Source organism: Kribbella sp. NBC_01484, from assembly GCF_036227145.1.
Taxonomy (GTDB): Bacteria; Actinomycetota; Actinomycetes; order Propionibacteriales; family Kribbellaceae; genus Kribbella.
The window spans coordinates 4,805,344-4,863,014 of sequence record NZ_CP109437.1 but is presented as its reverse complement, the minus strand read 5'-3'; the positions used below and the strand labels follow the sequence as shown (position 1 = coordinate 4,863,014).

At 69.2% G+C, this 57,671-nt stretch carries 50 protein-coding genes and 1 pseudogene (2 of these 51 only partly in view); 40 read left to right on the top strand and 11 right to left on the bottom strand.

Going from position 1 to position 57,671, the window contains the following annotated elements:
* The 3 genes in view from OG555_RS23890 to OG555_RS23880 are tightly spaced (each overlapping or abutting the next) and all read right to left on the bottom strand, a layout consistent with a single transcriptional unit that may run on beyond the window.
* Positions 1 to 709, bottom strand: the start of a protein-coding gene (locus OG555_RS23890) for a glycoside hydrolase family 127 protein (RefSeq protein ID WP_329474758.1). Its footprint begins 1,280 nt before the window's first position; 709 of the gene's 1,989 nt are visible here — the first part of the coding sequence; its start codon is at positions 707 to 709; its stop codon lies beyond the left edge, outside the window.
* Positions 670 to 1,953, bottom strand: coding sequence for a four-carbon acid sugar kinase family protein (locus tag OG555_RS23885; RefSeq protein ID WP_329474757.1), 1,284 nt, complete (start codon positions 1,951 to 1,953; stop codon positions 670 to 672). Before OG555_RS23885 ends, OG555_RS23890 begins: the two co-directional genes overlap by 40 nt.
* Entirely contained in the window at positions 1,953 to 3,200 is a 1,248-nt protein-coding gene (locus OG555_RS23880) for a RuBisCO large subunit C-terminal-like domain-containing protein (protein ID WP_329474756.1), read from the bottom strand. Before OG555_RS23880 ends, OG555_RS23885 begins: the two co-directional genes overlap by 1 nt.
* A gap of 78 nt (positions 3,201 to 3,278) precedes the next feature.
* Here OG555_RS23880 and OG555_RS23875 point away from each other — a divergent pair, with 78 nt between their 5' ends.
* The 10 genes and pseudogenes from OG555_RS23875 (at position 3,279) to OG555_RS23835 (ending at position 12,439) form a co-directional block, all read left to right on the top strand.
* On the top strand, positions 3,279 to 4,130 hold the full coding sequence (locus OG555_RS23875) for a phosphogluconate dehydrogenase C-terminal domain-containing protein (RefSeq protein ID WP_329474755.1): 852 nt from the start codon (positions 3,279 to 3,281) through the stop codon (positions 4,128 to 4,130).
* Positions 4,131 to 4,181: 51 nt separating this feature from the next.
* Positions 4,182 to 4,907, top strand: coding sequence for a FadR/GntR family transcriptional regulator (locus OG555_RS23870; protein ID WP_329474754.1), 726 nt, complete (start codon positions 4,182 to 4,184; stop codon positions 4,905 to 4,907).
* A gap of 173 nt (positions 4,908 to 5,080) precedes the next feature.
* Positions 5,081 to 5,935 carry an alkaline phosphatase family protein gene (locus OG555_RS23865; RefSeq protein ID WP_329474753.1) on the top strand — a complete coding sequence of 285 codons (855 nt, stop codon included), beginning with the start codon at positions 5,081 to 5,083 and terminating at the stop codon, positions 5,933 to 5,935.
* 134 nt (positions 5,936 to 6,069) lie between these two features.
* Positions 6,070 to 6,243 (top strand): annotated as a pseudogene (locus OG555_RS42900) (MFS transporter); the annotation flags it as partial.
* Positions 6,244 to 6,394: 151 nt separating this feature from the next.
* Positions 6,395 to 7,054 (top strand): MFS transporter, encoded by a 660-nt coding sequence (locus tag OG555_RS23860; RefSeq protein ID WP_329474752.1) that lies wholly within the window; start codon positions 6,395 to 6,397, stop codon positions 7,052 to 7,054.
* The gene (locus OG555_RS23855) at positions 7,051 to 7,884 is read left to right on the top strand and encodes a hypothetical protein (RefSeq protein ID WP_329474751.1); all 834 of its coding nucleotides are present in this window, start codon (positions 7,051 to 7,053) and stop codon (positions 7,882 to 7,884) included. The genes OG555_RS23860 and OG555_RS23855 overlap by 4 nt, the downstream gene beginning before the upstream one ends.
* A 480-nt stretch (positions 7,885 to 8,364) precedes the next feature.
* Entirely contained in the window at positions 8,365 to 8,814 is a 450-nt protein-coding gene (locus OG555_RS23850) for a hypothetical protein (RefSeq protein ID WP_329474750.1), read from the top strand.
* A 51-nt stretch (positions 8,815 to 8,865) separates the two neighbouring features.
* The gene (locus tag OG555_RS23845; RefSeq protein WP_329474749.1) at positions 8,866 to 11,592 is read left to right on the top strand and encodes a helix-turn-helix transcriptional regulator; all 2,727 of its coding nucleotides are present in this window, start codon (positions 8,866 to 8,868) and stop codon (positions 11,590 to 11,592) included.
* Positions 11,593 to 11,641: 49 nt separating this feature from the next.
* Positions 11,642 to 12,004, top strand: coding sequence for a VOC family protein (locus OG555_RS23840; RefSeq protein WP_329474748.1), 363 nt, complete (start codon positions 11,642 to 11,644; stop codon positions 12,002 to 12,004).
* A gap of 42 nt (positions 12,005 to 12,046) precedes the next feature.
* Entirely contained in the window at positions 12,047 to 12,439 is a 393-nt protein-coding gene (locus OG555_RS23835) for a VOC family protein (RefSeq protein ID WP_329474747.1), read from the top strand.
* Positions 12,440 to 12,501: 62 nt separating this feature from the next.
* Here the strand turns inward: OG555_RS23835 and OG555_RS23830 are convergent, their stop codons facing one another.
* Positions 12,502 to 12,975 (bottom strand): hypothetical protein, encoded by a 474-nt coding sequence (locus OG555_RS23830; RefSeq protein ID WP_329474746.1) that lies wholly within the window; start codon positions 12,973 to 12,975, stop codon positions 12,502 to 12,504.
* A gap of 217 nt (positions 12,976 to 13,192) precedes the next feature.
* Between OG555_RS23830 and OG555_RS23825 the strand changes: the two genes are divergently transcribed.
* Together OG555_RS23825 and OG555_RS23820 are read left to right on the top strand one after the other, a co-directional pair.
* A complete protein-coding gene (locus OG555_RS23825) occupies positions 13,193 to 13,822 on the top strand; it encodes a VOC family protein (protein WP_329474745.1) in 630 nt (209 codons plus the stop codon).
* A complete protein-coding gene (locus OG555_RS23820) occupies positions 13,819 to 15,147 on the top strand; it encodes a dihydrolipoyl dehydrogenase family protein (RefSeq protein WP_329474744.1) in 1,329 nt (442 codons plus the stop codon). The genes OG555_RS23825 and OG555_RS23820 overlap by 4 nt, the downstream gene beginning before the upstream one ends.
* Before the next feature lies 1 nt (position 15,148).
* Here the strand turns inward: OG555_RS23820 and OG555_RS23815 are convergent, their stop codons facing one another.
* On the bottom strand, positions 15,149 to 16,234 hold the full coding sequence (locus tag OG555_RS23815) for a hypothetical protein (protein ID WP_329474743.1): 1,086 nt from the start codon (positions 16,232 to 16,234) through the stop codon (positions 15,149 to 15,151).
* A gap of 91 nt (positions 16,235 to 16,325) precedes the next feature.
* On the opposite strand from OG555_RS23815, the gene OG555_RS23810 reads away from it, so the two are divergent.
* Together OG555_RS23810 and glgX are read left to right on the top strand one after the other, a co-directional pair.
* Entirely contained in the window at positions 16,326 to 18,983 is a 2,658-nt protein-coding gene (locus OG555_RS23810; RefSeq protein WP_329474742.1) for an MGH1-like glycoside hydrolase domain-containing protein, read from the top strand.
* Entirely contained in the window at positions 18,980 to 21,088 is a 2,109-nt protein-coding gene (gene glgX, locus OG555_RS23805; protein ID WP_329474741.1) for a glycogen debranching protein GlgX, read from the top strand. The genes OG555_RS23810 and glgX overlap by 4 nt, the downstream gene beginning before the upstream one ends.
* Here glgX and OG555_RS23800 read toward each other — a convergent pair.
* Together OG555_RS23800 and OG555_RS23795 are read right to left on the bottom strand one after the other, a co-directional pair.
* Positions 21,085 to 21,708 (bottom strand): hypothetical protein, encoded by a 624-nt coding sequence (locus tag OG555_RS23800; protein ID WP_329474740.1) that lies wholly within the window; start codon positions 21,706 to 21,708, stop codon positions 21,085 to 21,087. The genes glgX and OG555_RS23800 overlap by 4 nt on opposite strands.
* Positions 21,709 to 21,711: 3 nt before the next feature.
* Positions 21,712 to 22,887 (bottom strand): PASTA domain-containing protein, encoded by a 1,176-nt coding sequence (locus tag OG555_RS23795; RefSeq protein WP_329474739.1) that lies wholly within the window; start codon positions 22,885 to 22,887, stop codon positions 21,712 to 21,714.
* A gap of 128 nt (positions 22,888 to 23,015) precedes the next feature.
* On the opposite strand from OG555_RS23795, the gene OG555_RS23790 reads away from it, so the two are divergent.
* The 3 genes from OG555_RS23790 to OG555_RS23780 all read left to right on the top strand — a co-directional run bounded on the left by OG555_RS23790 (position 23,016) and on the right by OG555_RS23780 (position 26,358).
* Positions 23,016 to 23,417 carry a hypothetical protein gene (locus OG555_RS23790; RefSeq protein ID WP_329474738.1) on the top strand — a complete coding sequence of 134 codons (402 nt, stop codon included), beginning with the start codon at positions 23,016 to 23,018 and terminating at the stop codon, positions 23,415 to 23,417.
* Positions 23,418 to 23,425: 8 nt separating this feature from the next.
* Positions 23,426 to 25,390, top strand: coding sequence for a LamG-like jellyroll fold domain-containing protein (locus OG555_RS23785; protein ID WP_329474737.1), 1,965 nt, complete (start codon positions 23,426 to 23,428; stop codon positions 25,388 to 25,390).
* A 134-nt stretch (positions 25,391 to 25,524) separates the two neighbouring features.
* Positions 25,525 to 26,358 (top strand): ZIP family metal transporter, encoded by an 834-nt coding sequence (locus OG555_RS23780; RefSeq protein WP_329474736.1) that lies wholly within the window; start codon positions 25,525 to 25,527, stop codon positions 26,356 to 26,358.
* A 25-nt stretch (positions 26,359 to 26,383) separates the two neighbouring features.
* On the opposite strand, the gene OG555_RS23775 is transcribed toward OG555_RS23780, so the two are convergent.
* Entirely contained in the window at positions 26,384 to 27,208 is an 825-nt protein-coding gene (locus tag OG555_RS23775; protein ID WP_329474735.1) for a M55 family metallopeptidase, read from the bottom strand.
* Positions 27,209 to 27,392: 184 nt separating this feature from the next.
* Here OG555_RS23775 and OG555_RS23770 point away from each other — a divergent pair, with 184 nt between their 5' ends.
* The 19 genes from OG555_RS23770 (at position 27,393) to OG555_RS23680 (ending at position 50,790) form a co-directional block, all read left to right on the top strand.
* Positions 27,393 to 28,058, top strand: coding sequence for a response regulator transcription factor (locus tag OG555_RS23770; RefSeq protein ID WP_329474734.1), 666 nt, complete (start codon positions 27,393 to 27,395; stop codon positions 28,056 to 28,058).
* Positions 28,030 to 29,124: a sensor histidine kinase gene (locus OG555_RS23765; protein ID WP_329474733.1), complete on the top strand. Its 1,095-nt coding sequence runs from the start codon at positions 28,030 to 28,032 to the stop codon at positions 29,122 to 29,124. Before OG555_RS23770 ends, OG555_RS23765 begins: the two co-directional genes overlap by 29 nt.
* Before the next feature lie 271 nt (positions 29,125 to 29,395).
* Complete coding sequence (locus OG555_RS23760; RefSeq protein ID WP_329474732.1) at positions 29,396 to 30,721, top strand: right-handed parallel beta-helix repeat-containing protein; 1,326 nt, start codon at positions 29,396 to 29,398, stop codon at positions 30,719 to 30,721.
* A 283-nt stretch (positions 30,722 to 31,004) separates the two neighbouring features.
* The gene (locus tag OG555_RS23755; protein ID WP_329474731.1) at positions 31,005 to 31,613 is read left to right on the top strand and encodes a sensor histidine kinase; all 609 of its coding nucleotides are present in this window, start codon (positions 31,005 to 31,007) and stop codon (positions 31,611 to 31,613) included.
* Positions 31,610 to 32,245, top strand: a complete 636-nt coding sequence (locus OG555_RS23750) for a response regulator transcription factor (protein ID WP_329474730.1) — start codon at positions 31,610 to 31,612, stop codon at positions 32,243 to 32,245. Before OG555_RS23755 ends, OG555_RS23750 begins: the two co-directional genes overlap by 4 nt.
* On the top strand, positions 32,242 to 32,955 hold the full coding sequence (locus OG555_RS23745) for a response regulator transcription factor (protein WP_329474729.1): 714 nt from the start codon (positions 32,242 to 32,244) through the stop codon (positions 32,953 to 32,955). Before OG555_RS23750 ends, OG555_RS23745 begins: the two co-directional genes overlap by 4 nt.
* 101 nt (positions 32,956 to 33,056) lie before the next feature.
* Positions 33,057 to 34,280 carry a DegT/DnrJ/EryC1/StrS family aminotransferase gene (locus OG555_RS23740; RefSeq protein WP_329474728.1) on the top strand — a complete coding sequence of 408 codons (1,224 nt, stop codon included), beginning with the start codon at positions 33,057 to 33,059 and terminating at the stop codon, positions 34,278 to 34,280.
* A complete protein-coding gene (locus OG555_RS23735) occupies positions 34,277 to 35,752 on the top strand; it encodes a polysaccharide biosynthesis protein (protein ID WP_329474727.1) in 1,476 nt (491 codons plus the stop codon). The genes OG555_RS23740 and OG555_RS23735 overlap by 4 nt, the downstream gene beginning before the upstream one ends.
* Positions 35,753 to 35,785: 33 nt before the next feature.
* Complete coding sequence (locus OG555_RS23730; RefSeq protein ID WP_329474726.1) at positions 35,786 to 37,246, top strand: RtcB family protein; 1,461 nt, start codon at positions 35,786 to 35,788, stop codon at positions 37,244 to 37,246.
* 23 nt (positions 37,247 to 37,269) lie between these two features.
* Positions 37,270 to 41,484, top strand: coding sequence for a right-handed parallel beta-helix repeat-containing protein (locus OG555_RS23725; RefSeq protein ID WP_329474725.1), 4,215 nt, complete (start codon positions 37,270 to 37,272; stop codon positions 41,482 to 41,484).
* A 34-nt stretch (positions 41,485 to 41,518) separates the two neighbouring features.
* Positions 41,519 to 42,778 (top strand): hypothetical protein, encoded by a 1,260-nt coding sequence (locus OG555_RS23720; protein ID WP_329474724.1) that lies wholly within the window; start codon positions 41,519 to 41,521, stop codon positions 42,776 to 42,778.
* Complete coding sequence (locus OG555_RS23715; protein WP_329474723.1) at positions 42,775 to 43,776, top strand: hypothetical protein; 1,002 nt, start codon at positions 42,775 to 42,777, stop codon at positions 43,774 to 43,776. Before OG555_RS23720 ends, OG555_RS23715 begins: the two co-directional genes overlap by 4 nt.
* Positions 43,776 to 44,936, top strand: coding sequence for a glycosyltransferase (locus tag OG555_RS23710; RefSeq protein WP_329474722.1), 1,161 nt, complete (start codon positions 43,776 to 43,778; stop codon positions 44,934 to 44,936). The genes OG555_RS23715 and OG555_RS23710 overlap by 1 nt, the downstream gene beginning before the upstream one ends.
* Complete coding sequence (locus tag OG555_RS23705) at positions 44,933 to 45,367, top strand: hypothetical protein (protein ID WP_329474721.1); 435 nt, start codon at positions 44,933 to 44,935, stop codon at positions 45,365 to 45,367. The genes OG555_RS23710 and OG555_RS23705 overlap by 4 nt, the downstream gene beginning before the upstream one ends.
* Positions 45,364 to 46,422: a phosphotransferase family protein gene (locus OG555_RS23700; RefSeq protein ID WP_329474720.1), complete on the top strand. Its 1,059-nt coding sequence runs from the start codon at positions 45,364 to 45,366 to the stop codon at positions 46,420 to 46,422. The genes OG555_RS23705 and OG555_RS23700 overlap by 4 nt, the downstream gene beginning before the upstream one ends.
* The gene (locus OG555_RS23695) at positions 46,419 to 47,711 is read left to right on the top strand and encodes an O-antigen ligase family protein (RefSeq protein WP_329474719.1); all 1,293 of its coding nucleotides are present in this window, start codon (positions 46,419 to 46,421) and stop codon (positions 47,709 to 47,711) included. The genes OG555_RS23700 and OG555_RS23695 overlap by 4 nt, the downstream gene beginning before the upstream one ends.
* Positions 47,708 to 49,039, top strand: a complete 1,332-nt coding sequence (locus tag OG555_RS23690; RefSeq protein WP_329474718.1) for a polysaccharide biosynthesis C-terminal domain-containing protein — start codon at positions 47,708 to 47,710, stop codon at positions 49,037 to 49,039. The genes OG555_RS23695 and OG555_RS23690 overlap by 4 nt, the downstream gene beginning before the upstream one ends.
* Complete coding sequence (locus tag OG555_RS23685; RefSeq protein WP_329474717.1) at positions 49,036 to 50,109, top strand: hypothetical protein; 1,074 nt, start codon at positions 49,036 to 49,038, stop codon at positions 50,107 to 50,109. Before OG555_RS23690 ends, OG555_RS23685 begins: the two co-directional genes overlap by 4 nt.
* Positions 50,110 to 50,124: 15 nt before the next feature.
* Positions 50,125 to 50,790 (top strand): sugar transferase, encoded by a 666-nt coding sequence (locus OG555_RS23680; protein WP_329474716.1) that lies wholly within the window; start codon positions 50,125 to 50,127, stop codon positions 50,788 to 50,790.
* On the opposite strand, the gene OG555_RS23675 is transcribed toward OG555_RS23680, so the two are convergent.
* The 3 genes from OG555_RS23675 to OG555_RS23665 all read right to left on the bottom strand — a co-directional run bounded on the left by OG555_RS23675 (position 50,772) and on the right by OG555_RS23665 (position 54,590).
* Positions 50,772 to 52,361, bottom strand: coding sequence for an MBL fold metallo-hydrolase (locus OG555_RS23675; RefSeq protein ID WP_329474715.1), 1,590 nt, complete (start codon positions 52,359 to 52,361; stop codon positions 50,772 to 50,774). The genes OG555_RS23680 and OG555_RS23675 overlap by 19 nt on opposite strands.
* A 299-nt stretch (positions 52,362 to 52,660) precedes the next feature.
* Positions 52,661 to 53,920 carry a sensor histidine kinase gene (locus OG555_RS23670; protein ID WP_329474714.1) on the bottom strand — a complete coding sequence of 420 codons (1,260 nt, stop codon included), beginning with the start codon at positions 53,918 to 53,920 and terminating at the stop codon, positions 52,661 to 52,663.
* 10 nt (positions 53,921 to 53,930) lie between these two features.
* Entirely contained in the window at positions 53,931 to 54,590 is a 660-nt protein-coding gene (locus OG555_RS23665) for a response regulator transcription factor (protein ID WP_329474713.1), read from the bottom strand.
* Between the two features lie 95 nt (positions 54,591 to 54,685).
* Here OG555_RS23665 and OG555_RS23660 point away from each other — a divergent pair, with 95 nt between their 5' ends.
* The 4 genes in view from OG555_RS23660 to OG555_RS23645 are tightly spaced (at most 39 nt apart) and all read left to right on the top strand, a layout consistent with a single transcriptional unit that may run on beyond the window.
* Positions 54,686 to 55,408: an ABC transporter ATP-binding protein gene (locus OG555_RS23660; RefSeq protein WP_329474712.1), complete on the top strand. Its 723-nt coding sequence runs from the start codon at positions 54,686 to 54,688 to the stop codon at positions 55,406 to 55,408.
* On the top strand, positions 55,405 to 56,172 hold the full coding sequence (locus OG555_RS23655; RefSeq protein WP_329474711.1) for an ABC transporter permease: 768 nt from the start codon (positions 55,405 to 55,407) through the stop codon (positions 56,170 to 56,172). Before OG555_RS23660 ends, OG555_RS23655 begins: the two co-directional genes overlap by 4 nt.
* A complete protein-coding gene (locus OG555_RS23650; protein ID WP_329474710.1) occupies positions 56,169 to 56,642 on the top strand; it encodes a hypothetical protein in 474 nt (157 codons plus the stop codon). Before OG555_RS23655 ends, OG555_RS23650 begins: the two co-directional genes overlap by 4 nt.
* 39 nt (positions 56,643 to 56,681) lie before the next feature.
* Positions 56,682 to 57,671: the 5' portion of an MFS transporter gene (locus tag OG555_RS23645; protein ID WP_329474709.1), read on the top strand. 258 nt of this gene lie beyond the right edge of the window; the window shows 990 of its 1,248 coding nt (coding positions 1-990); the start codon lies at positions 56,682 to 56,684; its stop codon lies off the right edge, out of view.

The window sequence follows — 57,671 nt, the reverse complement described above, 5'->3', positions numbered from 1 at the left end:
GCAGTACGTCCTGGTTGTCGTCTGTGCCCGCGCCGCCCTTGCCGCCGTGCAGGTCGAGCAGCATCGCCGCCAGTTCGAGATGCCGGCGGTCACCGGTGATCCGGTAAAGCTCGACGACACCCATGTAGTGCGACGGGCAGACGTTGCACTCGGCCAGCCGCTCCGGCTTCTGTACGGCGAGGAAGTCGGCGACCCGGATCGCGACAGCCACGAGGGTGTCGTCGCCGGTGACGCGGTGATGAACGCAGGCGAGCGTCATCAGGTGCCCGAAGTTATAGGTCTCGAAATCGGTGCCGATGGCAAGTGGTTCGACGTCGCCGCCGTGGCGCCGGGCGATCTGGGTCTTGGTGTGCAGGTACCCGTCCTCGCGCTGCGCCCGGGCGATGACCTTGGCCGCCTCGGCGACGGCCGACCGCAGCTCCGGATCCTCCGTCTCGGCCGCCGCGACGGTCGCCGCCTCGAGCCACTTGTAGAGATCGCCGTCCATGAACGGCGGCCCGTTGTGCTCGCCCGGTACGTCACCAGCGGCAACCCGGAAGTTCTCGCCGGCATGCGCGGTGGCCGGATCGAACATGATCGCGCCCATCGACGGAATGGTCTTCTCCAGGGCACGGTGGCGCAGCGCTGCCAAGGGTCCGTCGCCCGCGAGTGACACCGCGGCCACCGAGGTCAGTCGAGCGTGAGCGCTGGCACCGGTGTCGGTGAGCATGCAGCCTCCTTCAGGGAGCGACCATGGCGGATGTCGTCGAAGAGCGAGGTGTGCCCCATCTGCCCGCCCTTGAGGACGAGCTCGACCTTTTGCAGGTGCGCGGCGGGACCGCTCGCGTGGCAGAGCACGACGTTGCCCCACGGACGGGCCGCGATCCCGAGCCGTTCGACCCCGAGGCGGCGCAGCACGTTGCCGGACGTGTCGCCCCCGGAGAGCACCAGACGGGTGTTCTGCTGCCGGCGCAGGCTGCTGTCGGCGATCGCGGCCAACCTGTGTTCGACTTCGGCGCTGGGAACGGACCGATCGGTCATCGACGAATCCACGAGCACACTCGCACCTGCTCGGAGTGCGGCCAGGACAAGTCGCGCCGTGTCCTCCGCGAACAGGTCCAGTACGGGCCATCCGGCCGCGGTCGCCGCGTCGACCTGCACTCGGGTGAGCCGGGAGCGACTACCGTTCAGGACCAGGGTGGGGCCGGTCGCCGGCTCGACGTCCGTCGGGAGCGGTGGCAACCGATCGCTGACTTGCAAGTGCCGTCCGAGCGCGCCGCTGATCCCACCTGAGCCGATGACGAACCGCTGTCCCGTTCGGCCGGTGAGGATCGCGGCAGCCAGCCGGTCCAGCTCCTCGTCACTGATCGCATCACAGACGACGCCGGACTCGTCCGCCTCGTCGAGCAGGCGTCTCAGTTGCACGGGAGCGCCGTACAACGGCCAGTGCGCACCGCCGATCGCCAGCTCAGTCTGCGCGCCGAGGTGCAGTCGCAGGTCGGACTCGCGCACCGGCGTCACTGGATGCGAGCTCATGGTCGGCTGCCGGTCAAGGCGGAAGACAACGTCGTGATCGCGCGCGAAGTGGTGACTGAAGAAGGTGTACCGGCCGGCATCGGGCTGGGCGAACACAATAGGCACCGGGGCCGAAGGGAACAGCTCGACCGCCAGCTCGAGCACGCGACCGATGCTTCCCGTCTGCGGTGCTGAGTCTGCGGTCGAACACGCCTTGTACTGAACGACTCTGGTGCCGAGCCCGCGGAGCCGGCGCAGGGCGGGAACGACCTCGGCACCCATCTCGCCGGTCGGCAGGGACCGCGCTGTGCCGGCGATACCGACGACGTCCGTCGCATTGACGTCGACCTCGACGTCGGGCCGGGTCACGAGGACGCCCGACAGTCCGGCGCGACGGAACTGCAGGAGCGCGTCGACCGAACCGGTGAGGTCGTCACCGTAGAAGGCGGCAACGGCCATCACGCTCTCCCGAACGTGTTCAGCGCGGCGGCCAAGGCGGGGACCGCGGCGGCGCGCTGGTCCAGCGGCTCACCGGATGTCGCCGCCTCCCAGGCCTCCCGCATCGCGAGCACTCCGGCGGCCGATCCCTGTGGGTGACCGTGGATTCCACCCCCGGAGAGAACGAGCAGGTCAGTGCTCCGCGTCCGCGCGTACGTCGTATGGGCGAGCCCCGGGGTCTGCGCCGAGGACAGGACGGGCAGCGCCTCGTACCCACCGAGCAGCGGCGCGCGCACCGCTGCGATCGAGGCCAGCACCTCGTCGTCGGTCTCGTAGAACTTGTTCGCGAACCCGTTGGTGTGCAGGTGATCCGCGCCGGCGATCCGGGCGAGTTTCTGCCAGACCCGGAAGTCGATGCCCAGCTGCGGCGAACGGGCGTACGCGCCGTACATCGCCCGATGCCCATGGATGGGCAGCTGCGTACGCCGGCTCAGGTACTCCAGTCCAGCGAGCCCGACCAGGTTCACGCAGACCATGACGCAGGTCCCGCCGGCGGCGAGCACCAGGTCGTGGTTCGGCTCGAGCCGGTCGATGTCGTCGGTGATGTTGAAGGCGTACATCGGCTGCCGGCCGTTGCGATCGGCAACTTCCTTCAGGGCGTCCGTCACCACCCGCACCCGCTCCCGCAGGGGCAGGCCGGGCGGATTGCCCTGGAGCTCGTCGTCCTTGATGAAGTCGATTCCGGCATCGCCGAGCTCGATGACGAGCTGGGCGAGCTGTGCACCGCTGAGACCGATGCTGGGCTTCACGATCGTGCCGATCATCGGGCCGTCCGGCCGATCGAGCAGGCGTCGCGTCCCCACGACCCCGAAGCGCGGCCCCGGGTACCGCTCGGCGAAGGCTGCGGGCAGCTCGAGATCGACCAGCCGCAGCGCCCCGACGTCGCGCAACTCGAACAGGTTGCCGGCCACGGCGGCCAGAAGGTTCGGTATCGAGGGCCCGAAGTTCGCCAGCGGAAACCGGACCGTCACGCGGCCTCGGCGTACGTCGTGAGGGTCGCCGGTCATCCCCGGAAGTGGCGGACGTCCGCTGGGCGGCAGTTCGTCGACGGCCACGACCTGCGCGGCATGGCGGGCCCGCAGTTCGTCGCTCTCGCGGGCGACGCGGACGAACGTGCCGCAGGACTGCTCAGCCGCGATCACCTCGGCAGCTCGGTCCAGCGGGACCGCGCTCTCGATCTCGTAAACAGCCGTCACGTAGTCGGACACGGGGCTCAGATTGACACGTTTCAGACAAATTGGTCAACCAGTTGACCGATCTTTCCCAGGGACCTACATTCGGGTGTCATGAGCACGCAGCAGGAGACAGTCGTCGTCATCGGAGCGGGCGGCAGGATGGGCCAACGGGTCTCGGCGAATCTCGCAACCAGCCCGTACCAGGCCTTGTACTGCGAGACGTCGGCAACCGGCATCGAGCGGGTGAACGCGGCGGGGCGGACCGTCACCGCCGCCGCCACAGCCGTGCCCCAGGCGGATGTCGTCGTACTCGCGACCCCGGACACCGTGCTCGGTCAGGTCTCGCACGACGTCGTTCCGCTGATGAGGGACGGGACAGTCCTCCTCACCCTCGACCCCGCGGCTGCCTACGCCGGCCTGCTCGCAACCCGGGACGGCGTGACCCAGGCCGTCGCACACCCGTGTCACCCGTCGGTGTTCCTCGAGTGGACCAGCGCCGAGCAGTGGGCCGACACGTTCGGAGGGGTCAGCGCACCTCAGGATGTCGTCGCAGCCGTCGAAGACGCTGCAAGCCAGGGTCGGGTCGAGGAGGTCATCCGGGTCATCTACGGCCCGGTCCTCGACGTCCACTGGGTCACGGTGAAGCAGCTCGCCGTACTGGAGCCCACTCTCGTCGAGACCGTCGCCTGCATGGTCGGCACGCTGCTCAAGGAGGCGCTGGCCGAGACCGTGCACACCGTCGGCGTGCCCGAACCGGCGGCCCGGGCGATGCTGTACGGGCATGTCCAGATCGCCCTCACGAACGCCCTGCGCGGATCGCACTCGTTCTCCGAGGCCTGTGAGATCGCGATAGCCTACGGCCGCGAGACGATCATCAAGGATGACTGGAAGCGCATCTTCGACGACGGCGAGCTCGATCGGGTGATCACCAGAATGCTTCGTCTCGAGCCGTCGACCCGGTGAGGGTGTGCCGGGAGCCGGCGGCGGCGACGCCGCGCTGAGGGGGCGGGCGATGTGAGCGAGGGGCAAGGCACGCCGTTCATCCGAACGCGGTTCCGGCCGGTCCAGCGCCTGTCCACCGCGAGTCTGGTTGCCCGCCAGCTGATCGAGCAGCTCGGCGCCGAGCACATCCCGGTCGGGGCCAGGCTGCCGTCCGAGCGGGATCTCGCGCAGATGCTCGGAGTGGGCCGATCGACGCTGCGCGAGGCGATCGCCGCGCTGGAGTTGCTCGGCCTGGTCGACATCCGCCCGGGCTCCGGCTCGTATCTGCGAGCGGACAGCACACAGCTGCTGGCACAGGCTCTCGAGTGGAGCCTGGCGCTGGGCGAGCCCGAGATCGGCGACCTGGTGGAGGTGCGCGAACAACTGGAGCTGCTCGCGGCCCGGCTCGCCACCGGGCGGGCCGACGAGGCCCAGCTCGAGCGTCTCCGCGAGCACGTCGACCGGATGCGTGACGCGGGCGACGACGTCGAGGCATTCGTGGCGGCAGACATCGCCTTCCATCTCGAGATCGCCACCATCGCGCAGAACGTCGTACTGCACAGTCTGCTCACCAGCATCCAGTCGCTGCTGGCCGACTGGTTCGATCGGACGCTGCGGGTCCCGGGGACCATCGAGGCCACGCTGGCCGAGCATCAGGCCGTCTTCACCGCGATCCAGCAGGGCGACCCGGACGCGGCTGAGACCGCCATGGCCACCCTGATGACCGCCGCCGACCACCGCGTACGCCGCTCTCGCTGAGCGGCCGCCTCACGCTGTGCGAGCAGGCGGATCGTCTGAGCGATCGCGCGCTGTTCACCTCGCGCACATCTGAGGTGCTCGCAGCATTCGGCCTGGAGCGGCCGTCGGCTCTCAGGATTGGCCGCGACCCTGACCGTCCGATCAGGGTCCGCCCATCCTTGTGAGGAGGATTCGTGATACGGAAGCGCATTGCGGCCGCGGTCGCGGTCGCGGCGGCTCTCATCGCCTCGGCGACGGCGATCACCACCGCCACCTCGCCCACCGCGCAAGCGGCGGCGAGCGTGCCGGTGTTCGATCACCTCGTGCTGGTGATGTTCGAGAACCACGCGTACTCGCAGCTCAACGGCAGCTCCAGTGCCCCGTACTTCAACAGCCTGGCCGGCCAGGGCGCGAAGTTCACCCAGTCGTACGGCGTCACCCACCCCAGCGAGCCCAACTACCTGGCGATCTTCTCCGGGTCGACCCAGGGCGTCACCGACGACAGCTGCCCGCACACCTACAGCGGCAACAACCTCGGCAAGCAGCTGATCACGGCGGGCAAGACCTTCAAGGGCTACTCCGAGAGCATGCCCTCCGACGGATACACCGGCTGCTCGAGCGGCCAGTACAAGCGCAAGCACAACGGCTGGGTCAACTTCACCACCGTGCCCGCCGCCAGCAACCTCAGGTTCACGGCCTTCCCGAGCTCGGCGAACTACGCCAGCCTCCCGACCGTCTCCTACGTCACCCCGAACATGTGCAACGACATGCACGACTGCTCGGTCAGCACGGGTGACACCTGGCTCAAGAACAACCTGGACGCGTACGCGCAGTGGGCGAAAACGCACAACAGCCTGCTGATCGTCACCTTCGACGAGGACAACGGCGGATCGTCGAACCACATCCTCACCACGTTCGTCGGCGCCCACACCCAGGTCGGCTCGTTCTCCAACCAGATCAACCACTACAACGTGCTGAGCACGATCGAGAGCGCCTACGGCCTCTCGCATCTGAACTCGGCTCCGGAAATCATCAACGTGTGGAACTGACAGCCACCGTGTACCTCTCCACGATCGACCAGTCGCGCGCCGCGAACAAAGGTCCGCGGCGCGCGCTGTTCCTGGTGAGCGGCAACGTGTTCGCGCTCGGCGCGGTCAGCCTGATCACCGACATCTCCTCGGAGATGGTGACCGCGGTTCTGCCGGTCTACCTGGTGCTCGGCCTGCACTTGAGCCCGACCGTGTACGGCGTTGTCGACGGCACGTACACCGGTGCGACCGGCCTGCTGCGGCTTGTCGGCGGGTACGTCGCCGACCGGGCGAGCCGCCGTAAGTTCATCGCCGGCCTCGGCTACGGGCTGTCGGCGGTGGCCAAACTGGGACTGTTTGCCGCGGGCAACGCTGTCGGCGTGATCGGTGCGGTGATCGCGATCGACCGTACCGGCAAGGGCCTGCGTACGGCGCCGCGCGACGCAGTGTTCATGGCCAGCTTCTGTATCGCCGCGTTGGGTGCTGGTGCTCGTGCTGTTCGTCCGGGACCGCCGCGACGAACAGCCACCCAAGGGCACGGTGGCGCTGTCCGCGCTAGGTGGCCTGCTGCGGATGGCTCCGGTGCGGCGGTTGGTGGTCGCCGCGGGCCTGGCCGGTCTGGTGACCATCGGCGACGGATTCGTCTACTTGCTACTGCAGCGGCGGGAAGAGCTGGGCATCGGCTGGTTCCCGTTGCTTGCCGTGGGCACCAACTTGTCCTACCTGCTGCCGGCCACACCGCTGGGCGTACTGGCCGACAAGATCGGCCGGCTGAAGGTGGTGCTCGGCGGCTACACCGCACTCGTGCTGGTGTACCTGCTGCTGTTCGGACCGGTCGGCGGTTGGCCGCTGCTCGTGATGGTGCTCGCGCTGTACGGACTCTTCTACGCCTCCACGGACGGAGTGCTGATGGCACTGGCGGGACCGGTGCTGCCGGTGGCTCTGCGTACGACGGGAATCGCGCTGATCCAGACTGGACAGGCGTTGTCCTACTTGGTCTCCTCGGTGCTCTTCGGACTCGCGTGGACCGTGTGGGGACCTGCGAGCGCGACCAGGATCGCCGCGGCACTGGTCGCCGTGGCGGTGCTCGCAATCGCCCTGCTGCTCCGCGGCATCCGGGCCACGGAGAAGCAGGCGTGACGCGCCGGTTGCTGGTCGCCCTCCTCGGGGCGCTGCTGCTGACCGCGGTCGCAGTCGGGTACGGCGCATTCACGATGACCCGTGATGACACGCCGGTGGCCGCGGCGACCAACGGGCTGAGCCTCACGGGCGGGCCGCGGATCCTGTTCCGCAGTACTGCGCCGGACAGCATGGGTCATCTGGCGCTGGTGGCGAAGAACCATCCGGACGGGCCGCGCTCGGTGTCCACGCTGAGCTGCCTGCGCGTGTACGCCGCCGGCGGCACCGGCGCTTGTCTACGCCAAGACGGCGCGCTCAGCACGTTCCAGGTCGCCATCCTCGACAAGAACCTCCAAGTGGAGAGAGCCATTCCGCTCGTCGGCGTCCCGAACCGCACCCGGGTATCCGCGGATGGACGCATGGTGGCCTGGACGGTGTTCGTTGCCGGGGACTCGTACAACCACGGACGGTTCTCCACCCGCGCGGGACTGATCGACCTCGAGAACGAGGACACCGTCGACTCACTCGAGTTTCTCTCGGTGACTCTGGACGGCCACCCCTACACCGCCGCCGATCTCAACTTCTGGGGCATCACGTTCGCCCGCGGCGACGACAACCACTTCTACGCCACGATGTCCACCGCCGGACACCGCTACCTGGTGCAGGGAGACATCGCCGCCAAGACCATCCGCACCATCACCCAGAACGTCGAATGCCCGTCCCTGTCCCCCGACGGCAAACGCATCGCCTTCAAATCAGCGATCAACGGAGACCCAGCCAACGGCTGGCGCCTCTCCGTCCTCGACCTGGCTTCAGGCGCACGGACCCCCTGGCCGAAACCCGCACCGTAGACGACCAACCCTCCTGGCTGGACCCCGACACCATCGCCTACGCCATCCCCCGAGCCCCCGCCGACGCCGACATCTGGACCGTCCCAGCCGACGGCACGGGCACCCCACACCTCCTCATCCCCCACGCCGAATCCCCCGCCCCACTCGGCTAGTGCCGCGGCAAGCAAGCTTGGCGAGGTAATCCGGCGTGACCATCGCCCCGAAGCCGCCCCCCGGCGGCCAGATGCGGGGTTCTCCCCTCATCTGGCCCCTTCACCCCCGGCATGCGGTGGGTAGAAGGGTGCATCTGCGAGGTTCTCCCCTCAAATTGACCCGCGTGGCTGGGACGCCCAGTGCGGTAACGGCCTCAATGGTTCTTGGCGAGGCGCAAGCTCTGCACGAAGCCGAACGCGGGCCCGTGGGAGCTACTGGTGCGATGCGTGGTCTGGGTGCGGGAGTGTGTGGTCAGTGCGGGACTGACCACACCGAGAAGGAGCACACATGCCCACGATTCGGCTGCATGCGACCACGACCTCGACGCCTGAGCAGTTCGTCAACGGGCTGACGGACTTCGGGCCGGGGCGTGCGGAACTCTTCGGGAACAGCACCGACGAGTATCTCGTGGTCCACAGCCGCGGCGATCACGACGCCGACGTCACCGAAGGGTCCGCCGGAATCTGGGAACGGCTGCACTACGACTGGTCCGACCCGAACCACGTCGTCCTGACCACCACCGACTCCAACATGTGGGGCGGAAGGTCCGGCCACACGTATGACCTCACGCCGCAGCCCGACGGAACGACGGCGATCGACGTCACGGTCGTGCGCGAGGGCAAGAACCTCAAAGGACGCGCGCTCGGAGTCGTCGTCGGCATCGTCGGCAAGCGCCTCCTGGCCAAAGCCTTCGCGAACACGGTCAAGGCCATCGAAGCCCGAAACACCAAGGGCTGATCCGTCGGCGTTGCGTTGGGTGGATCTCGGGTGCAAGCCTGAGGCGTGGCGATGGCGGATCGTGAACTGAGGGGCCGGTTGCGGGAGCGCGCCGTACTGGACCGGATGATCGACGCGGCGCGGCAGGGTCGGAGCGAGGCCCTGGTTCTGCGCGGTGAGGCGGGAGTCGGGAAGTCGGCGCTCCTGGACGCCCTGGTGGCACGCGTCAACGGCTGCCAGGTCGCGCGCACCGTCGGGATCGAGTCCGAGATGGAGCTCGCGTACGCCGGTCTCCATCAGCTCTGCCGCCCCTTTCTCGACGGGATGGAGCGGCTGGCGCGGCCGCAGCACGAGGCCCTCGGTACGGCGTTCGGCCTGCTGAGCGGGACGGCGCCGGATCGATTCCTGGTCGGCCTCGCCGTACTGAACCTGCTGTCCGACGCGGCCGCCCACCAGCCGGTGCTGTGCGTCGTCGATGACGCCCAGTGGCTCGACCTGATGTCGGCGCGGATCCTCGCGTTCGTGGCCCGGCGGCTGGAGGCGGAATCCGTGGTCATGGTCTTCGCCGTCCGCGACGGAGAGGACCACGAGCTGTCCGGACTCGCGGAGCTCGAAATCCGGGGGCTCGACGACGCCGACGCGCGGGCACTGCTGGATTCGGTGCTGCCGGGGCCGGTCGACCCGCGCGTCCGCGACCGGATCGTGGCCGAGACGCGCGGCAACCCGCTGGCCCTGCTCGAACTGCCCCAGGCCTGGACCGCGGCAGAACTGGCGGACGGCCTGAGTGCGGGCACGCTGGCCGGCCGGATCGAGGAGAGCTTCGTACGGCGGCTCGAAGCCCTCCCGCCGGACACCCGGCTCCTGCTCCTGACCGCCGCGGCCGAGCCACTCGGTGACGCACCCCTGCTCTGGCAAGCGGCCGAACGACTCGGCCTGGGCGCCGACCCGGCAGCAGGAGCCATCGAGTCGGGACTGATCAGCTTCGGCCAGCACATCGCCTTCCGGCACCCGTTGGTGCGCTCGGCGGCGTACCGGATGGCCACCGCCCGGGATCGGCAGGCAGTGCATCAGGCGCTCGCCGAGGTGACCGATCCCGACCTCGATCCGGATCGGCGCGCGTGGCACTGGGCCCAGGCATCCGCGCGACCGGACGAGCAGGTCGCGGCCGAGCTCGAACAGTCGGCGCGCAGAGCGCAGGCCCGCGGCGGCTTCTTCGCCGCCGGCACCTTCCTCGAGCGCTCCGCGGAGTTGACCCCCGAGCCCGCCCGCAGGGCTCAGCGAGCACTTGATGCGGCAGTGGCGAAACGCAGTGCCGGCGCCCTCGACGCGGCGCTGAGCCTGCTCGGAGCCGTGACCGCCGGGCCACCGGACGCGCTGCGGGTGGCGGAAGTCGAACGGCTGCGCGGATCGATCGCCTTCGACCAGGGACGCGCCCGTGAAGCCGCCCGGACCCTGCTCAACGCCGCCAAGCAACTCGACCGGCACGATCCCGGCCGGGCGCGCGTGGCCTACCTCGAGGCGATGTCGGCCGCTATCTGGGCCAGCGGTCCCGATGCGCCGGGCATTCTCGCGTTCGCGGCAGCCGAGGCTCCTCCCCCACTGGCCTCGGAGCCACCGGCCGACGTTCTGCTCCAGGCACTCGCGCTCCGCTTCACCCGCGGCTACCCGGCAGCCGCGCCGCACCTCACCAAGGCCCTCGACCAGGCACGCGAAGCCCAGATCGACGCCGAGAACATCGGGGACTGGCTCTGGCTCGCCGGCAACCGCGCCAGTGGCATCATCGCGGTCGAGGTCTGGGACTTCGACGCCGCCCACGAACTCGCGCTCAGACAGGACCGGATGGCCCGCGAGACCGGCGCGCTCGTGCAGCTGCAGTTCGCACTCAACTTCCGTGCCAACCTGTTGTGTCTGACCGGCGATCTGCAGGCAGTCGGCTACCTGGTCGAGGAGGACCGCGACCTCGCCTCGGCGACCGGCAACCCCGTGGTCGGATACGCCAGGCTTCTGCTCGAGGCCTACCGAGGCGACGAGACGACAGCGACCGCGCTGATCGACGCCACCGCCCGGGAGGCCACCGCACGCAGCCAGGGCCGGATGGCAGCCTTCGCGACGTACGCGAACTCCGTCCTGCACAACGGCCTCGGCCGGTACGACGCCGCCCGCGACGCCGCGCTGCAGGTGTTCGAGCAGGATGTCCTCGGGTACGGCGTACTGGTCGTCGGCGAACTCGCCGAGGCGGCATCCAGGACGGGCGACACCAAACTCGTCGAGACAGCACTCGCCTGGCTGACCGAGCGCACCACGGCCACCCCGACAGACTGGGGACGGGGAATCGAGGCGCGCGCCCGTGCGCTCCTGGCCTCGGACGAGACCGCCTACCGCGACTCGATCGAGCACCTCGGCAGAACACCACTCCGCGTCGAGATCGCCCGAGCCCACCTCTTGTACGGCGAATGGCTACGGCGCGAGGGACGTCGCCTGGACGCCCGGGAACAGCTGCGCACCGCCCATGAACAACTGACCGAGATGGGACTCGGGGCCTTCGCCGAGCGGGCCCGCCACGAACTGCTCGCCACCGGCGAGACGGTCCGCAAGCGCCGACCGGACACACTCAACGACCTGACCGCGCAGGAAGCGCAGATCGCCGGGCTCGCCCGCGACGGCATGACCAATCCCGAGATCGCGGCCCAGCTGTTCATCAGCCCCCGCACCGTGGAGTGGCATCTCCGGAAGACGTTCTCCAAGCTGGGGATCACCTCTCGCCGGCAGCTCAAAGGTGCACTGGCCCGGATCGGCTGACGAACACCAGTGGTTTCCACGGACGCGACGCCGTACGGCGGAGCCGACCATGGGCCTCGTGGACAGCAAACTCGAGGCAATCGTCGTTCCGGTATCCGATGTGGACCGGAGCCGGCATTTCTACCGTGCCCTGGGGTTCCGGCTGGATCGCGACGATGCAGCCGGGGGTGTGCGGGTCGTTGCACTGACTCCGCCGGGCTCATCGTGCTCGATTCTCATCGGCACGGGCATCTGCTCGGCCACGCCGGGTTCGTCCTGCGGCCTGTTGCGGGTGGATGATCTCGAGGCGGCCTGTGCCGAGCTCCAGGCTCGTGGCGCGACGCTGCGGCCCGCCTCCCGGTGGCCGACCGGCGTCCCTTACGTGGAGTTCGACGATCCCGACGGCAACCGGTGGCTGCTGGTGGGGAGTTGAGTTCTGCGGGCTCGTGCCGCTTACTGTGGCCAGGAGGTGGCGATGCCCGCACTCGATGCTGTTTCACACCTTTCGCTGACCGTGACCGACCCAGGGCGTAGTGCCGACTTCTACAACCGGGTGCTCGGTACCGAGACCCTGTTCTCGTCGAGCGGCGGCCCCTTCAGCCTGGTGGTGGTCGCCCGTCAGGGGCTGATGATCGCCCTGCGCGACCATCCGGGGATGACGGATCAGGGCTTCGACCCGAGCCGGATCGGGCTCGACCACGTCGCGTTCCAGGTGCCGTCCCGCGCCGACCTGGAAGCCTGGCACACCAACCTCGCCGCGGCAGGTGTCGCCTGCTCGGAGATCGAGGTCAGTCCGTTCGGGCTGCACCTCAACCTGAAGGATCCCGACAACATCGCCATCGAGCTCTTCGTGTCCGAGCCCACCTGACCACGAAAGCCGGCCGGAGCACGAGGCTCCGGCCGGCTTTCAGGTAGGACGATGGCCGATCGTCACACCTCGGCCCGGTTCGCCGGGGCGGCCGGGATGTTGCGTGCCTCGATGGCCCGGACCGTCTCGTCGAAGGCCTTGGCCAGCACGCGCTTGCCGCCGAAGGCGAACACGAACGCGAGCAGGTGGCCCTTGAGGTTCTTGCCTTCGCGCACGATCACGACATCGATCTCGGTCGCGCCGTCCGCGTGCCGCTTGAACGTGTAGGTGTGACCTGAGGCGCCGCCCCAGAGGTTGGAGTCCACGGTCGTCAGGACGACGTGGTTCGGGTCGGACCAGTTGTAGTGCAGGCGTTCCCAGACGCCGCCCGAGCCCTCGGTGACATCGGCGTACCCGGGTCCCTGGTCGTGCACCTTCAGATAGTCGTCGTGGCTGTTGGGGAAGAGCTTCGAGCGGCCGGGCCCGAAGTCGGTGAGCCCGGCGATGAACTGCTCGGGCGTCGCGGTGGTGATCTCGGTGAAGTGAATGGTGGTCATCGGTCTTTCCGTTTCTCGAAGGGGTACCGCTACCACCAATCTGCGGCGACCGTTCCGCCATCACCCCAGTGGAAACCACGGGTCCACCCCCCAGCCAAGCCTGTCCAGCGTTTGACCACCTTCGGCCAGGCCCGGGACCAGTGAGGATCACTGGCGCGAAGCCGCCGGCGGAGCGGCATAGTCGTCAGGGAAAGCCCACACACACCAGGAGGACATAGTGAGCACCGATCTCAAGCTCGAGGCCGTCGTCATCCCCGTCAGCGACGTCGACAAGGCGAAGGCGTTCTACGAGCAGCTCGAGTGGCGGCTCGACGCCGACTTCGCGTTCGACAACGGCTTCCGGGTGGTCCAGTTCACGCCGCCGGGCTCGCCGGCGTCGGTCCAGTTCGGCTCGAACATCACCTCGGCCGCGCCGGGCTCGGCCCGGGGTCTGTACCTGGTCGTCTCCGACATCGAGGCCGCACGGAACGAACTCGCCGCTCACGGCATCGAGGTCAGCGCGGCGTTCCACCCCAAGACGCCAGGGGCCCAGTTCCAGCCCGACACCAGCGACCGGATCGCCGGACCGGCCGACGAACGCGCCAGCTACAGCTCGTTCGCGACGTTCAGCGACCCGGATGGCAACACCTGGCTCCTGCAGGAAATCACGACGCGACTCCCCGGCCGCATCGACTCGGGTGAGACGTCGTACTCCTCGGTCAGCGACCTGCAGCAGGCTCTGCAGCGGGCGGCGGCAGCCCACGGCGAGCACGAGAAGCGCAACGGCGGCCAGTTCGACGAGCAGTGGCCCGAGTGGTACGCCACCTACATGGTCGCCGAGCAGTCGGGCCAGGAACTCCCGCAATGACCGACTACGACGTCATCGTCATCGGCGGCGGCTCCCCCGGCGAACACACCGCCGGAGCCCTCGCCGGGGGCGGCCTGCGGGTGGCAATCGTCGAGCGTGAGCTCGTCGGCGGCGAATGCTCGTACTGGGCGTGCATCCCGTCCAAGACCCTGCTGCGTCCGGGCGAGGCCGCGCACGCCGCGAACGACGCGGCCGCTCCCGCGACTGTCGACGTCGAGGCGGCGCTCGCCTGGCGCGACTTCATGGTGTCGGACTACTCCGATGCCGGCCAGGAGAAGTGGCTCGCGGACAACGGCATCGACCTGATCCGCGGCCGCGGACGCCTGGCCGGCCCGGGTGTCGTCGATGTCGACGGCCGCCGCTACACCGCGGATCACATCGTGCTCGCGAACGGCGCCGAACCCATCGTGCCGCCCGTCCCGGGCCTGCGTGAGCTCGACGGCCTCTGGACGAACCGCGAGGTGACGGGCATGAAGGCGGTCCCGCGCCGGCTGCTGGTCCTCGGCGGCGGTCCGGTCGGCGTCGAGATGGCCCAGGCGGTCCGCCGTCTCGGCGGCGAGGTCGTGGTCGTCGAGGCCGCGGAGCATCTGCTGCCGCGCGAGGCCGCACCACTCGGTGAGGCACTCGTCGAGGTGCTGCGCGGTGACGGGATCGAGCTCGTCCTGGGGGTCAAGGCGAGCGAGGCCCGGCGCGACGGCGACGACTACGTGCTCGTCCTGGACGACGGACGCGAACTCCGGGGCGACCGGCTGCTGGTCGCCACCGGCCGCCGACCGCGAGTCGACGGGATCGGACTCGAGACGATCGACGTCAAGGCAGGCGCCCACGGCGTACCGGTCGACGCTCGACTCCAGGTCGTCCCAGGCGTCTGGGCCGTCGGCGACGTGACAGGACTCTGGCAGTTCACCCACGTCGGCAAGTACCAGGGCCGGGTCGTGGCGGCCAACATCCTCGGCGAATCCAGGTCGGCCAACTACGACGCCGTACCGCGGGTCGTCTTCACCGACCCACAGGCCGCCGCCGTCGGCACCACCGACAGCCGCCACAGCGCGACCGTCGCACTGCGCGATGTCGCGAAGACCGCGACGTACACCCACAAGTACGCCGAGAGCAACGGATTCCTGACGCTCCTGAGCGACGGCGAACGGCTCACCGGCGCCTACGCGCTCGGCCCCGAGGCCGGCGAATGGCTGCAGCAGGCGACCCTCGCCATCCGGGCGCGCATCCCACTCGACGTCCTGCTCGACACCATCCAGCCGTTCCCGACCTTCTCCGAGATCTACCTCGACGCGCTCAAGGCCCTGCGTGCACACATCACGGCGTAAGTCAGGTGGTGGTTTCGGTCTTCGCCATCTCGACGCGGTAGTCGTGGATCGGGCGGTAGCGGTCGTAGAGGGTCGTCAGGATGCTGAACAGGAAGACGAAGAACAGCGTGTCCGTCAACTGCAGGCGGCCCTCACCTCGCGTCAGCAGCAGGTCGGCGACCGCGACCAGGACGACGTTCGTCGCGAAGACGACCGCGAACGACACCCCGGCCGACTCCCACGAGTGGCCGCGCTTCGCCGCCCACAGTCCGAGCCCGGCGTTGACGATCGCGTAGAAGGCGACCGCGAGGAAGATCTGCAGGCTGGACGCCTCGACCCCGGGCAGGACCCGGCCGTAGATCACGCTGATCAGTCCGATCAGGAAGATCTTCTCCAGCGCCGCCTCGTCGAAGACCTTCCGGTGCTCGGCCTGGAACGCGGCCCGCTCGCGCGCCTCGTCGATCCCGGCCGGCAACGGGTCGGCCGCGAGCCGCAGGGACCAGTCGGTCTGCGGCAGCCGCGGGCGGACGACGAACCACAAGACCGCGATCAGCAAGAGGATGCCGGCGGCGAGCGCCGGACCGAACCAGGGCACGTCTCTGATCGTGTCGGTGACGTCGAGCTGCGCGATGTGTACCCAGTACTCCTGCGGCAACTTGATGAACACCCAGATCGCGCCGGCGACGATCGCCCAGAACTTGAATCCCCACCGCAACGGGTTCCACCGGGTACGCACCGTCTCGTAGGCGATGAAGAAGTACTCGAACGTGTTCGGGAACACCAGCAGCAGCCAGCGCAGGCCGGTCAGCTCGAACGCCACGACACCGATCTGGCGGTAGAAGAACAGGAACCGGTTGATCCGGAACGCGGGATGACTCGTCCAGTTCCGCAGGCTCGCCGTGTACGCCACGGACAGGTAGAACACGTCCATCGCCTTGTCGTAGCTCTGGTAGAACGGCGGATTGAAACCGAACGCCTGAAAGATCGACTGGTCGGCCGCGTCCAGCACCAGGCAGCCGATGATCGCGGGCAGCGGATACTTCGGGATGAACAGGGGCAACACGAAGCGTGCCGTCACCACGCTCCAGAAAACGACGTCGACGCTCATCGACCCATCCCACTGGACAGCCACTCGTGGAACGATCGTAGGCGCGATGCGCGCAAGGTCCCAGACCGCGTGAAGTCGAGGGGGAAGAATCATGTCCGAGCTATCTGACGAGTGGTACCTGTGGGGTCCGTACCTGAGCGAGCGCCAGTGGGGCACCGTCCGGGAGGACTACAGCGCCGACGGCGAGGCCTGGAGCTACCTTCCGCACGACCAGGCCCGCTCCCGGGCGTACCGCTGGGGCGAGGAGGGGCTGGCCGGTTTCAGCGACCGCGAGCAGCGCCTGTGCCTCGGCCTCGCGCTGTGGAACGGGCGCGACCGCATGCTCAAGGAGCGGCCGTTCGGCCTGACCGGCGCGGAGGCCAACCACGGCGAGGACGTCAAGGACTACTGGTGGTATCTCGACGCCACCCCGAACCACGCGTGGAACCGCTGGCGCTACCACTATCCACAGGCCACCTTCCCGTACGACGACCTGCGCGCGGAGAACGGCAGACGCGGCAAACACGACCCCGAGTACGAACTCCTGGACACCGGCGTGTTCGACGACGACCGGTACTGGATCGTCGAGGTCCATTACGCGAAGGCGACTCCGACCGACCTCCTGATGTCCGTGCAGGTCACCAACGCCGGACCCGACCCGGCCACGATCCACGTCCTGCCGACCGCGTGGTTCCGCAACACCTGGTCCTGGGACCCGGGCAGTCCGCGGCCCGAGCTCGCCGCGACCGGTGACACGTCGATGCGGATCTCTCACCCGTCGCTCGGAGAACTCGAGCTGCTGGCCGGCCCAGGTCCAGCAGGCGACTCGCCGAGTCTCCTGTTCTGCGAGAACGAGACCAACACCCAGCTCCTGTACGACGTCGCCGCGACGACGCCGTACCCGAAGGACGGGATCAACGACCACGTCGTGACCGGCGCCGCGACCGTCAACCCCGATCGCCAGGGGACGAAGGCCGCTGCCTGGTACCGAATCGACGTCGCACCGAAGACCACGGTCGAGCTGCGGTTGCGGCTGCGGCCGGCCGGCAACGGCCCGGATCCGGCGACCGCACTGGGTCAGGATTTCGACGCTGTCGTCGCCACCCGCCGGGGCGAAGCCGACGAGTTCTACGCCGGCCTCACTCCCCCGGCCGCCTCACCGGACGAGGCGATGGTGATGCGGCAGGCCTTCGCCGGGATGCTGTGGAGCAAGCAGCTCTACTACTACGACGTGGCGCGCTGGCTCGACGGTGATCCCGGCCAGCCGACACCGCCCGCCTCGCGGCAGACCGGCCGCAACTCCCGCTGGCGGACGTTCGACTCCTTCGACATCATGTCCATGCCGGACAAGTGGGAGTATCCGTGGTTCGCCTCCTGGGATCTCGCCTTCCACTGCATCGCGCTGGCGCACGTGGACCCGGCCTTCGCGAAGGACCAGCTGCTGCTGATCTGCCGCGAGTGGTTCCAGCACCCGAACGGCGCGCTCCCGGCGTACGAGTGGGACTTCGGCGATGTGAACCCGCCGGTCCAGGCCTTCGCGGCGCTCGAGGTCTTCGCGATCGACGGCGGGCGTGACCTCGACTTCCTGAGCCGCGTCTTCGACAAGCTGCTGGTGAACTTCACCTGGTGGGTCAACCGCGAGGACGCCGACGGGTCGAACCTGTTCGAGGGTGGCTTCCTCGGCCTCGACAACATCGGGCCGCTCGACCGCTCGCATCTGCCCGTCGGTGGGGTGCTGGAGCAGTCCGACGCCACCGGGTGGATGGCAGGGTACGCGCTGGCGATGACCACGATCGCGGCGGTCCTCGACCGGACCGGGTACCGGCCGGCCCGCGATCTGGTGCACAAGTTCCTCGAGCACTTCGCCGAGATCCGCACCGCGATGATCGCGCAGGGGATGTGGGACGAGTCCGACGGCCTGTTCTACGACCGGATCTCGGTGCCGGGCGGCGGTGTGGTGCCGGTTCGGGTGCACTCCATGGTCGGCATCATCCCCCTGCTCGCGGTCGCGGTGATCGACGAGCAACAACTCCAGCGCTCCGTTGCCCCAGGCAAACAATTCGCCCGTTTCCTGCACCGCGAGGGAGTGCGCGACGCCGAGGACCTGGTGAAGACGGGCGCCCTGCGCGGCGACCCCGGACAGCGGCGCCTGCTGCTCGGCGCCGTCGGTGTCGAGCAGTTGCTGCGGTTGTTCGACCGGCTGTTCGACCCCGGCGAGTTCCTGTCGCCGTACGGCCTACGTTCGCTGTCCGCGTTCCACCGCGACCATCCGTACACGATCGAGATCGAGGGCGTCACCGCCGGCGTGGACTACGAACCGGCCGAGTCGACCACGGCCATGTTCGGCGGGAACTCGAACTGGCGTGGCCCGATCTGGTTCCCGCTGAACTACCTCGCGGCCGAGGCGCTGGACCGTTACCACCGCTTCTTCGGTGACGACCTGCGGATCGAGTACCCCACCGGCTCCGGCGTCCACCAGACCCTCGACACCGTCGCCGACGACCTGCGGGCGCGGTTGGTGTCGATCTTCCTCACCGGTCTCGACGGCCGGCGACCGTGCTTCGGCGGAGTCGAAACCCTGCAGCGGGACCCGAACTGGAACAGCAACCTGATGTTCAACGAGTATTTCCATGGCGATAACGCCGCCGGTCTGGGCGCGGCGCACCAGACCGGCTGGACTGGGATCGTGGCAGACATCATCAGGCGCCGGCACGGCATGGTTCGGCCGCTCGGCGAGGTGCTCCTATCAGTGATCGAGCGGAAGCCATGAGAACGGCACTGCCCGGCAGTCCGTTTCCCCTCGGCGCGACGCCCGGACCCGACGGCACGAACTTCGCGGTGGCCTCGGCGGCCGACGGCGTACTGCTGTGCCTGTTCGATGCTGACGGCAACGAGACCCGGATCCCGCTGCCGGAGCGCGACGGTGAGGTGTGGCACGGGTTCGTTCCCGACGTCGGGCCTGGCCAGGCGTACGGCTACCGTGCCACCGGGCCGTACGATCCCCGCCGGGGCCTGCGCTGCAATCCGGCGAAACTGCTGCTCGACCCCTACGCCGGGGCCATCCACGGCGAGGTGCAGCCCGGACCGGAAGTGCTCGGTTACGCCGCCGACGATCCCGAGGTCCCCAGTGAGCTCGACTCGGCCGGACACGTGCCGCGGAGCCTGGTGACCGACACCGCTTTCAGCTGGACCGATCAGCCCAGGCCGAGACACTCCGTTGCCGACACGATCGTGTACGAGGTCCACGTGAAGGGCTTCACCGCGGCCCATCCCGACATACCCCCGAGGCTCCGCGGCACGTACGCCGGCCTGGCCCATGAAGCGGCGGTCAGCCATCTCGTCGACCTCGGTGTGACGACGGTCGAACTGCTTCCGGTCCATCACTCCGTGCCCGAGGCGGCCCTGGTCGCTCGCGGGCTGACGAACTACTGGGGCTACAACACGATCGGATTCTTCGCGCCGCACGCCGCCTACTCCGCCGCGGTCCGCGCCGGGCGGCCGGGCGGGCAGGTCGCGGAGTTCCAGGCCATGGTCGACACGCTGCACGGCGCCGGTCTCGAGGTCATCCTGGACGTGGTGTTCAACCACACCGCCGAAGGCAACCAGCTCGGACCGACACTGTGTCATCGCGGGCTGCACAACCCGGCGTACTACCGGCTCCAGCCCGACGACCAGCGCTACTACGTGGACACGACCGGCACCGGCAACTCGCTCAACGCCGACAACCCGTTCAGCCTCCGCCTCATCATGGACTCGCTGCGATACTGGCTGACCGAGATGCGGGTCGACGGGTTCCGCTTCGACCTGGCGCCGACCCTGGCCCGTGAGGACGGCGGCTTCGACCGGATGGCGGCGTTCTTCGACCTCGTCGCGCAGGATCCGGTCGTCTCCACGGCCAAGCTGATCGCCGAGCCGTGGGACGTCGGGCAGGGCGACAGCTACGACCTCGGGCAGTTCCCGGCGCTGTGGAACGAGTGGAACGGACGGTACCGCGACGTGATGCGGGACTTCTGGCGCGGCACGGACGGACTGATCGGCGAGTTCGCGAGCCGGCTGTGCGGATCGCCGGACCTGTACCGCTGGGGCGGGCGGCGTCCGACGGCGTCGATCAACCTGATCACGGTCCACGACGGCTTCACCCTCGCCGACCTCGTCTCGTACGACGACAAGCACAACGAAGCCAATGGCGAGGACAACCGGGACGGCAACGACGACAACCGCTCCTGGAACTGTGGCGTGGAAGGACCGACGACCGACCCGGACATCGTGTCCCTGCGTGCTCGGCAGAGCCGGGCGATGCTCACCACCTTGCTGCTGTCCTTCGGCGTACCGATGCTCCTCGGCGGCGACGAGCTCGGCCGCACGCAGCGCGGGAACAACAACGCGTACTGCCAGGACAACGAGATCAGCTGGTTCGACTGGTCCGCGACCGACCCGGAGCTGACGGCGTTCACGAAGAAGTTGATCGCGTTGCGACGTGCGCATCCGGTCTTCCGGCGCCGGCGTTACCTGACCGGCGTCGAGGCCGCCGAGCTCCGCTGGTTCACCCCCGGCGGCGCCGAGATGACCGCGGCGGACTGGAACTTCCCCGGTGCCCGGAGCCTCGCGCTCTACCTGGACGGCGCCGACGACCCGGATCGAGCCGCGGACGGTACGCCGCTACTCGACGACGACTTCCTCCTCCTGGTCAACGGCTGGTGGGAACCGCTGGACTTCGTCATCCCGTCCACCGAGCCAGGTGAGACCTGGGACCTGGAGGTCGACACCTACGCCCCCGACGGCGACCCCGCCACGGACCTTGCCGCAGGCAAGCACGTCACCGTCCGCCCACGCTCGATCACCCTCCTCCACGGCCACCGCGTCACAACCCACTAGGCAGCGGCCACTGAGCTGGTGATCAGTGGGCGTGGTGGGTCCAGGCGGACGACGAGTTCCAGGTCGGCGGTCCGACGAGCTTCGGCCAGTCGTACGCCGTCGAGGGTCAGACTCGCCGTCATCACGCATTCGCCACTGCGCAGCATCGCCAACGTGCCGGCCCGGACGACGGCGTCCAGCGCGGCCACCTCGACGACGATCTCGAGCACGAACTTGAAGCAGTGGACCAGCACGCCGTTCACCACCAGGTCGACGTGCGGCGCATACTTCGACTGGATGCTGTGCGACGCCAGGCTGACGATCTCTTCGCTGCCGCTGATGGCGAGCGTGCGGCGGGCGGCCTCGGTCAGCTTCGCATGCCGCTGCCAGGCGGCGATCAGGACATCGCCGAGATCCATCTCCAGCAGACCGTCCGTCACGGTGGCGATCTCGCGGTCGACCAGGCCGGCCGCCGAACTCGACAACCGACGGACCCTCCGCAGGGCGGTGCGGGTGGCGTGGCGCTCACTGATCGCCTGCCCCAGCGCCTCGGCCGGCTGCGAGCCGGCTCCGAACAGGAGCTCGCCGGCCGTCAGCGGCGTGTCCACAGGTCGATCGGCGGCAAGCGTCGTACTGGTCATCTGTCAGTCCCCCTTGAGAATGTGGACGCCCGCGTCAGCGTGCGGCTCGAGCCGCACGACCGGCATCGGCGGCTCCGAGTCGGACTCCGTGAGCCGTGGAACAACCGCGGGAGCCGCCGGCACGACAATCCGGAGTTTGTTGCGAACCCAGCGCCGATCCAGCCACCGCCGCGCAACGCCGTACGTGACAGCGCCGAACGCCAGTACGACGAGCGCCAGGAGAGCCGCCTTCGACCACGGGAACGGATCGGCGAACGTCACGGTGATCGTGGTCCCGGCGGCGACGAGTGTCCCGGGAGCCGGTTGCTGGCCGGCGATGTCGCGGTCGGCTTCCGCCGTACCGCCGAGGCGCAGCCCGACGGCCGACAGGGCCGAGCGAGCCGCGGCTGCCTGCTCGCCGATCAGGTTGGGAACCGGGACCAGCTGAGGAGCCACGACGGCGGGCTTGATGGTGACGCGTACGGCGTGGCCGACGCCGACCATCGATCCGACCGTCGGGGACTGACTGGCGACGACATCTCCCTCACCGGACGTCACCCGCAGCACCAACCCGAGGGGGGACAGCGTGGCCTTGGCGTCGGCAACCTTCATTCCGACCACCCTGGGAACGCGGACCGTCCGCGGCGTCAATGTTGCCGACGGGACAGCCGTCGACGGGACAGCCGTCGACGGGCTGACTGACGGCGACGGGACTGACGGCGGCGGGACTGTCTTCGGCGGTACGACGAGCGGTGCCTCCGAGCGCGTCACCACGAACAAGTCGTCGTCCGTCAGCTTCGAATCGGTCATACACCGAGCCACGATCGAGTACCGCTGCGCCGTCGCCTCCGCGGGAACGGAGAACGGCACCTCGACCACCCCACTGGTGGGAACCACGGCCGACCCGACTGCCTCGTCGAAGCCCTCCCAGAAGATCTTGACCACGCCGCCTCCGGCCGTTGCGCCGTCGGCAGGCGAGGGAGTCGTCGTGGCCGGCGCATGGCATCCGGCGTACCCCCAGGCGGTGGCGATCACCTTGGTGCCCGGCGGCCCGGCGGACCGATCGAGCCAGAGCGTCGCCGTCGCGTCACTCGCCGCGCGGGCAGGCGCGGCCGCGGTCGACGCGAAGACAAGCACGAGAGCCCCCGCCAGACCCCCGACGAACCAGCGGGCCCCCGAGGCCACGCGCGTACCGTCCATCCCCCATACCTTCTTCGCCGCAACCGTCGGGCAGAACGGTTCCACCCAAGCTGCGGGCTCACAGATACGGAGTCACACACCACCCCCTTTGATACGCTCGACCGCTATCCGGGTGGGGGGAACTACCGATGCAGATTCAGGGCAGTCTGACGATCGACGGCGTCTTGGTCGTGCCGGTCGAGGCGTACACGTTCGCGGTGACCGGGACGATCGCGGTCGCGACCGGGAAGTCGCGGATCTACCTGGAACACGACTACGTCGTCGAGACCGTGCGAGCCGCGGTCCACACCGCTCCGGCCGGGGCCGCGCTCGTCGTGGACGTGAACAAGAACGGCGCCAGCATCTACACCGATCAGGCGAACCGGCCGAGTATCGCGGTAGGCACGAATAGTGCCACCGGCAACAATCCGGCCGTGACCGCACTGGCGGCCGGTGACTACCTCACCGTCGATGTCGACCAGGTCGGATCGGCAACCGCCGGCGCCGGCGCCGAGCTGACGGTGACGGTCCGGGTCCGCCGGGCCAATTAGGGGCGGCTGTGGCGCAATCGGCGGGCTACACGTTCAATGCGAACACAGTCAGCGGTACGACGGTTCGGGACGTTGCGGGCTACTTCCTGCACGGCACCATCGTCGGATCCGCGACCCTGGTCCCAGGCAGGTACGGCGACGGCCTCAACTGCACAGGTGGCGCGCTGCACATCGTCGTACGACCGCCGAAGGCCGGCGACTCCTTCTACCCACTCAACACCGACGGCGGCCTGTCGATCGCCGCGTGGGTCGAGCTCGGCGACAACACCGCGGCAGCCCGTTGCATCGCGTCCGCGAGCAGCGGCGGCGTCCTGAACTGGGCCGTCTACGCCTCGAACGCGAGCGGCAACGTGGAGGCGAAGATCGCCGGGACGACGTACAGCACGACCACGAGCATCCGCGACGGGGAGCAGCACCACGTCCTCGTCGTGTACGACGCCACCCCGTCGACCGACACAGTGAAGATCGCCGTCGACGGTGTCGAGGTGTTGTCGGTCAACGCCGGCACCGCACTCGCCTACTCCGGCACAGAGGTCACCGTCGAGGCCGGGCGGAACACCCTCACCGGCTCCGAGGCGCTCAACGGGATCGTCGACGACCTGCGCTGGTGGAACGACCCGGTCGAGGCGGCGTACTGGCCGGATCTGGTCGCTGCCGAGCAGATCGACCACCAGTTGGCCATTTACCCCTTCGACCACGACAGCGCCGAGGACTTCGGCAGCTACGGGCACGCCCTCACGGTCGCTCCGTCGGCGAGCTTCACCGACGGCTTGTACGGGCGTGCCCTGGTTTCCGGTGCGGCGGCAGCCGGCGCGAGCGGCGTGGTCGGCTTCCCGAACTGTGATCGGCTCGCCATCTGCGGCTGGCTCCGGCTCGACAGCGCGCCCGTCGGTTCGGCCGCCCCGATCCTCGCGATCGACGACAGCTCGAACAACGCGCGGGTCCGCGTAGTGGTGAATACCGACCGGACCGTCACCGCGACCTGGACCACCATCGACGACGGAACGGTCTCGGTGACCAGCACGGCGGCACTCACGGTCGGTCAGTGGACGCGATTCCAGTTCGCGATCAACCCGACGTACGTGCAGGTCCGGCTGGAGAGCGATCAAGCGACCCAGAGCATCGGGGACGGTGTGCCGCACGTGACGCCGGCCATCGACGGCCTGCACCGGCTGCACATCGGCGGTGACGCGAGTAGCGGCGGCCAGATCTCGTACGACTACCTGACCTTCACGAAGAACTTCCTCGCCGAGGTGACCTCGGGTTACTGGAGCGGCGCGCCGGTCGTCACCCCGTACCGGCCGGTCAACGTGGCGCGCGGCGTGTACCACTTCAACGAAGGCAGCGGGACAGTCGTCGACGACAGGTCGCCGTCAGCGAACGACCTCACGTTGACGGCGGCCGGTTCGTGGGTGTCCGGCATCGAGGGGTCGGCGCTCGGCGCCAACGGGACCGGCCCCGGGGCGTCGAGGACCTCCCTCGCCTGGCCGGCAACGCCGCTGGGCTGGGCGTTCTCGGCGTGGGTCAAGTGCCGCTCCAGCAGCAGTGGCGCCCGGTTCCTGGTCCTGCGGAACGGCCAGGTCGAGGTCGCGCACGCGGGCCGGCTGGACGAGTTGTTCTGGATCCGGCTGTTCGGCACCGGCGGCACGACCGGCATCGTCAGCTCGTCGCGTGCGTCGATCCCGGCCGAGACCTGGACGCACGTGGCAGCGTCCTGCGATCAGCGGGCGATCCAGCTCTTCCTCAACGGGGCCGTTTTCACGGTCGAGCCGTACGGCGTCGGGGGACTGCTGCAGCCGGGCGGGTTGCACGTGGGCGGCGACATCCCGGATTCGTCGGTCGCGGACGTCGACGACCTGTGCCTGTTCGACACTCCGATCAGCGCGGCCAACGTCCGCTGGCTCTACCAGAACGCCGGCCACTTCGACGAGCCCGCACCCGCGACCTTCGCCGCCTGGGGGATCTCGCTCTAGCCGGGCCCGGCTGCCGGCTACGGCGTACGTCGGCGGGGTGATCGATGCTTGAACGCTTGAGGACTTGTTAGGTAAGCCTCGCCTGCTCTACAGTCGGCTCGCCGGTTCAGTGGTTCGTCCTTGGAGCACAAGTCATGTCCAGTTCGCAGATCGCCCTACTCGGAGCCATCGCGGGGCTCACCATCTTCCTGGGCCTCCCGGTGGGACGCCTGCGCAATCCGGCGCCGCGCCTGAAAGCCTCCTTGAACGCGGTGGCGATCGGGATCCTGCTGTTCCTGCTCTGGGACGTCCTCGGACAGGCGTGGGAGCCGACCGATGTCGCGTTGACCGACAAGGAGTGGGGCAAGGCGGCTGTCTCCGGCCTGGTCCTCGCGGTCGGCTTGGCCATCGGCCTGGTCGGCCTGGTTCGGTACGACCGCTGGATGGCCCGCCGCAACGCGCCCTCCGCGCCACCGAAGTCGGAAGGTCCAGGGGCAGCCGCCGCCACCGAACTGACTCGCACCACGCGGTCGGCCGCCACCCAGCTCGCCCTGATGATCGCCGTCGGCATCGGACTGCACAACTTCGCCGAAGGCCTCGCGATCGGCAACTCTGCCGCGTCCGGCGAGATCTCCCTCGCGGTGCTGCTCATCATCGGTTTCGGCCTGCACAACGCCACCGAAGGCTTCGGCATCGTCGCGCCGCTGGCCGCTGATGGCACCCGCCCGTCGTGGGCGATGCTCGGCCTGCTCGGCCTGATCGGCGGTGGCCCCACCTTCATCGGGACCTTGATCGGCGAACGGGTGGTCAACGACACCCTGTCGGTGGCCTTCCTCGGCTTGGCCGCCGGCTCGATCCTGTACGTCGTGATCGAACTCCTCGCCGTCGCCCGCCGCTCCGGCCTCAAGGAGCTCACCACCTGGATGATCCTCCTCGGCCTCCTCCTCGGCTTCGCCACAGACGCCATCGTCACCGCCGCCGGCGTCTGACCACCCGGACCCGCGAGGCTGCGGGCTATTCGCTGACTCCTCTGCTCAGTAGGACGGCGGCGATGAAGGTGCGGAAGAGTTGCAGAGGGTCGTCGTTGCGGATGGCAACGACCTGCTCGTCTTGTTGTTCGACGCCGCGAAGCGCGCAGGCCAGTTCGGCGAGTGCGCGGTTGTGGTAGCGGACGGTCAGCTCGGCCGGCCGCGTGATGGCCGGCGGCCGGAAGTCGGGCAGCCGTTCCAGCGCGCGTTGCGCACCGTCCCGGATCAGCCCACGGGCAGTGTCCGGATGCAGGGACAGGGCTGCGTTGTGCGAGATCGACTCCTTGACGACGACCGCCTCGATGTCGGGGAAGAACGGCTTGGCCTCATCGATCGTCACCCGGTCACCTGAGATGAGCACCACCGGTACGCCGTAAGCGAGCGCAACCAGCGCATTGACTCCGGCCTCGCCCGTGATCACACCATTCAGACGCACTTCGGCGATGGCCCGGGGGTTGTAAGTGTGGTGAAGCACCGACGACGTGGAGCCCGCCGACCCGTGGTACGAGACCAAGAAGGCCGCGTCGAAGGTCTCGTCCAGACCCTCCATCATGTACAGCGGTTTGTGCCGTCCGGACAGATAACTCGCACGGCCGTGCAACTCGTCCGGCCGGAGATTCTGCATCGTCGAGTGTGAGTCGTTGACCAGGAACTCGGTTGCCCCGGCGGCAAGCGCCCCGTCGATCGCGGCGTTGACCTCCGCCTGCAACTGCCCTCGGTAGTACTCGTACTCCTGACTGGGACCGCGACACTGACTCCAGTCGACAACGCCGGCGGTTCCTTCCATATCTGTCGACAAGAACACCTTCACAGCTGCCTCCTCGTGCAGTTTCGCCGACTCTGGGCGACCGTACCTGCTCCTGCCCCGAGCCAACCGCTGTGACACAAGCGATTGAAGGCGGAACGATTGGGTCACAAGCCTTCCCATGGCCGCTGCGGACAGTGAGAATGACCTGCGGAAGCTAACGCCTGGTCATCACCTGAGGGGGGCGAGGATGACCAAGATTCTGGTGATCGACGACGAGCCGGATCTGGTTCGGTTCGTCCGTCGCGCGCTCGAGGCCGAGGGCTACCAGGTGCTGACGTCGACCAACGGGCTGGACGGCATCCGGCTCGCGCTGGATCAGCAGCCGGCCCTGATCGTGCTCGATCTGGTGATGCCGGGCATGCACGGCGAGGCGGTGCTCTCGGCCCTGATGGCACAGGATTCGGCGTTCCGGGTTCTCGTCCTGTCGGCCACGGCGGATGTCCAGCTCCGGATCGGCTGCCTCGAGCAGGGTGCGGTCGACTTCCTGGCCAAACCGTTCGCGGTCCGGGAGCTGGTCGCCCGGGTCCGGGGCCGGCTCGGCGAGGACACCGCCCATCGGCAGAAGAACCGGCTGCGGGTCGGGGACATCGTGCTCGACCTGGAGGCCCGCCAGCTCCTGGTCGACGGCCGGCCGACCGTGCTGTCCAAGCGGGAGTTCCTGCTGTTGCGCCACCTCATGCGCAATGCCGACGTCGTCTGCTCCCGGCAGGAGTTGCTGTCGGAGGTCTGGGGATACGACTTCGATCCGGCGACCAATGTCGTCGACGTCTGTGTCGGACGCCTGCGGTCGAAGGTCCGCCCCGATCTCATCGTGACGGTGCGCAATGTCGGCTATCAGCTCCAAAGCGCCTGACCGCCGGGCGCAGATCGCGGTCTTCCGCTCGCGCCCGCGGGTCGGAATGGTCATCGACGTGGCCGCCGCACTGCTCGTCGTGGCGATGATGGGACTCATGTTTGCCCTGCCCAGCCACGAGGCCGGGCCGTACCACATCATGTTCCTCGCGCTCGCGCTCGCGTACGGGTACCGGATCTGGCCGGTCGTCCCCACCGTCGCCGCGATCGTCGTGATCACCGCGCTGAGCGGCTGGCTGATGATCACCCACGCGTCGGAAGGCGTGCTGGCCCGGCCCGAACTCGCCGAGATCCCGCTGATGCCGCTGGTGCTCCTGGTCATGGTGTGGCACGCCCGTCGCCGGGTCGCGGCCGTCAAGCAGGTGGAGCGGATGGCCGCGCGGCAACTCGAGGCGGTCGACCGCGAGCGCGAGTTCTTCACCGACGCCTCGCACGCGATCCGGACGCCGGTGACCATCGCGCGTGGGCACCTGGAACTGATAGCTGCCGCGGATCTCGACTGCGAGGTCCGAGCGGATCTGGAGGTCGCACTGCGGCAGATCACGCGGATTACGGCACTGTCCAATCGCCTGCTCGCGCTGGCCCGGCTCGACTCCGGCGACGCCCTCCAGAAGCAGTCGGTCGACCTGGGCGAACTGGTCCGCGAGCTCGTCGCCAACTGGTCCACATCTTTCGACCGGGACTGGCGGGTCGAGGGGGCGGCCAGCTGTGTGATCACGGCGGATCCGGAGTGGATCACGATGGCGCTGGACGCACTCGTCGAGAACGCGGTTCATTTCACCGCGGAGGGCGCCAGGATCAGCGTCCGCTGCCGGCGCTCGGGCGGCAAATGCCGGGTCGTGATCTCCGATTCGGGTCCGGGGATCCCGGCGGAGGACCTGCCGCATGTGTTCGACCGGTTCTGGCACCGGATGCCGCCGTTCGGTCCGATGGGAACGGGACTGGGGCTGTCGATGGCGCGGGCCGCGGTCGCCGCTCACGGCGGCACGATGTCGGCCCGCAACGGCGCCGGCGGTGGCGCCGAGTTCGAGCTGGCCGTCCCGGCCAATGGCAGGTCGCCCATCTGACCGCTCGATGACAGCGACGTCATCTTTCTTGTCTTCGGCCGGAATGCGGCGCAACCTGCTGAGGGGGAACACGCTGCGTGCGTCGACAGTCTCGGATGCACCCCCACAGGCTCCGGGCGCCGGGTCGGTCCCGGCTATCGACACCCCCCCTCGTCGTGGCCGGCACAGGACCTGCCCGGCCCGGCGTACGCAGCCCTTCTCATCCCGGCAGCACACCGTCATACGTCGATTGCGCGATGCGACCGGAACCCGGCCGGTCCACGCTGGACGTATGACGCTCGTGGGGAGAACTTCGGCGGCCGTCGTGCTGAGCGGCCTGATGCTGGCGAATCCGTTGATCGCGCGCGGCGCGACGACGGATCTGTTCGTCGACAAGTCCATGCCCAACTGCTCCGACTCCGGCCCGGGTACGGCGACCACGCCGTACTGCACCGTGGTCAAGGGAGTCAGCAAGCTCGCGGCCGGCTTCACGCTGAACATCGGGGACGGGACCTACGCCGAGACGATCAAGCCCGCCGTCTCCGGGACAGCGTCGGCCCCGATCGTCATCACCGCATGGCCGGGCCGCAATCCGGTCCTGAGTCCGGCCAGCTTCGGTGCGAACATCTCGTCGCGCAGCTTCGTCACCGTGTCAGGGTTGACCTTCAGCGGCACCAAGTACGACGGCGTCTACGTGACGGGCAGCAACAACATCACGGTGACCGGCAACACGGTGACCGGTGCGGGGCAGCCGGTGTCGGGTAAGACCGTCCCCGGGATCAGCATCCGCGGCTCGTCCGATTCCGTTGTCAGCAGCAACAACGTGCACCACAACAACGGCACCGGCATCCTGGTCACCGCCGGGTCCACCGGCATCCTGGTGACCGGGAACTCCGCCAGCTTCAACGCCGAGGGGTACCGCCGGAACGCCAATGGAATCAACGTGATCAGCCCGGGCAACACCGTGCTGCGCAACGTCACGCACGACAACGAGGACTCGGGCATCCAGTTCTACACCGGCGGCGACAACAACCTGGCCGCGCTGAACGTCACCTACAACAACGGCGACCACGGCATCGACGACCTCAACGTCACCGGCGGACGGCTGATCGGCAACACGGTCTACCGCAACTGCACGACGGGGATCAACGTCGAGGGCACGTCGGGCAACTACCAGGTCATCGACAACGTCGCGGTCGACAACGGGGTGTACCCCGCCTACAACGGCATCTCCTGTGCGCGGCGCGCCGGCAACATCGGGATCTGGGACTCGGCGCCGTCGAGTACGACGGTCGACCACAACCTGGTCTGGCTGACCACGAGCGGGAAGATGTACGCGTTCGGCACGACCTTCACCTCGCTGGCCGCCATGCAGGCGGCGACTCATCAGGAGGCGCACGGCGTGCAGGCCGACCCCAGGTTCGTCTCGCCGGCGGCGTGGAATCTGCGCCTGCAGGCCGGCTCGGCCGCGATCGACCGTGGCGACTCGGGCGTCTCCGGCGCTCAGTCCAGCGATATCGAAGGCCTCCCACGCGTCGACGACCCGGCGACGAGCAACGCCTTCGCCGAGGGGCCGCGAACCTACGACGACCTCGGTGCGTACGAATACCAGCCCTGATCGCGCTCTGTGATCAAGACGTCGTTTGAACAAGCTGAACAGAAGATGACGTGAAGATGACCGAATCATGACGTATGGGCGAAAGCCTCCACCTTCTGACCGGTGAAGTCCTGTACTGGAGGTCTAGACCGAGACGCGTGCCTTGGGGGCTCGAGCAGGCAGGCCGGGACGGTGGTGACCGTCCGTGGTCGTCGAGGACTTGGAACGCGGAGCTGCGGGGGCAGCCAGCTCGGTCGGGACCTGAGGGGGGTCACCGATGGGGGTCGTCAACGTTTCACGGCCGATGAGTGGGTCATCTGCCGAAGATCTGAGTCAGCTCTGCCACGACCTGCGGCAGTACGTCGCGGCCGGTCTGCTGCTGTCGGAGACGTCGTCCGCGGCGATCGACGACGGCGCGGTGCTGGGCAGGATGAGTCTGATCCATCAACAGTTCACCGCGATCGCGGAACTGCTGGACGTCGAGCCGGACGCCGGTCATCAGATCGGCGGCGTCAATCTGACGCAACTCGCGGGTGAGTGCGCCGACGTCGTCCGGCTGACCCACCGGGTCTCGGTGATCTGCGAGCGCTCCACACTCGTCGTGGCCGCCGGCGACCAGGTCCTGCTCCGCCGTGCGATCGGAAACCTGCTCGACAACGCGTGCCGGGCGGCCGGCGGCGCGGGCACGGTTCAGGTCCACGTCGGAGCTGCCGACGGCGAAGCTTTCGTCGAGGTGTCCGATGACGGTCCTGGCTTCGGTGACGTCGCCTCCGGGACCGGTCATGGCCTGAACGTCGTTGCCCAGGCGGTGCGCGCGTGTGCGGGTCGCCTCGAGCTCCACAGCGCACCGGGTGCCGGTACGACGGTTCGTCTCTGCATGCCCGCCGGACCGCGCTCGGTGAGGTCGGCATGAGACTGGCGATCTGCGACGAGCAATGGCTGTTCGCATCGGTCCTCGCGAGCGCACTCGACCGGCTGGGCCATGAGGTCGTCCTCACGACAGACGATCCGGCCGAACTCCTCGACTCGGCTGGGCCGTTGCGGGTCGATCTCTGCGTGATCGACGTTCCCGGACCGCCGACGACGGCCGACCTCGGCGAGTGCTTGCACGAACTGACCCCGGCGCCGTACGTCGTCCTGCTGGCCGACTCGCGCGACGACGGCGCCCGGGATGCCTACGACCGTGGCTTCGCGGACGGGCTGGTCAGCAAAGCCTCCGGCCTGCAGAGCCTGGTCCAGGCGATCGACGCCGTTGCCGGCGGTGGCCGGGTGTCCGAAGGCTGGCTGACCGCGGATCGGCGGCGGCAACCAGTGGTCGTCGACGCCCTGACGGCCCGGGAGCTGGAGGTCGTGCGCCTCGTGGTGCGTGGCTACTCCACCCAGCAGATGGCCGACGAGCTCGCCGTCAGCCGGCACACGATTCGCACGCACGTTCAGCAGGTCCTCCGAAAACTCGGCGTCCACGGCCGCGGGAAGGTGGCCCGTGCGGCCGCCACCGCCGGGCTGGTCGACGTCAGTGAGCTGGCCGAGGGCCGGCACCGGTGACCGGCCAGGACGATGTGGTGGTCCTGCTGGTCGACGACCATCGGGTGTTCGCCGAAGCGCTGGCCGGAGTGCTTGCCGCCGAGCCGGGGATCAGCCGCGTCAATCTGGCCTCGACACTCGACGGGGCGCGAGGGCAGCTGCGCACCGATCCGCCCGACCTGGTCCTGCTCGATCTGGCCCTGGCCGACGAGTCCGGATACACCCTGCTCGCGGATCTTGCGGGACCGCCCGATCCGCCGGCCGCGATCGTGCTCTCCGGCAGCACCGAGCCGCGGTTGATCGTGCAGGCTCTCGAGGCCGGCGCCCGCGGTTGGCTGACCAAGACCACCCGGCTGAACGCCTTGATCGCCGCACTGTGGCAGGTCCTCGACGGTCACATGTATCTCGCCCCGGCGACGCTGCAACCGGTGCTCACCCACCTGCTGGCCGACGTGCACAGGCAACGAGCCGCGGCCGCTTTCGTCGACCAGTTGACGCCCCGGGAGCTGGACGTCCTGCGCTGCCTGGTGTCCGGGATGACCCGATCCGAGGTCGCCCAGCATTTGTTCGTTTCCACGAACACCGTGCGGACCCACATCCAGAGTCTGCTGCGCCGCTCAGGGCAGCACTCGGCGCTCGCACTCGTCGCCTTCGCGCGCTCACACGGCGTGAAGGGAATCGACGAGACGGAAGCGTCCGTCATCGCAGTGCGCCCCGGATCACCCTCTTGACGTAGGCGTTCTCGTCTCGTCGTCGGGCGCGGGCCACAGTCACAGCCCGTAGCGTCGAGGGAAATCAGGGGGCCCTGAGGGGGCACTGAGGGGGCATCGGGATGACAACCCGAATCAATGCTGTGCCGCGCGCCGTACCGGCCGACGAGGTCGCCGTACCGTTCGCGGACTGTTACATCACCGCGGAGGCGCAGGCCGCCGCGCTGCGCGTCCTGCAGTCCGGGTGGGTGACCACCGGCCGTGAGGTGGCCGCGTTCGAGACGGAGTTCGCGACCGCTGTCGGCGCGGAGTTCGCCGTCGGCGTTTCCTCTTGCACACAAGGGATCGAGCTCGCGCTGCGGTCGCTCGGACTGCCGAGCGGCTCACTGGTGCTGAGCTCGACGATGACGTTCTGCGGCGCCGTCCAGGCGATCATCCACGCGGGACATCAGCCCGTTCTGGTCGACGTCGACCCGAGGACCGGGATGCCGACTCCGGCGACCGTGCGCAACGCCGTACGGGCGTTCGGCCGGCCTGCCGCGCTGACCGTCGTCCACTGGGCGGGTGACCTCGCCGATGTGCCGGCACTGGCCGAGGCCGCCGGGCTGCCGCTCGACCGGGTGGTTGTCGACGCGGCGCACGGACTCGGCACGTACGCCGGCCGCACGCCGATCGGCAGCGGTTGCGGCGCCACCTGCTTCAGCTTCTACGCCACCAAGAACCTGCCACTGGGCGAAGGCGGCATGGTCACCACCGACGACCCGGCCCGTGCGGAGTGGTTGCGCAAAGCTCGCCTGCACGGCATGACGGCCGACGCCTGGCGACGGTATCTCCCGGGCGGGAGCTGGCGTTACAACGTCGCCGATGCGGGCCTGAAGGCCAACATGACCGACATCCAGGCAGCGATGGGACGGGCGCAACTCACCCACCTCGCGTCCTGGCAACGCCGCCGTACGCAGATCGCGGCCCGATACGACGAGCAGCTGGCCGGACTTCCCGGCATCCGGCTGCCGCACCGTCCGGATCCTGAGCACGGTACCCACGCCTGGCATCTGTACCCGATCCGGGTGCAGCTCAAGGGCGGCATCGATCGCGACGAGGTGATCGCCGGGCTCTCCGAGCGCGCGATCGGAACCTCCGTGCATTTCATCCCGGTCCACCAACTGGCGTACTTCAGCCAGGCCGCCCTGGTCCCGCCCGCCGGACTGTCCGGGGCGGACGTGCTGTTCGGCCAACTGCTGTCCCTCCCGATCTATCCCCGGCTGACAGACGACCAGGTCGACGCTGTCTGCACCGCGATCGCCGACATCGCCCACCAGGGAATCTCCGGAAAGGGAACGGAATGAGTCAGCCTCTGCTGCTACACCCGCGCCAGGCGAACCTGCTGCGGGCCATCGTGCTCGGGGCCGGCGAGGCCGGCCTCGCGCTGTCCCGCGACCTGCACCGGGTCAGCTCGTTCGGGCTGCAGCCGGTGGGGTTCCTCGACGACGACAGCGCCAAACAAGGCCGGCGGTACGGAGGCCGCCGGGTCCTCGGCACCCTGGCCGACCTCGAGCAGGTGCTCGAGCGCTACCGGGTGGACGTGGTCGTCGTCGCCATTCCGTCGATGCCCTCACACGAGGTGAGGCAGCTCGGACTGCGGGCCGCCGCCCAGGGCGTGACCGTGTTGCATCTCCCGCCCTTCTTGTCCGCTCTGCAGCGACAGATCGCCGGCACCGACATGCGCGCCCTGCAGGTAGGCCCGCTGATCGGCCGTCCGGAGATGCATGTCGTCAGCCGCCACGCGGCCGAGGCGATCGCCGGCAAGCGGGTCCTGGTCACCGGCGCGGGCGGCTCGATCGGCAGTGAGCTCTGCCGGCAGGTGCACGGGTTCGGCCCGGCCGAACTGATCATGCTCGACCACGACGAGTCGAACCTGCACCGGACCCAGCTCGAGCTGTGGGGCGAGGCGCTGCTGGACACCGAGAACACGGTCGTCGCCGACATCCGCGACTCCGAGCGGTTGTTCCAGCTGTTCCGCGACCACCGGCCACAGATCGTCTTCCATGCCGCCGCGCTCAAACATCTGCCGGTGCTCGAGCGGCATCCCTGCGAAGGCGTGAAGTCGAACGTGCGCGGCACCGAGAACCTGGTCGAGGCGGCCATGGCCCACGACGTCGAGCGGTTCGTGCTGATCTCGACCGACAAGGCGGCCAATCCGACCTCGGTGCTCGGGGCAACCAAACGGCTGGCCGAGCTCGTCCTGGACGCGCAGCAGCCATCGTCGACGGTGCTGACGGCGGTACGGTTCGGCAACGTGCTCGGGAGTCGCGGTTCGCTCCTGCACGTCGTCCGGGACCAGCTCGCCAGCGGCTCGCCGGTGACGGTCACACACCCCGACGTGAGCCGGTTCTTCATGACCATCGAAGAGGCCGTCGGCTTGGTGCTCGAGGCGGTCCGGATGTCCGACGGCTCGGCGACGTACGTGCTCGACATGGGTGAGCCGGTCCGGATCGTCGACCTGGTGCAGAACTTCGCCAGCCTGCTGAACGTGCGCGACGTGGCCTTCAAGTACACCGGGTTGCGGCCCGGCGAGAAGCTCACCGAGGAGCTGTTCGGCGCCGGTGAGGAGGCGCTGCCGACCGACCACCCGCGGATCTCGATGACGCGGCCGCCGCAGGCCGCCGCCGGCTTCCGGGCCGGCCTGCACGAGCTGTACGACGCGGCCGCCCACAACCGCGCCGACGAGGTGTTCCGGCACCTGCGCCGGCTCGTGCCCGAGTACAGCCCGTCCCCCGGGCTCGTCTCGGCCGGGTCGCCGTACCCGGACGACTTCTGACCGACACGTTCCGACGACGACTGCGAGCACAGCATGACCACTGAGGCCAGGCCACCACTGGACGTCCGCGTCCTCGACGGCACCGTCACCCAGCCCCCGACGGTCTTCGATGACAGCCGCTTGTTACCGGCTGACCGAGCGACGATCACCGCGCTCGGCCATCGGGTCGAGGGCGCGGACCTGGCCGCTCCACCCGTCGTCCTGCCCGACTTCCACCACAAGTCGAAGATGGAACTGCCGTCCAGCGTCGCCGTCGCGACCAGCGGAACCATCCGCCCGGACCTGACCAGCTCGTCGGTGAACTGCGGCATGGCCCTGATCGCGGTCGACACCGAGGTCCCCGACGACAAGGCCGTCGACGTGTTCATGCGCGCGGTCCGGCAGCGCTACCCGTACCCGACCCGCGGCACCCGCGAGCTCACCGGGCAGGAGGTGGTCAAGGCGGTCCGGGACGGCTCCGAGTTCAGCGTCGACCGCTGGGACGCCCCGGCCGACGACCTCGAACGGATCGAGGAGGGCGGCCGGATCGACCTCGAGCGGTACGGCGGGATCGACCGGCTGCGGTCCGAACTCCCCGGCGTCGCCCTCCAACTGGCCCGGTACCGCTTCGGCACCGTTGGTCCGTCCAACCACTTCGTCGAACTGCAGCGGGTCGAGGAGATCCTGGACCCGGACCGGGCCGCCAAGCTCGGCGTCACCGAGGGCCAGCTGACCATCCAGTACCACGGTGGCGGCGGGGTCTTCACCGGCGAGATCGGGCGGCTGTTCTTCCGGCGCAAGGACTACCCGCGCCAGATCAAGGCCGTCAACGCGGCGCTGAAGCCCTGGTTCCACCTGCGGTCCGCCCGGTCGTTCCAGCAACTCAAGGCACGGCTCAGCCTCTACTTCACCGATGGCTGCACGCCATTGGCCCTGGCCAGTGACGAAGGCCAGCGGCTGATGCTCGCCACCGCCGCCGCGATGAACTACGGATTCGCCTTCCGGACGGCGACGTACGCCGCCCTCCGGCGCATCGCGGCGGAATCCTTCGGTGGCGCCACCGGCCGGCTTGTCGTGGATTCACCCCACAACAGCATCTACGAGGAGCCGGTCGGTGCCCGTACGGGCGTCGTCCACCGCCACAACTCCTGCCGGGCCTTCCCCGCGGAGCTGATGACGCCCGGAACCACCTTCGCGGATACCGGCCAGGCGGTCCTGCTGCCGGGTACGCACCGCACGTCGAGCTACCTCGCGGTGGCCGGCGACCAGGCGGCCACCAGCCTGTACTCCGCCTGTCACGGCGCGGGCACCGTCGTGTCCGACCTGGTGACCCGGGGCATCTCGGGCACCGACCCACTCCATCGCCGGACGCGTCGCTTCCGGTATGACGACGGTGCTCCCACCGACGCCTGGCACTTCGACGACCGCGGCGTGGACGCCGCCCTCGACGTTCTCGTCCGCAACGGCCTGGTCAAGCCAGTCGCCCGGATGCGGCCTATCGCGGTACTCCACTGACGGTTGCAAGAGCGGGAGAGATCATGAACGAGCGGCTCAAGACGCTGGCGGCCGGGGTGGCGATGGTTCTCGCCGGGTCCAGCCTGGTGGCGGTCACCACCACCTCCGCTGTGGCGGCAGGCACCGGGTACTACGTGAACAACACGGCGGCCAACTGCAGCGACACCGGCACCGGCACCCAGGCCGTCCCGTTCTGCACGATCTCGGCCGGGACGAAGAAGGCGATCGTGGCCGGCGACACCGTCCACGTTGCCCCCGGCACCTATCGCGAGCAGGTCACGGTCAACGCCTCCGGCACGGCCACCGACCCGATCACCGTCACCGGTGACGGGCCGGGTGTCGTCGTCCTCGGCACCCGGGCCCTCGGCGGCGCGGCGCTGTGGACCGCGACCAGCTCCAGCGCGTGGAGCACGCCGTACGCGCCGCCGTCGGTGCCGCGCCAGGTGTTCCTCGACGACCAGCGACTGGCGGCCGCGACCTCGGCCACCACGACCACGCCGAACAGCTGGTTCTACGACGCCACCGCGAAGGTCCTGTACGTCGACACCGGCGGCGCCAACCCCGGTGACGGTCACCTGATCGAGGCCGGCGCGCAGTCCTTCGGCGTCACCACGAGCAGCCGGCAGAACGTTGTCATCAGCAACCTCTCGCTGAACCGGCCGAACCTGGCCGGCGTCCGGTTGCTGTCGTCGTCGGCGATCACCGTCGACCACGTGACCGCGTCGCAGTCGGCGAGCAACGGCATCCTGGTCGACACCTGCCCGAACAGCTCCATCACCATCCGCGCGGCCGCCGTGGACAACTCGCTGTCGACCGGTATCCGGCTGTCCGCCTCGAGCGGCGTCACCGTGACCGGATCCAGCAGCCACCACAACGGCCTGCACGGCATCGGTCTGTCCACGTCGACGAACAACCTGATCACGGGCAACACGACGTACGCGAACACCTCGGTGAACCCGAACGCCACCGCGGTCGGGATCGACGTCAACACCAGCTCGCCGGACAACACCATCAGCGGGAACGTCACCTACCAGAACCAGGACAGCGGGATCCAGGTGTACAGCTCCTCGCACCGGGCGCTGGTGGTCCGCAACATCTCGTACGGGAACGGCGACCACGGCTTCGACACGCTGACGTCGACCGGGGTCCGGTACGTCAACAACACGTCGTACGGGAACCGGCGGGACGGCATCTCCGTCGAGGGCAACTCGACCGGCGCGACCGTGACCAACAACCTGCTGGTCGACAACGGCACGACCGCGACCGAGTACGACCTCTACGTCGACGCCGGCTCGTTCGCCGGCTTCGCCGCCGACTACGACACCGCGTTCAACCATGGCATCGCGCCGTCCACCAAGGTGAACGGGACGATCTACAAGACGCTGGCCGCGTTCGCCACCGCGACCGGCCAGGAGAGCCACGGCCAGTCCGTGGATCCCGACTTCGCCGACGCAGGGTCCGCCGACTTCCGGCTCACCGGCGGCTCGGCCGCGGTCGACGCCGCCAACTCCGCGGCGACCGGCTTCGCCGCGACCGACCCCGCCGGCAACGCGCTCGCCGACGACCCGATCGTGCCCGACACGGGCAGTGGCAGCCCGGCGTACGCCGACCGCGGAGCCCTGGAGTTCCAGCCCGTCGCCGGCACGACGGACTACGCACCGCACGCGACTGTGGTGGTCGATCCGGCCGCCGTGACCACGCCGCCGGCAACCCCGGTCACCGCCGACGCGAGTGGCTCCAGTGACGCCGACACCATCGGCATCGCGTCGTACACCTTCGACTTCGGTGACGGCACCGTCGTGGGCCCACAGGCCGGCGCGACGGCCGTCCACGCCTACTCCGCTCCAGGCACGTACGCCGTCACCGTCACCGTCAAGGACGGCGCCGGTTTGACCGACACCGCCACGGGACAGGAGGTCGTGAGCACCAGGACTCTGCAGACCTACTCGGTCGAGCAGACCAACCCGGCCTGCAGCGACACCGGTCCCGGCACCACGGGGACACCGTTCTGCACGATCGGTGCGGCCACTCGCAAACTGCTCGCCGGAGACACCGCCCTGGTCGGTCCGGGTCAGTACCGCGAACAGGTCCAGATCACGTCGAGCGGTGAAGCAGGCGCGCCGATCACGCTGCGCGCGACCACGCCGTCCGCGGTGATCGTCGGCACCAACGACGTGTCCGACGCCGCGGGCTGGACCACGACCACGACGACCGCGTGGAAGCACGCCTTCACCCCGGTTCCGGCCCAGGTGTTCCTGGACGGGCAACCGCTGGCCAAGGCAGCAAGCGCGACCACGACAACCTCCGGCAGCTGGTTCTACGACACGCCGACGGCGACCTTGTACGTCGACACCGGTGGAACCAACCCTGCGGCCGGCCACACGATCTCGGCCGGCGCCCGCAGCTTCGGGATTCTGCTCCGCCAGGTCACCGACGTCAGCGTCACCGGCTTCACGGTCCGGCAGACCAACCTGACCGGCGTCTATCTGGACCGGGTCCAGCGCACCGCGCTGAGCACGCTCGACGTGGCCCAGTCCGGCGCCCAGGGCGTCACGGTCGATGCCTCGAGCAACGTCACCGCGGACGGGATCCAGGCCGCGACGAACGTCTCGATCGGGGTCAGGTTCTTCAGCTCGACCGACTCCGCACTGCGCTCCTCGATCACGCACGACAACAACTTCCACGGCGTCAGCGTGCAGGGCAGCACCCGGGTCACCGTGGCCGGTGTCACCAGCTACGCGAACAAGCGCCTCGGCGCCCGGGTCGCCACCGGTATCGACGTCAGCTCGGCGTCCCAGCAGGTGCTCGTCGAGAACAACCTTGCCTACGGCAACGACGACTCCGGCATCGAGGCCTACACCGGCTCCACCGGTACGACGATCCGCCGCAACGTCGTCTACGACAACAACGACCACGGCATCGACAACTCGAACGCGCCGGGCTCGATCGTCATCTCCAACACGGTGGTCCGCAACGCGACCGCCGGGATCAACTTCGAGGGCGGGTCGAGCGGCGCCGTCAGCCGCGACAACGTGGCGATGGACAACGCGGTCGGAAGCACCCGCACGATCGGCGAGATCCGGGTCGACGAGTCGTCCAGCGCGGGAACCACGCTGAACCGGGATCTCGTCTTCCAGACCTCGGGCGGACCGCTGTTCGAGTGGGCGTCACAGCCGTATACGACGCTGGCCGGCTTCCAGACGGTCAGTGGGCAGGAAGCCGCGGGCCGGGCGGCGAACCCGGGCTTCAAGGACCTGACCGCCCGGAACCTCCACCTCGGCAGCACGTCGCCGGCGATCGACACCGCCGACACGGCGACCGTGGGCTGGACCTCCCCGGACAAGGACGGCAAGGCGCCGTCCGACCATCCGGCCGTGGCGAACACGGGCGTCGGCCCGATCACCTACGCCGACCTCGGTGCCTACGAGTTCGCCGGCCCGGCCGCTGTGGCCACGGTGACTCCCACGACCGGGTTCGCACCGTTGGACGTCACGGTGGACGCGTCGGCCAGCGCGGGACTCGGTGCTCCGATCACGTCGTACCAGATCGTCTGCGGCAACGGGACCGTACTGACGCAGCCCAGCGGGGTGTGCCACTACGCGGCGGCCGGAACCTTCACACCGACGGTCACGGTGACGGACTCGGCCGGCGTCAGCGACACCTGGACCGGCGCGCCGATCGTCGTGAAGGCGAACGGTCTGCCCACCGCGCGGATCACCGCCACTCCGAGCCAGGCCTACCGGCCCCAGCAAGTGGTGCTGGATGCGTCCACGTCGTCCGACGCCGACGGCAGGCCGCTGGTCAGCTACACCTTCGACTGTGGCAACGGTCAGACGACCGGGGCGCTGACGACGGCGACCACGACCTGCACCTACCAGAACGCCGGCACCTACACCACCGCGGTGACGGTGCGGGACACCGATGCTGTCACCAGCCGGGCCACGACCAAGGTCAAGATCCTCGCCGACGTGGCACCGACGGCGGACCTGACGCTGTCGAAGACGACCGTCAGCCGGGGGGCGCCGATCACTGCGGACGCGTCCGGCTCCACCAGTGTCGACAAGTCCCCGATCGCCACCTACCAGTTCAACTGCGGCGTCGGTGCCGCGAAGCCGCCGCAGACCACTGCGACGACCACCTGCACCTACAGCGCCACCGGGATGTACACGGTCCAGGTGACCGTCACCGACACCGTGGGTCTGTCCAGTTCAGCGACCAAGAAGGTGAAGGTCACGTAGTGACGCACCACGGCAACGGACGAAGGGTACGACGATGACGATCGAAGAGATGTTCCGCCGCATCGTGCGGGCCCACCTGGGGATCATCCTGGTGTGCATGCTCCTGCCGGTCGCGGTGGCAGCGATACTGGCCGCGCAGCGACCGGACCCATCCGTCGCCTCGCTGCGCCTGCAGGTGATCTCGGGCGCGCCGAAGTCGGCGACCGAGGCCGAGGGCATGAGCAGCAGGGTGCTGGCCCTCGCGACCACGCCCAGCCTGCTGCAGACGGCGCTGATGGCAGCCGACGGGCAGCGCGACGTCAACGAGTTCGCCGCCACGCATGTGGCGGCGCAGCGGCTCGGTGAGTCGTCGATCGTCGAGCTCAGCGTCACCGACGACGACCCGATCGCCGCCGGGAAGATCGTGTCGGCGCTGGCCACCCGGGTGGCGCTGTTCATGAACGACGGCGACCGATCCTCCTTCCAGGACTCGACCGCCAAGCTCGACGACCAGATCGCGGCCGCGACGGCGCAGCGCGACAAACTGGTCGGACAGTTGCGCGGTATCGCGGACGTGACGGCGCGCGCCGACCTCGGGGCACAGATCCAGTCGGCGAACCAGTTGCTTTCCCAGCTCACCGCCCAGCGCGCCACGCTGGCGGTCGACAACGCGAACCGGGACCGGGTCGTCCTGGTCGGGAACAAGCCGGACATCCGTCAGGTCCAGACATCGATCCTGCCGCAGCTCGCCCTCGCGCTGCTGTTCGGCCTGGTCCTCGGCCTGACCGTGGCGACCGTTCTCGAGACGATGCGGCCGCGCGTGAACGGCATCCGGGCGCTGGCCAGGATGTTGGAGGCGCCGGTGCTCGGCAAGGCGACCGAGGACCTCGCCTCCCTCCGCAACACGATGGCGCTCGCCGCCCGCCGGCAAGGCGTCGACGCGGTCGTCCTGATGCCCGCGGACGATCCGGACGAAGACACCGTCAGCCACCTGCTGTTCGAACTGTCCGGCCATGCCCCGCTGGCACCGCGAAAGCTGAAGAGCCCGTCGAACACACCACCCGGTCCCGACGAGAACAGCCATCTGTTCGAGTTGGACGAGGCGGGCGGCGCGCCCTTCTCCGACGTCCGCTTCACCGGCCTGTCGGCGGTGACTCCGCAGGACGAGATGACGGCCGGCGTCGTCGTGGTGTCGAGCGGCACGGTTCTGCTGCGGCGGCTCGACGATCTCGACGACGTACTGAAGGCGGTGCGCTGGCCGGTGCTGGGCCTCGTCCACGGTCCGGCCAGGCGGCGGTTCGGCTGGCTGTCATGAGTTCCGAACTGCTGGACACCGCGGGTCAGCGGGTCGAAGTGCATGGCTCGAACGAGGTCGTACGCTCGATCGTCGCCGCAGCGGGTGGGCACGAGAGGGCGAGGCTCGCGAGCGCCGACCGGGCCGCCTTGGTGCTGTCGGTCGAGGACAGCCGCGAGCCGTTCCGGATCAGTGGGTTCGAGCCGGTCACCCGCGGCGCCTGGGCGAACGACAGCGGCGAGGTCGTTCTCGAGAGTGTCGGTGGGTCGGGCTTCGACCAGCGGTGGTGCGTCGACGTCGACGGGTTGCGAGTCACCAGTCGCTGGCGGCCGTCGTACCGCGAACTCGGGGCGGCCCGGCTCCTGCCCGCCCGCCAGCACGCGCTGCGCGGCCAGGTGCTGCTGCACTACCCGGCGTTGTGGTTCGCAATGCTGCGGGGGTTCGCGCCCTTGCACGTTTCGATCGTCGAGGTCGGAGGCGTCGTCGTCCTGCTGGCCGGCCCGGGCGGCGTCGGGAAGTCGACGCTCGTCTCGCGGGCGCTGGCCGACGGCGCCCGCGCAACCTGCGACAACCTCGCGGTGTGCGACGGAACCACGGCGTACGGCGTGGCCGAGCCGCTACGACTGCTGACCGGTGACGGCCGGCGCGCGTTCCACGGACGACGCGAGCAGACGTGGACCCGCCGGGTCCGATCACTCCCGCCCGAGCTGATCGTCGTACTCAGGAGGGGAACTGAGGAGACACCTCAGATCCGGCCCCTCACCGCCCAGCAAGCTGCGCGCGGAATCGTGGCCGGCACCTATTCCGCTGGGGAGCTGCGGCGGTTCTGGTCGCTGGCCGCCGTCGTCGGGTCGGCCACGGGATGCGGGCCGGTGCATCCGCCCGTCGAGCAGATCGCCATGTCGCTCGCCGAGCGCCTGCCGTGCATCGAACTGCAGCTCGGGCGTGAGCCTGGCCCCGGACTGGCCGAACTGCTGAAGCGTCCACTGGCGAGTGTCCGGACAGGTGGGGTGCGCTGATGGCCGGCTCTGAACGCATCGAGGTGGCTCAGATCGTCACCCGGTTCATCGCGGGTGCGGGCGGTGTCGCCCTACGCGGCGTCCTGCCGCTCGACCCTGACCGCTACCACATAACCATCATCACCGGGCAAGGCGGTCCACTGACGGATCGCGCCGAGGCCGCGGGCCTGCGGGTCCTGATCGAACCGTCCCTGGTGTCTCCGCTCTCACCTCGCGACGACCGCCGAGCGCTGCGCCGCCTGACCGAACTGTGCGTGAGTGGCAAGTACGACGTCGTCCACACGCACAGCGCGAAGGCCGGTGCACTCGGCCGGCTCGCGGCCCACCGGGCATCGGTCGGCCAGATCGTCCACACCTACCACGGCTTTCCGTTCCATGAGTTCCAGAATCCGTTGCGCCGTGGGGCGTACGTCGCGATCGAGCGCCGGCTGGCGCGGATCACCGACACCGTGCTGGCGATCGGCAGCGGAGTCGCGACCGAGGCCCTGCGACGGGGACTTGCCACGCCGTCGAAGCTCAGGACGATCGCTCCCGTCGTGGAGGCGGTCACCGTGCCGAAGACTGCGGCATCGCGGGCGGCAGCACGCGCCGAGCTCGGCATCGGGCCGGACACGCCGCTGGTCGGCACCGTCGGACGGATCGACTATCAGAAGGCGCCGGAGCACTTGATCGCCGCGATGGCCGCGCTTCGGCACACCGAGGCCATGGCCGTCTGGATCGGTTCCGGTCCCGGCGATCGGGAGGCCGCCGAGCTCGTTCGCCGCGCGGGTCTGTCGACTCGCTTCGTCTTCGCCGGCGAGCGATCCGACGTTGCGCGCCTGCTGCCCGCCTTCGATGTGTTCGCGATGGCGAGCCGCTACGAGGGGCTGCCCTGCGCGGTCGTCGAGGCGATGCGCTGCGGCGTTCCCGTCGTCGCGACGGCGGTGAACTCCGTACCGGATCTCGTGGTGCCGGGCGAGAGCGGCGTACTGGTTCCGCCTGGGCGTCCGGAACTCCTCGCGGATGCGATCGACGATCTGTTGGACGACCCGGCCAAGGCCGACCGGCTGGCGGGTCGCGGCCGGATCTCGGCGGGAAGCACGTTTGACGCGGAAGGGCTGGCCGAGGTTCTCGACCAGGTGTACTCCGGTCATCGCCGGGCGGAGCTGGTGGCCTCGTGAGCAGCGCCCCGGCGACTGACCAGGTCAGGGCGGTGCTGTCGCCCTGGTTGCAGCTGTGTCCACCTGGCACGGTCGAGATCGACATCCGGACCGGCCCGGTGACGGCAGAGCTCTTACACCCTGAGCTGCCGGTGGTCCTGATGGATCAGCATCCGTTCAGCCGGCGCCGCCTCCGGCGACTGGCGCGCGGACTCGGTGTCGTGGTGGAGCGCGAGTTCGTCGTACTCCCGAGCCTTGGCCGGCCGATGGTCGTCATCGACGATGTCGAGGAGGCGGTCCGGCACTTCTGGACCGCGGTCGCCACCGTCCCACCCGGGCTGGCGCTCACCGCGCTGCCCGCGTCCGCACTGCTCGGCGTGGCCAGGATCGCGCCGTGGCGCTGGACCGGAGCCGGCGCGCCCGCTCGTGTCGTCATCGGGAGGCGACCATGACCGAGCTGCCCAGGCCGTTCAGTCCGCATCCGCGATCGGTGCACGAGTTGCTGTTCGCGCCGGGCAGCCGGGGCGTCCTGCTCGCCACCTCACGCGATCCGGACGCCAAGCGCACCTTCGTCGTGACGCCGCCGGCCGGGACCTACGTGGACGGCCCGGCCGGCCCGGTCGCCATCAAGATCCCGGTCACCATGGCGGCGGCCTCGGCGATCACGCGGGAGACGCGGATGCTGGTCGCGCTCCGGGACGCGGAGCTGGCCGGCCTCGAGCCCACAGTCCCCCGCTACCTCGAGACGCTGGACAGCGATGGCCTGCCCGCTCTCGTGTCGACGGTCGTGCATGGAACCCCGATGAGCGTCGCGTATCACCGGTGGCGGCACACCACCCGGCCGCGGCTGGTCGCCGAGGACTTCGCACTGGCCGGTGGCTGGTTGCGGCACTTCCAGGCCGCGACAGCGGGCGAGCGAGCCCGCATCACCTGGGCGGCCGAGATGTCCGGGGCGGTGCGCGAGCGCTGGTCCGGGCATCCCCGGCTCGAGGCCGCTCAGGTGCGCCTCGGGGCGGCGGATCGCCAACTGAAGAGCTACCGCGTCGCCCGCACGATGGTCCACGGCGACTACTGGTTCGGGAATCTGCTCGTCAGCGACGGCGCGGTCACCGGCGTGGTCGACTGGGAGAGCGGCAGCCCGGCAGGTTGTCCGCTGCGCGACCTCGTCCGGTTCGCACTCAGCTACTGCCTCTACATCGACCGCCACACCCGCCCCGGAAACCCGGTGCGCGGGCATCGGGGGCTCAGGCGAACGGGATTCGGCGCGGGCATCAAGTACGGCCTGCTGGAAGAGGGGTGGCTGCCGGACCTCGTGCGCCTCTACCTACGGACCGGCGTCGACGCCGTCGGCCTGCCGTCGGCTCTCTGGTACGGCGCTGCCCTCGCCGGACTCGGTGAGATCGCAGCAACCGCCAACGACGACGAGTTCGCCGGGTCGCATCTCGATCTGCTGGCGGACCTGCCGTACTGGCCGCTGTCGAACGATCTGGGGGGTCCCACGCGATGACGACGACTGAGACTGCGGACCGCACCGACGGGATCGGCATCCCGGCGCGCCCCCGCGGCGATCTGCTCGCGGCGATGATGGGACTGACCACCTGCCTGCTCCCGTTCCTCGTGCCCGCGGGGCCCGGCAACACCGCGCCGGCCGACCTCGGCATCATGCTCTGCATCGTGCTGGCCGTGCTCTGGGCGGTGCGTGAGCAACTGCCGATCAAGCTGCCCTATATCGCGGGCGTCACCGGCCTCGTTCTCGGCGGGGCGTTCGCCGCGTTCGTCACCGACGCACCGGTCGGCGCCGCCCTGGTGGTGATCCAGGATCTGCTGCTGCTCGCCTGGGCGGTGTCGCTGGCGCTCGGCCGACACAATCTCGCGATCGTGGGAGCGGTGACGCTGGCCTGGTGCCGGACAGCCGTCGTGTACTCGGCCGTCATGTCGGTTGCCTATCTGGTCGGCATCAACGCGCTCACCGGCGTCTCGGCGAAGGACGGCGTCCGGGCGTCGTACACGTTCGGCGACCCGAACCTGGCCGGCAACTATCTGGTCATGTCGCTGTTCGTGATGGCGGCGTGTCAGCATCCACGGTCGCCGGGAGTCCGGCGGCTCAGCTATCTGGTGGTGCTCACCGCGATCGGGTTCACCGGTTCGAACGGCGCGATGCTCACCCTCCTGGTCGGTCTGGTGCTCGCCTTCACGGTGACCAGGTATCGCCGGCAGGGCCCGGTGGCGGGCCTGGCCACGCTCGCCGCCACCGCGTTGCTCGCCGGCCTGATGATCGCCTTCGTGATGCCCCGGGTCGACCTCGGCCAGATCCGTGAGCAGGCCGCTGGCAGTGTCCCATTGCTGCGTGACTCGTTCGGCCGCAGCGCGAACTCCAGCAGCGAACGCGCCACGATCGTGCGCGAAGGAACGAACCTGTTCCTCGCGGGCGACGCCGCCGGCTTCGGGCCGGCCAGGACGAAAGCCACACTGGCCGCGACCCAGGCGCCGTACGTGAAGGAGGCCCACAACGACTACCTGGCGACGCTGCTCGAGCGTGGACTGATCGGTGCGATCGGGCTGCTCCTGCTGGGAGTCGCCGTCCTGGTGCGGTGCATCCGGCTGGTCGTGGGCACGTTGCCGAAGGCCTATGCCGAACTGGTGCCCAGACCCTGGCTGCTGGCCATCATCGGGCCGGTGATGGCCACGGCGGCCGGCTTCTACGAGGTGCTTCATTTCCGGCATCTGTGGACCTGGCTCGGACTGGTCGCGGCGCTCGTGCTGGCCATGCAGGACGAGCAGAGGAAGGCGTCATGATCCGGCCGCGACTGCGCTCCGGCGAGCTGATCCGAACAGTGATAGCGAACTGTTCCGCGCGGCTCCTGGCGATGCTCGGACTGACTCTCGCCACGGTCCTCGTCGCCCGGATCGGTGGACCTTCCGCGGTGGGCGAGTATGCGCTGCTCCGGATGATCCCTGGTCTGGTCGGCGTGCTGTGCGTCCTCGGACTGCCCGGCGCACTGGCGTACTTCCTCGCCGAACCGCGGCGTGAACTGCCGCGGCTGTGGCCGACCCTGATGGCGATCGGTGCCGCCGGAGCCCTGCTGGGAACCATCGCCTGGCTGGCCGCGGCGCCGCTGCTCACCAGGGTCTTCTTCCCGAGCGAACCGGTCTGGTTGATCGCGGCCGCCGGTGCCACCGTGCCGACCCAACTGCTGCTGACGCTGGCCAAGACATCCCTGCAGGGGTTGGAGGACCGGCATGGCGGCGACGTCGTGATCGCGGCCGAGGAACTCGCCTTCCTCCCCTGCTATGTCCTGCCGCTGATCGCCGGCGTGCACGGCCTCGCCGCCATCATCATCGGACTCGGCCTGGCGGACGTCGCCGTCGCGGTCGACGGCTGGCGACGCGTCAGCCGCCGGCTCGGATGGAAGCGCCTCGGCCTCGCCGGCGGCGGGCGAGGCTGGTGGGGCCGGCCGGACCGGGCCCTCGGCCGGCAGGTCGCCTCCTACGGACTCCGCGGACAGGTCGGCGGACTGATCACGCTGCTCAACCTCCGGCTCGACTTCGCAGTCCTCGGCGCGATGGCCGGACCGGCCGTCCTCGGTGCCTATGCGGTCGCGTCCAAGTACGCCGAACTACTCAGACTTCCCGGGACCGCGTTGACCTGGGTCTTCTATCCACGGCTGGCCAAACTCGAACCGAGTGAGGCCGCGACCGTGGCACGGCGGATGGTCCGGCCGGCCCTGATCGGCGTGCTGATCGCGGCCGTCCCGGTCGCGCTGCTGGCCGCGCCGGTGATGCGCATCCTGTACGGCGCATCGTTCGGCCCCGCCGTGACACCGGCCCGCGTCCTGGTCGCCGGGATGGTGCTGGCCGGCGGCTCCGGGATCGCGAGCGCCTATCTCTACGGGCGTGGCACTCCCGGCCTGAACTCGTTGGTCCTGGGCGTCGGCCTGGTCATCACTGTGGCGCTCGATCTACTCCTCATCCCGCACTTCGGTGCACTCGGTGCCGCCATCGCGTCGACCACGGCGTACCTGGCGACGGACGCACTCCTGATCGGCTTGTTGCTGCGACTCAGCAAGCCCTCGTCCTCCCGGCACCGAGCGGCTGTCGCCGCGACCTCCGGAGGAACGCCGTGAAAACCGCCGCGCTGATGATCTGCCTCGTGCTGTCGATTGCCGGATGTTCCGGCAACCAGGCAGGCCCCGGCCCCTCGGCGTCCCCCGGCCTCGCCAATACGGCCGGCCCGTCCCAACCACCTCGTCCGACTCCCGGTACGACGCAGGTGGTGAGTCCGGCACCCAACCCGGCGGACGACAAGTACGTCGCACTCGCCGACGCACTGCATCACCGCGGCGTTGCCGTCTGGTGGGAGACCGATCTGGTAGCGCGTTGGCTCGAGGGAGACGCCGCGTTCCGTCAGGCCATCACCCGCCTCGGCGAACTGGCCAAGGTGCCTGGGACGGCCGGCTTCAAGATCTCCGACGAGATCGGGTACGGCGACGGCCTCGGATCGGTCCCGCAGGCCACGGACTTCCTCCGCCAGGCCCGGGACGCACTGGCAGAGGTTGCCCCGGGCAAACAGATCCTCGTGGACGCCGTCGTACCGGAGCTCGGCTGCCTGCCGTGGCGCGGGGGGAACCAGGAAGGGTGCGCCCAGCGGGTCCGCTCGAAGTATCCGGCCGCGACCGCCGCGGCGGTCGAGAGCTACCTGCGGGCCGGCCTGATCGACCGGTTGGACCTCAGCACCGGACTGCTGGAGGACAGCACCTACGCCAAGTGGGGGCTGACGCGACGTGAAGCGCAGACCGACGCGTGGAACCGCGTCCGCGCCCAGGGATGGGAGTCGCTGACGATCCTGCAGTCGCGCAAGGCGCTCGCCGATGCCGACGGCTATCAGGGGTCCGCGGGTCAGGCCGGTGACGATGCGGCCACCTACATCGACGTACCGGTCGGCGCCGGCGCCAAGGCGGTCGACATCTGGACCTGGCGCCAGCCGTACCAGGGCCGGACCGTCAGCCTACTCGCACCGGACCTGTCCGCCAATCCGCTCTGGTCGTCGCTCGTGCAGCGGCACCGCAGTGGGGTCCAGCTCATCACGCACATGACGCCGTCGACGATGCCCAGCGACTCGGCCGGCTACAACCGCGAGTGCGATCTCGCCGCAACCGCGTTCACCGCCATCTTCGTTGCCGCAGGCACCGGTTAACCCAGGAGGGGACAGATGTCATCGAGTACTCATCGCCGGGCCATCGGACCGGCGCGCCGGCTGCTGGACGTGCTCGTCGCGGCACTCCTGCTGCTGGTCGTGTCACCACTGCTCGCGATCATCGCGCTCTCGATCCTGGTGACCAGCGGCCGGCCGGTCCTGTTCCGGCAGCCGCGGATCGGCGAGAACGGCCGTCCGTTCGTCCTGTACAAGCTGCGCACCATGCGGATGGTTGCCTCGGGCCCAGAAGTCACGGCGGCAAGTGATGCCCGGATCACCCGCCTGGGCGCCTTCCTGCGCCGGACGGCGATCGACGAGCTGCCCCAGCTCTGGCACGTGCTGCGAGCACAGATGACGCTGGTCGGCCCACGGCCGGAGAGTGCCACGCTGGCCGACAGGTATCCCGAGAGCTGCCGATCGGTGCTGCTCGCCCGGCCAGGTCTCACCGGTCCGGCGCAACTGCAGTACCGCGAGCGGTCCGCCGTACCGCCGGAGGGTTGGACGGATGTCGAGCGGTGGTATCTGGACGTGCTCGTGCCACTGCGCGTCGCGGCCGATCAGGAGTACCTGAAGCGGCCGACGGTGCGCCGTACGTTGCACTACCTCGTCGTGACCGCGTTGTTCGTGTTCGGGCTCGCAGATGTCCAGCGGCCGGTGACCGGTCAGACGGCCTCTTCGTAGTCTTCCTCGGCCGGCTTGACCACGATCGGGTCGCAGCGGGCGTTGAGGCAACTCCCGCTGCTGAGGTCGAACTCGAAGTTGTGTCCGAGGCAGCGCAGTACGCCGTTCACCACGACGCCGGTCTCGGCGAGATCCTCGCCCGCGTGCGGGCAGTAGCGACTCACCTGGACCTGCTTACCCTCGACGGTGATCTCGGTGGTCTCCTCCGGATCACGCGCGGCCTCGAACCGCTCGACCGCCCGCAACGCGGCCCGATCGGCGTGCTTCAGCAGCCCGACCAGGTAGTCGTTGTAGCGATCCGGTTGCCGGCGGGCGACGAACCGCAACGACAGCAGGAGTTCCTCCCACCGGGTCCGCCCGGTCACGACACCGTCCAGCCACCGTCCGTCGAGCGTCAGCCGGTAGTCGGCGTGCCCGTTCCCGCCGTCGAGATCGACGACCACCCGGCCTGGACCGATGTGGGCGTCCCAGACTCCGCCGTACGGACCGGTGACGTCGAAGCGCAGTGTCATGCCGATCCGGGCCAGGAAGTACTCCGACAGGGTCCCGAGCGATTCCAGGTGGGTCTTGAACCGATCGGCCAGCCCGGGCCGCGCCTGGGGATTCGCGGCCCAGGCGGCCTCGATGGCCGGCCGCCGACGGGCGGCGTAGTCCGCCAGATAACGCCGCCGCTCGTCGGGGCCGGAGTCGAGTGAGAAGCCGTCCCAGTGCGGATCGCGAATGACCTCGAGCCGGTCGAGCGCGATCCGATCCCCCGGCAGCAGGCAGGCTCCCGGCTGCGTGGGCAACCGGTCGGCGAGCCAGGCGAGCGCCTCACCCTGGTCCGGGAAGATCCCGCCCGGATGCAGGCCGCTGTTCAGCTCGAAGAGGTCGTCGTCGAGGAAGCACGGCGGCCCGGCGTACGGCATCACCAGCCGGGGCTGGACCTGACGGACCAGACGCGTGACGGCCTTGAACTTGCCGACGCGCTTGATCGTGGAGATCCGCTCCCGCTCGACCTCGTCGTACTCGTAGCGAACCGGATGCCAGCTCGCGCCGGACATCTGCACACCCATCACGTCCAGCTCGCCACCGACCTCGGTCATCGCCCGGCGAGCCTGGGCGAGCGAGATCCGGGCGTCGTTGGTGTGCATCACGCTGTGGCCGGAGATCATGAACAGTACGGCGGAATCGTGGGCCATCGGGCACTGCTCGGGGATCACGGTGAGCCAGTCGTGGTCGTTGAGCGCGTACCGCTGCCAGGCGTCGAGAACCACGATCCGGGTCCGGCCGATCGCGCGGAGCCGGCGCTCCATGATGGTCGACGGATACCGCGGCACCACCACCGGAACGGTCTCGGGCAGGCTCGCGATCAGGTCGAGGTCCAGGTGATCCAGGTGCTCGTGCGACACGACCACGAGATCCACGTCGAGCACCGCCGGCGTCAGCAGATGCGCGTTGTCCGGAAACGGGAACCACGACCCGAGGAAGGCACCGCCGGGCGACAACCAGGGGTCGGCCAGGACTCGGACGCCAGGCCCGTCGATCCGCAACCCGGCATGACCCAGCGCTGTGACCATCGGCTCACTCATGTCACCAGGCTCCCGGCCCGCCACAGGCCAGGCATCCTCCGCCTGAACGAGCCTGCCTACGTCAGTCGAGCGATGCCCCGTCCAGACACGATAGGTCGTGCCAGTGTTGGTTCGGCGGTGGCTGCGAAGGCATGCTCCGCCCCCAGCGGTGTGGGCGAGGTGAGCGGGGCCGGTGTGCAAGCTCGACAGGAAGTATCGGTCCAGGGGACTGGTCGGTTCAGGCATTCACGCGTGGCTCCGGCCGGCTCGGCCGCAGCCAGGCGAACACCTCCTGTCGACCTTGCACACCGCCGCTGACCTCAGCCAGGTCTCGGGAGCCGGGTTTCGAAGGTGGCGGGGCCGGTGATCCGGATGGTGCCGTGATGACGCCGGACCACGTCGGCGACGATGGCCAGGCCGAGCCCGGTGCCGCCGGTGTCGCGGGAACGCGCGGTGCTGAGCCGGACGAAGCGGTCGAACACGCGGGCCCGGTCGCCCGGCGGGATCCCGGGCCCGTCGTCGGAGACCGTGAGTACGACGGCGCCGTCGGACTCACAGAGGCCGAAGCCGATCCCCGACCGGGCGTGCCGGGCGGCATTGTCGGCGAGGTTGTGAATCATCCGCGCCAGCGCCGCCTCGTCACCGTGGATCTGGCCCGCGGACACCGCGGTGGTGTCGATCGTCAGGCTGGTCGCCGAACGCAGCCGGCGTGCCTCGGCGAAGACCAGGTCGTCGAGGTCGACCGGCGTACACCGAAGTTCGGACCCGGCCTCGTCGGAACGTGCCAGCAGGAGGAGGTCGTCGACCAGGCACTGCATGCGCAGGTCTTCGGCGAGGACGGTCGTGGCCAACTCGTCGACGGTCGTACGCCCGGAATGCGCCTGGGCGACCTCGGTGTGCTGCCGGATCGCCGCGATCGGCGAGCGCAGTTCGTGGGAGGCGTCGGAGACGAAGCGTTGCTGCGCCTCATGCGATCGCTGCAGGCGGTCGAGCATCCGGTTCATCGTCCGCGCCAGCCGGCCGATCTCGTCGGGCCGCGCGGCCGGGACCCGGCGATGCAACTCCGTTGCGGTGATCTCGTCGACCTCGCGCCTGATCGCGGTCACCGGCGCCAGCATCCGGCCGGTCACCACCCAGGTCACGCCGGCGACGATCAACAGCATCAACGGCAGTCCGGCCGCCAGGATGCGGCGGACGAACTGGGTCGAGTCCAGGACATCCACCAACGGCTTGCCCACGACGACCTCGCCCCCGGACGTGATCGAAGCGGCCGCGAAGACGAAGTCCTCCCCGTAGCCAGGCGGCTCGACCCTGACGCACTCGCTTCCGGGCGAGGCAAGTTTTGGATCCGCACTGATCACGTGACCTGAGCGGTCGATCAGCTGCACCAATTCGCGACTGGTCGAGACCGGCCTGCCGGCGGCCGACGGCGACGCGGCGAGCTGCGCGGCCCGGGCGCGCGCGTCCTGACAGACCTGATCGGTCAGGGCCGAACCGAGCAGCGCGACCAGCACCGACCCACCGACCACCAGGGCGATGCCGACCACCAGCACCGCCAGCAGAGTCACCTTGAGTCGCACGGCGCCTCCCTCATCGCTCGGCCAGCCGGTAGCCGGCGCCCCGCAATGTGACGATGGACTCGTCGCCCAGCTTGGTCCGCAGCCGCCGGACATAGACCTCGACGATGTTCGGGTCGCCTTCGAAGTCGTAGTCCCAGACGTGATCCAGGATCATCCGCTTGGACACGACCTCGCCCTGCCGCCGGATGAAGAACTCCAGCAACGACAGCTCCCGCGCCGTCAGCACCAGTTCGGCCTCACCGCGCCAGGCCCGCCGCGCCGCCGGATCCATCCGGAGTGCACCGGCCTCGAGCACCGTCGGTCGCTCGACACCACCTCGCCGGACCAGTGCTCGCAACCGGGCGATCAGAACGGCGTACGAGAACGGTTTGGTCAGGTAGTCGTCCGCTCCGGTGTCGAGGGCCCGGACCTGGTCGGTGTCGGCATCCCTGGCCGTCAGCATCAGGATCGGGGTCCAGACGCGTTCGGCCCGCAACGTCGCGCAGATCTCGAAGCCGTCGATCTCCGGCAGCATCAGATCCAGCACCAGGACGTCGTACCCGTACTCGCGGGCGAACCACAGGCCGTCCGTCCCGGTCAGCGCGACGTCGACGGCGTACCCCTCGGCTTCCAGACCGTTGCGCAGGCCCGCGGCCAGCCGCAACTCGTCCTCCACCACCAGCGCCCGCATCACGCACCTCCGGCCGATCCTCCTCCATTCTGGCTGAATCCCCGCTGAAAGCACCGTTCAGCTGGGATTCAGCCCTACCGCCCTACCGTCGGTCCATGGCGACCATCGAGGCGATCGGCCTGAGCAAGCGGTACGGCGCGCGCAACGCCCTCGACGGACTCACCTTCGCCGCGGACGCGGGCGACGTGATCGGCCTGCTCGGTCCCAACGGCGCCGGCAAGACGACCACCATCCGGCTGCTCACGACCATCCTCGAACCGACCGGCGGCACCTTCACGGTGGCCGGCGTACCCGGCGACCAGCCGCACCGGATCCGGCAACGGATCGGCGTCCTGCCGGAGAGCGCCGGCTACCCGTTGCGGCAGACCGGCGCCGAATACCTTCGCTACACCGCACGGCTGTTCGGCCGGAACCGCCGCGACGCCCGCACGGCCGCTGAGCGGCTGCTCGCCGACGTCGGCCTCGCCGATCGCGCGGGAACCCGGATCTCGACGTACAGCCGGGGTATGAAGCAACGCCTCGGGATCGCCCGGGCTCTGATCAACGATCCCGCGGTCGTGTTCCTCGACGAACCGGCGCTCGGCCTGGATCCGGCCGGCCAGCGCGAGATCCTCACGACGATCGCGGACATCGCCGGCCGGCGCGGCGCCACGGTGGTGCTGTCGACGCACACCTTGACCGAGGTCGAGCAGGTGTGCGGCAGTGTGCTCATCCTCGACGACGGTGTCCTGCGGGCCGCCGGGCCGGTTGACGACGTCGTCGCCGGCGCGGGCAGTCTCAGCGATGCCTTCCTCCGCCTCACCGAGGGTCGGCCATGACTAGGTGGACCGTGGTCGCCGAGCAGGAGATCCGGGATCTGTGGATCCTCGGGCGCGGGCCGGTGCTCGTGTTCGGGTTCAGTGTTCTGCTCAGCACGATGACCTACCTGGCCGCGACCAACCGGGCGATGAACTTCCTCGAGCAACGCGAAGCGGTCAACCTCACCGTCCAGGTCGGCCTGGCGGTCGGTGTCCTGCTCACGATGGTCACCAGCTCCGACGCGATCAGCGGCGATCGTGAACGCGGGACCTTCGAGGCGCTCCTGCTCGCTCCGGTGTCGCGGCGCGGGATCGTCGTCGGCAAGCTGGCGGCAGCTACGACCATGTGGCTGGCCTGCCTCGTCGTGACGCTGCCCTATCTGTGGGTCCTCGGGCGAGGCGTCGCCGGAGCCGGTCAGGCAGCACTGCTCGCCCTGATCGTCGGCACCTTGGTCGCGACCGGGCTCGCCGGGATCGGTCTGCTCATCAGCGCGGTCACCAACTCCAACAAGACGAGCCTGGCCGCCGGACTGCTTCTGCTGCTCGTGCTGTTCGCCCCGACCCAGCTCCCGGCGCTCCCGAAGACCGGCTTCGGCGAGGTGATCACCCGGATCAACCCGATCGGCTCAGCCTTGCACTACATCTCGCAGATCCTGGTGAATCGGCGCACCTGGACCCACGACCTCAGCTACCTGGCCTCTCCGATCGTGGTGGCCCTGGTCGTCGCCGGCGTGGTGATCGTCGCCGGCCCACGACTCGTCCGACTGACCGCGGGGTCGCGATGATGCTGCTGAACCTGCTCGCCACGGTCGGGCTTGCCGACCCGACCATCACCATGAACACCGACCAGCTCACCGCCGTCATCGGTCAGACCCTGACTGTCGAGTCGGTCGTCAACGAGTCCGGCCCGGCGATCGCCCATCTCAACGTCGTGAGCCTCGACGGGGTGTACGTCGACCTGGAGGATTGGAGCCAGGACGTCACCCAGCCGGTGGCCGCCGGCTCGGACACCCAACTGGACTGGGAGTTCCAGGCCGTGAACCCGGGCCACTTCGCGGTGTACGTCGTACTGATCCCGAAGAACGGACCCCTGGTCGCCGGGCCACCGGTCCGGATCACGGTGACGCCCCGCCAGACACTCGACACCGGCGGAGCGCTCCCCGTCGCGATCGCCGTACCGACAGCATTGGGCGCCGTGGCCCTTGTCGGCCGGCTGAAAACACGTGGCCGCGTCACGCGGAAAGTGGGAGGCTGACCGGGATCAGGCGATTGAGTCTGGAGTGAGAAGCGGTCCGTGGCAGTCGACAACCCCAGGGTTCCGCTGCGGCGGAACCGGCCGTTCGCGTTCTTCTGGTTCGCCCAGCTGCTCTCCAACGCCGGGTCGCAGGTCAGCGAGCTCGCGATCCCGTTGATCGCCGTCCTCACGTTGTCCGCCGGACCGACCGCGATGGGGATCCTGACGGCGCTCGAGGCGCTGCCGAGTCTGCTGCTCGGGTTGCTTCTCGGCGTCTTCGTCGACCGCATCCGTCGGGGCCGAATGCTGTTCTGGTGCAACGTCGGGCAGGGCGTGCTGATGGGCACGGTTCCGTTGGCTGCCGCCTTCGACCTGCTGACCATGGCCCAGCTCTACATCGTGACCTTCGCTGTCGGCTCTCTGGCCCTCGTTTACGGCCTCGCCCACACGGCCTACATCCCAGCGCTGGTCAAGGATCGGCGGCAGTTGACGGCGGCGAACAGCAGCATCGCGTTGACCGACTCGATCACGTCGGTCGCCGGGCCGGGGCTCGGCGGCGTGCTGGTCCAACTGCTCACGGCTCCCGTCGCGATCGCCGTCGACAGTGCCTCCTTCTTCGTCGCCGCCTTCCTCCAGGCCTGCGGGCGAGGACCCGACCCGCTGCCGACGGCCGAGAAGAGCCGGTTCGGTCTGTCCGTTCGGGCCGGGTTCGCAGCGTTCCGCCGCCAGTCCGGGATCGTCGCCATCACAGTCGGCAAGGGCAGTCTCGACTTCTTCCACTGGGGAGTCCTTGCCCTCTACATCTTGTACGCCGTCCGCGAGCTCGGACTGTCGCCGGCCGAGATCGGGGTGATCGCCGCGATCGGCTCCCTCGGCCCACTCCTGGCCGGCGTGATCACGACTCCGGTCAGCCGCCGGTTCGGAACCACCTGGACCTCGGTCGTCGCCGCGGTCCTCCTCGGCGGCGATCTGCTGATCCCGCTCGCAGGTGGGCCGACCATCGTCGTGATCGCGACCATCGGCCTGGGGCAACTACTGCTCGGGCTGGGT

Bases quoted from the DNA above. Each gene is read 5' to 3' on its own strand.
- OG555_RS23770 (WP_329474734.1), top strand. From the start codon at position 27,393: ATGACCAAGATTCTGGTGATCGACGACGAGCCGGATCTGGTTCGGTTC.
- OG555_RS23820 (WP_329474744.1), top strand. From the start codon at position 13,819: ATGACCGACTACGACGTCATCGTCATCGGCGGCGGCTCCCCCGGCGAA.
- OG555_RS23695 (WP_329474719.1), top strand. From the start codon at position 46,419: ATGACGACGACTGAGACTGCGGACCGCACCGACGGGATCGGCATCCCG.
- OG555_RS23690 (WP_329474718.1), top strand. From the start codon at position 47,708: ATGATCCGGCCGCGACTGCGCTCCGGCGAGCTGATCCGAACAGTGATA.
- OG555_RS23830 (WP_329474746.1), bottom strand. From the start codon at position 12,975: ATGACCACCATTCACTTCACCGAGATCACCACCGCGACGCCCGAGCAG.
- OG555_RS23800 (WP_329474740.1), bottom strand. From the start codon at position 21,708: ATGACCAGTACGACGCTTGCCGCCGATCGACCTGTGGACACGCCGCTG.
- OG555_RS23835 (WP_329474747.1), top strand. From the start codon at position 12,047: ATGCCCGCACTCGATGCTGTTTCACACCTTTCGCTGACCGTGACCGAC.
- OG555_RS23720 (WP_329474724.1), top strand. From the start codon at position 41,519: ATGACGATCGAAGAGATGTTCCGCCGCATCGTGCGGGCCCACCTGGGG.
- OG555_RS23755 (WP_329474731.1), top strand. From the start codon at position 31,005: ATGAGTGGGTCATCTGCCGAAGATCTGAGTCAGCTCTGCCACGACCTG.
- OG555_RS23795 (WP_329474739.1), bottom strand. From the start codon at position 22,887: ATGGACGGTACGCGCGTGGCCTCGGGGGCCCGCTGGTTCGTCGGGGGT.
- OG555_RS23735 (WP_329474727.1), top strand. From the start codon at position 34,277: ATGAGTCAGCCTCTGCTGCTACACCCGCGCCAGGCGAACCTGCTGCGG.
- OG555_RS23650 (WP_329474710.1), top strand. From the start codon at position 56,169: ATGATGCTGCTGAACCTGCTCGCCACGGTCGGGCTTGCCGACCCGACC.
- OG555_RS23875 (WP_329474755.1), top strand. From the start codon at position 3,279: ATGAGCACGCAGCAGGAGACAGTCGTCGTCATCGGAGCGGGCGGCAGG.
- glgX (WP_329474741.1), top strand. From the start codon at position 18,980: ATGAGAACGGCACTGCCCGGCAGTCCGTTTCCCCTCGGCGCGACGCCC.
- OG555_RS23740 (WP_329474728.1), top strand. From the start codon at position 33,057: ATGACAACCCGAATCAATGCTGTGCCGCGCGCCGTACCGGCCGACGAG.
- OG555_RS23680 (WP_329474716.1), top strand. From the start codon at position 50,125: ATGTCATCGAGTACTCATCGCCGGGCCATCGGACCGGCGCGCCGGCTG.
- OG555_RS23815 (WP_329474743.1), bottom strand. From the start codon at position 16,234: ATGAGCGTCGACGTCGTTTTCTGGAGCGTGGTGACGGCACGCTTCGTG.
- OG555_RS23660 (WP_329474712.1), top strand. From the start codon at position 54,686: ATGGCGACCATCGAGGCGATCGGCCTGAGCAAGCGGTACGGCGCGCGC.
- OG555_RS23730 (WP_329474726.1), top strand. From the start codon at position 35,786: ATGACCACTGAGGCCAGGCCACCACTGGACGTCCGCGTCCTCGACGGC.
- OG555_RS23760 (WP_329474732.1), top strand. From the start codon at position 29,396: ATGACGCTCGTGGGGAGAACTTCGGCGGCCGTCGTGCTGAGCGGCCTG.
- OG555_RS23725 (WP_329474725.1), top strand. From the start codon at position 37,270: ATGAACGAGCGGCTCAAGACGCTGGCGGCCGGGGTGGCGATGGTTCTC.
- OG555_RS23665 (WP_329474713.1), bottom strand. From the start codon at position 54,590: ATGCGGGCGCTGGTGGTGGAGGACGAGTTGCGGCTGGCCGCGGGCCTG.
- OG555_RS23765 (WP_329474733.1), top strand. From the start codon at position 28,030: ATGTCGGCTATCAGCTCCAAAGCGCCTGACCGCCGGGCGCAGATCGCG.
- OG555_RS23790 (WP_329474738.1), top strand. From the start codon at position 23,016: ATGCAGATTCAGGGCAGTCTGACGATCGACGGCGTCTTGGTCGTGCCG.
- OG555_RS23675 (WP_329474715.1), bottom strand. From the start codon at position 52,361: ATGAGTGAGCCGATGGTCACAGCGCTGGGTCATGCCGGGTTGCGGATC.
- OG555_RS23750 (WP_329474730.1), top strand. From the start codon at position 31,610: ATGAGACTGGCGATCTGCGACGAGCAATGGCTGTTCGCATCGGTCCTC.
- OG555_RS23840 (WP_329474748.1), top strand. From the start codon at position 11,642: ATGGGCCTCGTGGACAGCAAACTCGAGGCAATCGTCGTTCCGGTATCC.
- OG555_RS23700 (WP_329474720.1), top strand. From the start codon at position 45,364: ATGACCGAGCTGCCCAGGCCGTTCAGTCCGCATCCGCGATCGGTGCAC.
- OG555_RS23655 (WP_329474711.1), top strand. From the start codon at position 55,405: ATGACTAGGTGGACCGTGGTCGCCGAGCAGGAGATCCGGGATCTGTGG.
- OG555_RS23780 (WP_329474736.1), top strand. From the start codon at position 25,525: ATGTCCAGTTCGCAGATCGCCCTACTCGGAGCCATCGCGGGGCTCACC.
- OG555_RS23715 (WP_329474723.1), top strand. From the start codon at position 42,775: ATGAGTTCCGAACTGCTGGACACCGCGGGTCAGCGGGTCGAAGTGCAT.
- OG555_RS23885 (WP_329474757.1), bottom strand. From the start codon at position 1,953: ATGGCCGTTGCCGCCTTCTACGGTGACGACCTCACCGGTTCGGTCGAC.
- OG555_RS23850 (WP_329474750.1), top strand. From the start codon at position 8,365: ATGCCCACGATTCGGCTGCATGCGACCACGACCTCGACGCCTGAGCAG.
- OG555_RS23845 (WP_329474749.1), top strand. From the start codon at position 8,866: ATGGCGGATCGTGAACTGAGGGGCCGGTTGCGGGAGCGCGCCGTACTG.
- OG555_RS23710 (WP_329474722.1), top strand. From the start codon at position 43,776: ATGGCCGGCTCTGAACGCATCGAGGTGGCTCAGATCGTCACCCGGTTC.
- OG555_RS23810 (WP_329474742.1), top strand. From the start codon at position 16,326: ATGTCCGAGCTATCTGACGAGTGGTACCTGTGGGGTCCGTACCTGAGC.